Annotated in this window: 55 protein-coding genes and 4 pseudogenes (1 of these 59 running past the window's edge); 38 read left to right on the top strand and 21 right to left on the bottom strand. The window is 72.0% G+C overall.

Annotated elements, in window-relative coordinates:
• The 4 genes from ACFPZ3_RS39360 to ACFPZ3_RS39345 all read right to left on the bottom strand — a co-directional run.
• A protein-coding gene (locus ACFPZ3_RS39360; protein WP_379519447.1) for an inositol-3-phosphate synthase crosses the window boundary here: on the bottom strand, nt 1-484 show its beginning. The gene continues 665 nt to the left of window position 1, outside the view; the window shows 484 of its 1,149 coding nt (coding positions 1-484); it begins with the start codon at nt 482-484; the stop codon falls past the left edge of the window.
• Between the two features lie 184 nt (nt 485-668).
• Nucleotides 669-1,520: a carbohydrate ABC transporter permease gene (locus tag ACFPZ3_RS39355; RefSeq protein ID WP_379519446.1), complete on the bottom strand. Its 852-nt coding sequence runs from the start codon at nt 1,518-1,520 to the stop codon at nt 669-671.
• On the bottom strand, nt 1,517-2,431 hold the full coding sequence (locus tag ACFPZ3_RS39350; protein WP_379519445.1) for a carbohydrate ABC transporter permease: 915 nt from the start codon (nt 2,429-2,431) through the stop codon (nt 1,517-1,519). Before ACFPZ3_RS39350 ends, ACFPZ3_RS39355 begins: the two co-directional genes overlap by 4 nt.
• Nucleotides 2,428-3,738: an ABC transporter substrate-binding protein gene (locus tag ACFPZ3_RS39345; protein WP_379519444.1), complete on the bottom strand. Its 1,311-nt coding sequence runs from the start codon at nt 3,736-3,738 to the stop codon at nt 2,428-2,430. Before ACFPZ3_RS39345 ends, ACFPZ3_RS39350 begins: the two co-directional genes overlap by 4 nt.
• A 205-nt stretch (nt 3,739-3,943) precedes the next feature.
• On the opposite strand from ACFPZ3_RS39345, the gene ACFPZ3_RS39340 reads away from it, so the two are divergent.
• The gene (locus ACFPZ3_RS39340; RefSeq protein WP_379519443.1) at nt 3,944-5,098 is read left to right on the top strand and encodes an ROK family protein; all 1,155 of its coding nucleotides are present in this window, start codon (nt 3,944-3,946) and stop codon (nt 5,096-5,098) included.
• On the opposite strand, the gene ACFPZ3_RS39335 is transcribed toward ACFPZ3_RS39340, so the two are convergent.
• On the bottom strand, nt 5,095-7,089 hold the full coding sequence (locus ACFPZ3_RS39335; RefSeq protein WP_379519442.1) for a SpoIIE family protein phosphatase: 1,995 nt from the start codon (nt 7,087-7,089) through the stop codon (nt 5,095-5,097). The genes ACFPZ3_RS39340 and ACFPZ3_RS39335 overlap by 4 nt on opposite strands.
• A gap of 121 nt (nt 7,090-7,210) precedes the next feature.
• Nucleotides 7,211-9,019, bottom strand: a complete 1,809-nt coding sequence (locus ACFPZ3_RS39330) for a glycoside hydrolase family 15 protein (protein ID WP_379519441.1) — start codon at nt 9,017-9,019, stop codon at nt 7,211-7,213.
• Between the two features lie 88 nt (nt 9,020-9,107).
• Between ACFPZ3_RS39330 and ACFPZ3_RS39325 the strand changes: the two are divergent.
• Both ACFPZ3_RS39325 and ACFPZ3_RS39320 read left to right on the top strand, forming a co-directional pair.
• A pseudogene (locus tag ACFPZ3_RS39325) lies at nt 9,108-9,575 on the top strand (malic enzyme-like NAD(P)-binding protein); the annotation flags it as partial.
• Nucleotides 9,576-9,591: 16 nt separating this feature from the next.
• Nucleotides 9,592-9,816, top strand: a complete 225-nt coding sequence (locus tag ACFPZ3_RS39320) for a malic enzyme-like NAD(P)-binding protein (RefSeq protein WP_379519451.1) — start codon at nt 9,592-9,594, stop codon at nt 9,814-9,816.
• Here ACFPZ3_RS39320 and ACFPZ3_RS39315 read toward each other — a convergent pair.
• Complete coding sequence (locus tag ACFPZ3_RS39315) at nt 9,773-11,005, bottom strand: serine hydrolase domain-containing protein (protein ID WP_379519440.1); 1,233 nt, start codon at nt 11,003-11,005, stop codon at nt 9,773-9,775. The genes ACFPZ3_RS39320 and ACFPZ3_RS39315 overlap by 44 nt on opposite strands.
• 88 nt (nt 11,006-11,093) lie before the next feature.
• Here ACFPZ3_RS39315 and ACFPZ3_RS39310 point away from each other — a divergent pair, with 88 nt between their 5' ends.
• The 5 genes from ACFPZ3_RS39310 (at nt 11,094) to ACFPZ3_RS39290 (ending at nt 16,519) form a co-directional block, all read left to right on the top strand.
• Nucleotides 11,094-11,771, top strand: coding sequence for a class I SAM-dependent methyltransferase (locus tag ACFPZ3_RS39310; protein ID WP_379519439.1), 678 nt, complete (start codon nt 11,094-11,096; stop codon nt 11,769-11,771).
• 93 nt (nt 11,772-11,864) lie between these two features.
• Complete coding sequence (locus ACFPZ3_RS39305; RefSeq protein ID WP_379519438.1) at nt 11,865-12,647, top strand: hypothetical protein; 783 nt, start codon at nt 11,865-11,867, stop codon at nt 12,645-12,647.
• Nucleotides 12,644-13,774: a hypothetical protein gene (locus ACFPZ3_RS39300; RefSeq protein WP_379519437.1), complete on the top strand. Its 1,131-nt coding sequence runs from the start codon at nt 12,644-12,646 to the stop codon at nt 13,772-13,774. Before ACFPZ3_RS39305 ends, ACFPZ3_RS39300 begins: the two co-directional genes overlap by 4 nt.
• A gap of 28 nt (nt 13,775-13,802) precedes the next feature.
• Nucleotides 13,803-15,230: a hypothetical protein gene (locus tag ACFPZ3_RS39295; RefSeq protein WP_379519436.1), complete on the top strand. Its 1,428-nt coding sequence runs from the start codon at nt 13,803-13,805 to the stop codon at nt 15,228-15,230.
• On the top strand, nt 15,227-16,519 hold the full coding sequence (locus ACFPZ3_RS39290) for an AAA family ATPase (protein WP_379519435.1): 1,293 nt from the start codon (nt 15,227-15,229) through the stop codon (nt 16,517-16,519). Before ACFPZ3_RS39295 ends, ACFPZ3_RS39290 begins: the two co-directional genes overlap by 4 nt.
• A gap of 116 nt (nt 16,520-16,635) precedes the next feature.
• Here ACFPZ3_RS39290 and ACFPZ3_RS39285 read toward each other — a convergent pair whose 3' ends face one another.
• Entirely contained in the window at nt 16,636-17,565 is a 930-nt protein-coding gene (locus ACFPZ3_RS39285; protein ID WP_379519434.1) for a GNAT family N-acetyltransferase, read from the bottom strand.
• Between the two features lie 112 nt (nt 17,566-17,677).
• On the opposite strand from ACFPZ3_RS39285, the gene ACFPZ3_RS39280 reads away from it, so the two are divergent.
• Both ACFPZ3_RS39280 and ACFPZ3_RS39275 read left to right on the top strand, forming a co-directional pair.
• Nucleotides 17,678-18,247 carry a TetR/AcrR family transcriptional regulator gene (locus ACFPZ3_RS39280; RefSeq protein ID WP_379519433.1) on the top strand — a complete coding sequence of 190 codons (570 nt, stop codon included), beginning with the start codon at nt 17,678-17,680 and terminating at the stop codon, nt 18,245-18,247.
• 77 nt (nt 18,248-18,324) lie between these two features.
• Nucleotides 18,325-18,744, top strand: coding sequence for an ATP-binding protein (locus ACFPZ3_RS39275; RefSeq protein ID WP_379519432.1), 420 nt, complete (start codon nt 18,325-18,327; stop codon nt 18,742-18,744).
• Nucleotides 18,745-18,754: 10 nt separating this feature from the next.
• Here the strand turns inward: ACFPZ3_RS39275 and ACFPZ3_RS39270 are convergent, their stop codons facing one another.
• Genes ACFPZ3_RS39270 through ACFPZ3_RS39255 form a run of 4 tightly spaced genes read right to left on the bottom strand, consistent with a single transcriptional unit; the run spans nt 18,755 to nt 22,263 of the window.
• Entirely contained in the window at nt 18,755-19,348 is a 594-nt protein-coding gene (locus ACFPZ3_RS39270; RefSeq protein WP_379519431.1) for a response regulator, read from the bottom strand.
• The gene (locus ACFPZ3_RS39265; protein ID WP_379519430.1) at nt 19,345-20,613 is read right to left on the bottom strand and encodes a sensor histidine kinase; all 1,269 of its coding nucleotides are present in this window, start codon (nt 20,611-20,613) and stop codon (nt 19,345-19,347) included. Before ACFPZ3_RS39265 ends, ACFPZ3_RS39270 begins: the two co-directional genes overlap by 4 nt.
• A gap of 11 nt (nt 20,614-20,624) precedes the next feature.
• Entirely contained in the window at nt 20,625-21,338 is a 714-nt protein-coding gene (locus tag ACFPZ3_RS39260; protein WP_379519429.1) for an ABC transporter permease, read from the bottom strand.
• Between the two features lie 37 nt (nt 21,339-21,375).
• Nucleotides 21,376-22,263 carry an ABC transporter ATP-binding protein gene (locus ACFPZ3_RS39255; RefSeq protein ID WP_379519428.1) on the bottom strand — a complete coding sequence of 296 codons (888 nt, stop codon included), beginning with the start codon at nt 22,261-22,263 and terminating at the stop codon, nt 21,376-21,378.
• 145 nt (nt 22,264-22,408) lie between these two features.
• Here ACFPZ3_RS39255 and ACFPZ3_RS39250 point away from each other — a divergent pair, with 145 nt between their 5' ends.
• The 6 genes from ACFPZ3_RS39250 to ACFPZ3_RS39225 all read left to right on the top strand — a co-directional run bounded on the left by ACFPZ3_RS39250 (nt 22,409) and on the right by ACFPZ3_RS39225 (nt 29,068).
• Nucleotides 22,409-23,566: a sensor histidine kinase gene (locus tag ACFPZ3_RS39250; protein WP_379519427.1), complete on the top strand. Its 1,158-nt coding sequence runs from the start codon at nt 22,409-22,411 to the stop codon at nt 23,564-23,566.
• The gene (locus ACFPZ3_RS39245; protein WP_379519426.1) at nt 23,563-24,207 is read left to right on the top strand and encodes a response regulator; all 645 of its coding nucleotides are present in this window, start codon (nt 23,563-23,565) and stop codon (nt 24,205-24,207) included. The genes ACFPZ3_RS39250 and ACFPZ3_RS39245 overlap by 4 nt, the downstream gene beginning before the upstream one ends.
• An 81-nt stretch (nt 24,208-24,288) precedes the next feature.
• A complete protein-coding gene (locus ACFPZ3_RS39240; protein WP_379519425.1) occupies nt 24,289-26,280 on the top strand; it encodes an MMPL family transporter in 1,992 nt (663 codons plus the stop codon).
• A gap of 49 nt (nt 26,281-26,329) precedes the next feature.
• Nucleotides 26,330-27,220 (top strand): hypothetical protein, encoded by an 891-nt coding sequence (locus ACFPZ3_RS39235; protein ID WP_379519424.1) that lies wholly within the window; start codon nt 26,330-26,332, stop codon nt 27,218-27,220.
• 33 nt (nt 27,221-27,253) lie between these two features.
• Entirely contained in the window at nt 27,254-28,162 is a 909-nt protein-coding gene (locus tag ACFPZ3_RS39230; RefSeq protein WP_379519423.1) for a hypothetical protein, read from the top strand.
• A gap of 21 nt (nt 28,163-28,183) precedes the next feature.
• Complete coding sequence (locus ACFPZ3_RS39225) at nt 28,184-29,068, top strand: GumC domain-containing protein (protein WP_379519422.1); 885 nt, start codon at nt 28,184-28,186, stop codon at nt 29,066-29,068.
• On the opposite strand, the gene ACFPZ3_RS39220 is transcribed toward ACFPZ3_RS39225, so the two are convergent.
• Both ACFPZ3_RS39220 and ACFPZ3_RS39215 read right to left on the bottom strand, forming a co-directional pair.
• A complete protein-coding gene (locus ACFPZ3_RS39220; protein ID WP_379519421.1) occupies nt 29,053-30,189 on the bottom strand; it encodes a UDP-N-acetylglucosamine--N-acetylmuramyl-(pentapeptide) pyrophosphoryl-undecaprenol N-acetylglucosamine transferase in 1,137 nt (378 codons plus the stop codon). The genes ACFPZ3_RS39225 and ACFPZ3_RS39220 overlap by 16 nt on opposite strands.
• Nucleotides 30,190-30,193: 4 nt before the next feature.
• Nucleotides 30,194-31,009, bottom strand: coding sequence for a formylglycine-generating enzyme family protein (locus ACFPZ3_RS39215; protein ID WP_379519450.1), 816 nt, complete (start codon nt 31,007-31,009; stop codon nt 30,194-30,196).
• A 201-nt stretch (nt 31,010-31,210) separates the two neighbouring features.
• On the opposite strand from ACFPZ3_RS39215, the gene ACFPZ3_RS39210 reads away from it, so the two are divergent.
• From ACFPZ3_RS39210 to ACFPZ3_RS39200, 3 genes are read left to right on the top strand one after another with little or no spacing between them, the layout of a single operon-like run.
• Complete coding sequence (locus tag ACFPZ3_RS39210; protein WP_379519420.1) at nt 31,211-32,428, top strand: cytochrome P450 family protein; 1,218 nt, start codon at nt 31,211-31,213, stop codon at nt 32,426-32,428.
• Between the two features lie 9 nt (nt 32,429-32,437).
• A complete protein-coding gene (locus ACFPZ3_RS39205; RefSeq protein ID WP_379519419.1) occupies nt 32,438-33,397 on the top strand; it encodes a Ppx/GppA family phosphatase in 960 nt (319 codons plus the stop codon).
• Nucleotides 33,398-33,455: 58 nt separating this feature from the next.
• Nucleotides 33,456-33,797: a hypothetical protein gene (locus ACFPZ3_RS39200; RefSeq protein WP_379519418.1), complete on the top strand. Its 342-nt coding sequence runs from the start codon at nt 33,456-33,458 to the stop codon at nt 33,795-33,797.
• A 6-nt stretch (nt 33,798-33,803) separates the two neighbouring features.
• On the opposite strand, the gene ACFPZ3_RS39195 is transcribed toward ACFPZ3_RS39200, so the two are convergent.
• A complete protein-coding gene (locus ACFPZ3_RS39195; protein ID WP_379519417.1) occupies nt 33,804-36,638 on the bottom strand; it encodes an NACHT domain-containing protein in 2,835 nt (944 codons plus the stop codon).
• Nucleotides 36,639-36,733: 95 nt separating this feature from the next.
• Entirely contained in the window at nt 36,734-38,614 is a 1,881-nt protein-coding gene (locus ACFPZ3_RS39190) for a propionyl-CoA synthetase (RefSeq protein ID WP_379519416.1), read from the bottom strand.
• 46 nt (nt 38,615-38,660) lie between these two features.
• Here ACFPZ3_RS39190 and ACFPZ3_RS39185 point away from each other — a divergent pair, with 46 nt between their 5' ends.
• The gene (locus ACFPZ3_RS39185) at nt 38,661-39,341 is read left to right on the top strand and encodes a nucleotidyltransferase domain-containing protein (protein WP_379519415.1); all 681 of its coding nucleotides are present in this window, start codon (nt 38,661-38,663) and stop codon (nt 39,339-39,341) included.
• A gap of 44 nt (nt 39,342-39,385) precedes the next feature.
• Here ACFPZ3_RS39185 and ACFPZ3_RS39180 read toward each other — a convergent pair.
• Both ACFPZ3_RS39180 and ACFPZ3_RS39175 read right to left on the bottom strand, forming a co-directional pair.
• Nucleotides 39,386-39,601 (bottom strand): annotated as a pseudogene (locus tag ACFPZ3_RS39180) (arylamine N-acetyltransferase); the annotation flags it as partial.
• 36 nt (nt 39,602-39,637) lie between these two features.
• Nucleotides 39,638-40,585, bottom strand: a complete 948-nt coding sequence (locus ACFPZ3_RS39175) for a GNAT family N-acetyltransferase (protein ID WP_379519414.1) — start codon at nt 40,583-40,585, stop codon at nt 39,638-39,640.
• A 130-nt stretch (nt 40,586-40,715) separates the two neighbouring features.
• On the opposite strand from ACFPZ3_RS39175, the gene ACFPZ3_RS39170 reads away from it, so the two are divergent.
• Nucleotides 40,716-41,648 carry a hypothetical protein gene (locus tag ACFPZ3_RS39170; protein WP_379519413.1) on the top strand — a complete coding sequence of 311 codons (933 nt, stop codon included), beginning with the start codon at nt 40,716-40,718 and terminating at the stop codon, nt 41,646-41,648.
• A 19-nt stretch (nt 41,649-41,667) separates the two neighbouring features.
• A complete protein-coding gene (locus tag ACFPZ3_RS39165; RefSeq protein WP_379519412.1) occupies nt 41,668-42,183 on the top strand; it encodes a hypothetical protein in 516 nt (171 codons plus the stop codon).
• A gap of 111 nt (nt 42,184-42,294) precedes the next feature.
• On the opposite strand, the gene ACFPZ3_RS39160 is transcribed toward ACFPZ3_RS39165, so the two are convergent.
• Nucleotides 42,295-43,101 carry a class I SAM-dependent methyltransferase gene (locus tag ACFPZ3_RS39160; protein WP_379519411.1) on the bottom strand — a complete coding sequence of 269 codons (807 nt, stop codon included), beginning with the start codon at nt 43,099-43,101 and terminating at the stop codon, nt 42,295-42,297.
• Between the two features lie 152 nt (nt 43,102-43,253).
• On the opposite strand from ACFPZ3_RS39160, the gene def reads away from it, so the two are divergent.
• The 7 genes and pseudogenes from def (at nt 43,254) to ACFPZ3_RS39125 (ending at nt 47,477) form a co-directional block, all read left to right on the top strand.
• Nucleotides 43,254-43,787: a peptide deformylase gene (gene def, locus ACFPZ3_RS39155; RefSeq protein ID WP_379519410.1), complete on the top strand. Its 534-nt coding sequence runs from the start codon at nt 43,254-43,256 to the stop codon at nt 43,785-43,787.
• Nucleotides 43,788-43,794: 7 nt separating this feature from the next.
• Nucleotides 43,795-44,427: a helix-turn-helix domain-containing protein gene (locus ACFPZ3_RS39150; RefSeq protein ID WP_379519409.1), complete on the top strand. Its 633-nt coding sequence runs from the start codon at nt 43,795-43,797 to the stop codon at nt 44,425-44,427.
• On the top strand, nt 44,420-45,865 hold the full coding sequence (locus ACFPZ3_RS39145; RefSeq protein WP_379519408.1) for a pyridoxal phosphate-dependent decarboxylase family protein: 1,446 nt from the start codon (nt 44,420-44,422) through the stop codon (nt 45,863-45,865). Before ACFPZ3_RS39150 ends, ACFPZ3_RS39145 begins: the two co-directional genes overlap by 8 nt.
• 274 nt (nt 45,866-46,139) lie before the next feature.
• Nucleotides 46,140-46,190 (top strand): annotated as a pseudogene (locus ACFPZ3_RS39140) (hypothetical protein); the annotation flags it as partial.
• Between the two features lie 157 nt (nt 46,191-46,347).
• A pseudogene (locus tag ACFPZ3_RS39135) lies at nt 46,348-46,488 on the top strand (ABC transporter ATP-binding protein); the annotation flags it as partial.
• Nucleotides 46,489-46,687: 199 nt separating this feature from the next.
• Nucleotides 46,688-47,104, top strand: coding sequence for a CBS domain-containing protein (locus ACFPZ3_RS39130; RefSeq protein WP_379519407.1), 417 nt, complete (start codon nt 46,688-46,690; stop codon nt 47,102-47,104).
• A gap of 19 nt (nt 47,105-47,123) precedes the next feature.
• The gene (locus ACFPZ3_RS39125; RefSeq protein ID WP_379519406.1) at nt 47,124-47,477 is read left to right on the top strand and encodes an MmcQ/YjbR family DNA-binding protein; all 354 of its coding nucleotides are present in this window, start codon (nt 47,124-47,126) and stop codon (nt 47,475-47,477) included.
• Here ACFPZ3_RS39125 and ACFPZ3_RS39120 read toward each other — a convergent pair.
• The gene (locus ACFPZ3_RS39120) at nt 47,474-48,358 is read right to left on the bottom strand and encodes a hypothetical protein (protein ID WP_379519405.1); all 885 of its coding nucleotides are present in this window, start codon (nt 48,356-48,358) and stop codon (nt 47,474-47,476) included. The two genes, ACFPZ3_RS39125 and ACFPZ3_RS39120, sit on opposite strands and share 4 nt — an antisense overlap.
• 21 nt (nt 48,359-48,379) lie before the next feature.
• Here ACFPZ3_RS39120 and ACFPZ3_RS39115 point away from each other — a divergent pair, with 21 nt between their 5' ends.
• Nucleotides 48,380-48,985, top strand: coding sequence for a class I SAM-dependent methyltransferase (locus ACFPZ3_RS39115; RefSeq protein WP_379519404.1), 606 nt, complete (start codon nt 48,380-48,382; stop codon nt 48,983-48,985).
• Here ACFPZ3_RS39115 and ACFPZ3_RS39110 read toward each other — a convergent pair.
• The gene (locus ACFPZ3_RS39110; protein ID WP_379519403.1) at nt 48,978-49,844 is read right to left on the bottom strand and encodes a D-alanyl-D-alanine carboxypeptidase family protein; all 867 of its coding nucleotides are present in this window, start codon (nt 49,842-49,844) and stop codon (nt 48,978-48,980) included. The genes ACFPZ3_RS39115 and ACFPZ3_RS39110 overlap by 8 nt on opposite strands.
• Before the next feature lie 108 nt (nt 49,845-49,952).
• On the opposite strand from ACFPZ3_RS39110, the gene ACFPZ3_RS39105 reads away from it, so the two are divergent.
• The 8 genes from ACFPZ3_RS39105 to ACFPZ3_RS39070 form a co-directional block, all read left to right on the top strand.
• Entirely contained in the window at nt 49,953-50,714 is a 762-nt protein-coding gene (locus ACFPZ3_RS39105; RefSeq protein WP_379519402.1) for a DeoR/GlpR family DNA-binding transcription regulator, read from the top strand.
• 37 nt (nt 50,715-50,751) lie between these two features.
• The gene (gene pfkB / locus ACFPZ3_RS39100) at nt 50,752-51,720 is read left to right on the top strand and encodes a 1-phosphofructokinase (protein WP_379519401.1); all 969 of its coding nucleotides are present in this window, start codon (nt 50,752-50,754) and stop codon (nt 51,718-51,720) included.
• Between the two features lie 33 nt (nt 51,721-51,753).
• A complete protein-coding gene (gene mtlA, locus ACFPZ3_RS39095) occupies nt 51,754-52,875 on the top strand; it encodes a mannitol-specific PTS transporter subunit IIC (RefSeq protein ID WP_379519400.1) in 1,122 nt (373 codons plus the stop codon).
• 4 nt (nt 52,876-52,879) lie between these two features.
• Entirely contained in the window at nt 52,880-53,188 is a 309-nt protein-coding gene (locus ACFPZ3_RS39090; RefSeq protein ID WP_379519399.1) for a PTS sugar transporter subunit IIBC family protein, read from the top strand.
• Complete coding sequence (locus tag ACFPZ3_RS39085) at nt 53,181-53,606, top strand: PTS mannitol transporter subunit IIA (RefSeq protein ID WP_379519398.1); 426 nt, start codon at nt 53,181-53,183, stop codon at nt 53,604-53,606. Before ACFPZ3_RS39090 ends, ACFPZ3_RS39085 begins: the two co-directional genes overlap by 8 nt.
• Complete coding sequence (locus ACFPZ3_RS39080; protein ID WP_379519397.1) at nt 53,603-54,607, top strand: zinc-dependent dehydrogenase; 1,005 nt, start codon at nt 53,603-53,605, stop codon at nt 54,605-54,607. Before ACFPZ3_RS39085 ends, ACFPZ3_RS39080 begins: the two co-directional genes overlap by 4 nt.
• A gap of 13 nt (nt 54,608-54,620) precedes the next feature.
• Entirely contained in the window at nt 54,621-54,902 is a 282-nt protein-coding gene (locus ACFPZ3_RS39075) for an HPr family phosphocarrier protein (RefSeq protein WP_379519396.1), read from the top strand.
• A partial coding sequence (locus ACFPZ3_RS39070; RefSeq protein ID WP_379519395.1) for a phosphoenolpyruvate-utilizing N-terminal domain-containing protein occupies nt 54,895-55,306 on the top strand: 412 nt, incomplete at its 3' end. The genes ACFPZ3_RS39075 and ACFPZ3_RS39070, both read left to right, overlap by 8 nt.

The following is a 55,306-nucleotide window of genomic DNA, read 5'->3' as shown; positions in this document are numbered from 1 at the left end:
GGTCGGGGCCCGTGAGCGCGGGCCCCAGCGCGTCGAGATGAGCGTGGGCGGGGTGGGGTGGGGGGAGGGGTTCGGTGGAGGAGACGTTGACCACGACCACGCGGTCGAGGGAGTGGTGGCGGCGGAAGCTGTGAAGGTCGGCGCCGATGGCCTGGGCCGTCTCGGCCTGGGTGGCGGCGGCGGGCAGCGGGCGTACGTGCTGGTCGAGCGCGAGTAACTCCCCCTGTACGGCCCGCGCCAGGGCGGCGGGGACGACCCCGGCCTCGGCGAGCTGGGCGGCCTTCTTGTCCAGGGGGACGGTGGTGATGTCGTGGCCGCCGAAGACGAGGTCGCCGATGCCGGGCCGGATCCGGTCGCGCAGGGCGGGCGTCTCCAGGACGCACCCGGCCGGCCCCGTGAGGCCGGCCCGGATGGCGAGCGCCCCGACCATGCTGGTGACGGCGACCGAGCCCCGTGCCCCGATCAGCCATACTCCCGTTCTCATCTGGTTTCTCCTTTGCGCGCGGGACGGCGGGCCGACCGGTGGGCAGCGCGGCGCCCGCGCCGGGGCCGGCACGCGCCGCACTCGCGAGCCGGGCAGGGCCTTGTCGACGTCGGGATGATCGGACTAGTGACCAGGATCCGCCCGAATCCGCCGCCGTTCAAGGAGGAACCGAACCTCGTTCACGTCAGCCCTTCAAGCCTCCGCTGAGCAGATCCAGCCGCCAGAAGCGCTGCAGGAACAGCAGCAGCGCGACGAGCGGGATCACCGACACTGCCGCGCCGACGATGGCCAGGCTGTACATGGCGGGCTCGGAGGAGCCCTTGAACAGCAGCGTGTACAGGCCCACGGTGATCGGGAACTTGGACTCGTCCGAGAGCATGATGTACGGCAGCAGGAAGTTGTTCCACGTCCCCACGAACTGCAGCATGAAGATCGTCACCATGCCGGGGAGCATCATGGGCAGCCCGATGGCGCCGAAGATGCGATATTCGCTCGCCCCGTCGATCCTGGCCGCCTCCAGGGTGGCGTCGGGCACCGAGGAGAGGGCGTAGACGCGGGCCAGGTAGATGCCGAACGGCGAGATGAGGCCCGGCAGCAGGACCGACCAGTAGCTGCCGACGAGGTTCAGCTCCGACATGATCAGGTACTGCGGGACGGCCAGCGTCATGCCGGGCACGAGCACGCCGGCCAGGATGGCGTAGAACAGCGCGCCGCGCCCGCGGAACTCGTACTTGGCCATGGCGTACCCGGCCAGCGTCGAGATCAGGGTGGAGGCGGCCGAGCCCACGACCGCGTAGAGAGCGCTGTTGGCGGCCCAGCGCACGAACTGGCCGTCGCCGTAGGCGAACAGGTCGCGCAGGTTGTCCAGCAGCCCCGTCCCCGGTGCGAAGGAGAAGGTGGAGAACAGGTCGGCGCTCGACTTGGTGGAGGCCGTGATCACCCAGACCACGGGCACCAGGCAGTAGAGCGCGCCGACGAGCAGGACGAGGGTGGGCAGGATCTTGGCCCGCTGGTGCGGCAGCAGGTGAGGTTTCACTGCATCCCTCCGTACGCCCGCCGCTGCGTGATCTTCAGCAGCACCACGGAGACGACGAGGGTGCCGACGGCCAGGATGACGGAGGAGGCCGAGGCGAGCGACAGGTCGTCGCGGACGAAGGCGTCGCGGTAGATCTGCATCAGCGGCACCCACGACTGGGAGATCTCCGGGGTCATCGGCTTGAGCGTGGTCGGCTCGCCGTACACCTGAAGGGTGCCGATGAGGGCGAACAGCCCGGTGAGCACGAGTGCGGGCGCCACCAGCGGGATCTTGACGTGCCAGGCGATCCGCCATTCCGAGGCGCCGTCGATGCGGGCGGCGTCGGACAACTCGGACGGGATGCCGCGCAGGGACGTGAAGATGATGATCATGTTGAAGCCGACGCCGCCCCACACCGCGACGTTGGCCAGTGACGGGTAGATCGCTCCCCCGTCCAGGAACGGGATGGCGCCGAGCCCCAGTTCGCGGGTGATGTGGCTGAAGGGGCTGGTCGAGGGCAGGTACATGAAGCCCCACAGGAGGGAGGCCGTCACGCCGGGGATGGCGTACGGCAGGAAGATCGCCGTACGCGAGAACCGGCGCCCGCGCGAGCCCGCGAAGTCCAGGAGCAGCGCGAACAGCAGCGCCAGCCCGAGCGTCAGCGGCACGCTGATCAGCCCGTAGAGGGCGAGCCTGCCGAACCCGGCCAGGAACTCGGGGTCGGTCAGCGTCTTGACGTAGTTGTCGAGCCCGACGAAGACCTCCTCGCGCGTGCCGAAGATGCCCTTGCCGCTCAGCCGCAGGCCACGGGCGCTGAGGTAGACGGCGTACCCGATGGGGACGGCCAGGAAGGCCAGGAAGAGCAGCACGGCGGGGGCGACGAACAGGTACGGCGCCCGCGACCCGCGGCGGGCGCCGGTGGCGGCGGTCACGGACCGGCGACCTTGAAGCCCGTGGACTTCATGTCGTCCACCACGACCTGCTGCGTCTTCTTCAGCGCCTCGGCCAGCGGGGTCTTGTCGCGGACGGCGGCGCCCACGACGTCCTCGAAGGCGCTCTGGGCGGTGCTGACGTTCGGGCCCCAGCTCAGGTGCGGGATCGTGCTCTGGGCGGCCTTGGTCGCGACGTCCCAGTAGTCCTTCTGCGTGGACACCAGCTTGGGCGGCTCACTGGCGGCGGCCGCCTGCTGGCCGGCCACCGACGCGGGATACTCGCCGGCGGCGATCTGGATCTCGTAGGCGGTCTTCTCGGTGTTCATCCACTTGGCGAACGTGGCCGCGGCCTGGGCGTGCTTGGAGTTCTTGGTGACGGCGATGGCGCTGCCGCCCTGGAAGGCCACCCGGGCGTCGCCCTTGGTCCACTGCGGCAGCGGCGCGATGGCCCAGTCGCCGGCCTGCTTCTCCGCGATCCCGTACAACACGCCGGGGCCCCACAGGGCGCTCGGCCAGCTCAGGATCTTGCCCTTGTTGAGCCGGCTGTTCCACTCGGGGGTGAGCAGCGGCTCGGCCTTGACCAGGTCCTTGTCGATGAGGCCCTGCCAGAAGCCGGCCACCTGCAGGGAGGGCGCGTCGGCGATGCCCACGCTCCACGTCGTGTCCTGCACCTTCCACCAGGACGCGCCGGCCTGCTGCGCCAGCCCGGCGAAGTTGCCGAACTCGGCGGGGGCGAACGTGGCCAGGTAGGCCTCGGGGTCCTTCTTGCGCACGTCGGCGGCGGTCGTGGCGAAGTCCTCCCACGTGGCGGGGACCTCGATCTTCAGCTCTTCGAAACGTTTCCTGTTGTAGACGAAGACCATCGGCCCGACGTCCTGCGGCACGCCGTACACGGCGCCGTCGAAGCTGGTCAGCGACCACACCTCGGGGCTGAAGGCGTCCTTGATGTCGGCGGTCTGCGCGGAGATGTCGCCCAGCGCGCCGGCCACGATCATGGCGGGGAGCGTCTGGTACTCCAGGCACGCGGCGTCGGGGGCGTTGCCCGCCCGGCTGGCCGTGACCAGCTTGGTCGCGGTGTCCGTGCCGCCGCCGGCGTCGGTGTGGTGCACCTGGATGTCCGGGTGGGTCTTGTTGAAGGCCGCGACCTTGTCCTTCTGACCCGCGCCCCAGCACCAGAACTGCAGCGTGACCGGCCCGGTTTCGGCCGCCGGGGCGCTGGCCGTGCCACTCGTGCCCGATGAGCAGGCGGCCAGGAGCCCGGCCAGGCCCAGCGCCGCGATCGAGCCGGAGACCCCTCTGATACGCATCCGCGTCTCCTTCCACGCAAAGCGGGGAGTTGGCTTTGCAGGAAAGCCAACTTAAGGAACAAGTGAGGTTCATGTCACTACTTGTGCAGAGATTTCACAGCTGTTATGTGCGAGAGGCGTAACGCGAGCGACATGTTAGCTTTGCCGCGAAGCCAAGAAAGGGAGGCTGGCGTAGATGGCCGTTGGGCCCCGAAGATGGGGCGGCATGTGGGACGCCTTGCCCGACGCCGCGCGCTCCATCGTCAAGGAGCTGATCATCCACGGCCCGCAGTCCAGGACCGCGCTGGCCAAGACCTTGCACCTGTCGACCGGCAGCCTGACCCGGCTGACCAAGCCGATGGTGGACGCCGGGCTGCTGGTCGAGGGCGAGGTGGTGCACGACCCCGTCAACGGCCGTCCCACCCGCCCCCTCGACGTGGCCGCCGGCGAGCACCGCTTCCTCGGGCTCAAGCTGACCGCCGGCCGGGTGCACGCCGTCGTCACCGACCTGCGCGCCGAGATCATCGCGGCCCGCGACGAGCCCATCGCCGACCACAGCCCCGACGCCGTCTGCCGCCAGGCCAAACGGCTGCTCGACGAGCTGTCCGGCGGCCCGTCGGGTGGCGCCGGCGTGACTGTCGCGGCCGGCGTCACGGTCGGCGGCAACGCCCGCGCCTCCGCGCAGGTCGGCGGCGAGCCGCTGGTGGACGCGCCGTACCTGGGCTGGTGGCAGGTGGAGCTCAAGCCGCTGATGGAGCGGGAGCTCGGGGTGCCGTGCGTGGTCAAGAACGATGTGGCGGCGCTGGCCCACCAGCACCACTGGTTCGGGCCGGGTCGCGGGCTGCGCGACTTCGCGCTCGTCACGATCGGCGCGGGCATCGGGTACGCGCTCATCATGCACGATCATCTGGTGGCCGCCACGGAGGCCGATCTGGGGATGTTCGCCCACTTGATCCTGAGCCCCGGCGGCCCCATGTGCCCAGAGGGCCACCGGGGGTGCGCCGCCGCGTACCTGTCGATCTGGTCCATCGAGGCGGGCGCCGGGCAGGGGCTGCGCAGGACGGTCACCTACGAGGAGGTCATCCGGCTGGCCGCGAACGGCGACCGGGTGTGCCTCGGCGTGGTCCGCGAGGCCGCGGCCGCCCTCGGCCGGCTCATCGCGCACGTCGCGACCGTCTCCATGGTCAAGACGGTGGTGCTGGCGGGCGAGGGGGTGGAGCTGGCCCGCATCGGCAAGGAGGAGCTCGGCCTGTCCCTCACCGCGAACCGGCGCGACGTGCCCGGCTCGGTCGAGGTGCTGATCGAGGCGGACGACTTCCGCCAGTGGGCCCGGGGGGGCGCGGTCGTCGCCATCCAGAGCTTCGTGACCGGGAGCGACTAGGCGAGCACGCGGGCCAGCAGGAGGGCGACGTCGTCCTCGGGCGTGTCGCCCACCATGGCGCGGACCACCGAGGCGCACAGGTTGTCCAGCGCAGGCGCGGCCCGTGACAGCGCGGCCCCGAGCCGGTCCATGCCCGCCCCGAGGTCGGCCTGGCGGGTCTCGATCAGGCCGTCGGTGTAGAGGGCGATCACGGTGCCGGCCGCGAGTTCGACGTCGAGGGCCTGGAAGGAGCCCAGGCCGAGGCCGATCGGGGTGCCGCTGGGCAGAAGGGGGAAGGTGACCGCGCCCGACGGGTCCACGAGCGCGGGCGGCGGGTGCCCGGCCCCGGCCATCGCGCAGTGCCGGGTGGCCGGGTCGTAGACGGCGTACAGGCAGGTGGCGCCCGCGGCGTCGAAGGGCTGGCCGCAGTGGTCGTCCTCCTCCGCCAGCCGTACGACGAGATCGTCGAGCTGGGCGAGCAGCTCGTCGGGCGGCAGGCCCACGTACGCCAGTGTGCGCACGGCGGTGCGCAGGCGGCCCATCGTCGCGGCGGCGTTGATGCCGTGCCCGGTCACGTCGCCGACCACCAGGGCGACCCGGGAGTCGCGCAGCCTGATCACGTCGAACCAGTCGCCGCCGACGCCCTCGTGGCGGTCGGAGGGCAGGTAGCGCGAGGCCACGTCGAGGGCGGCGCCGCCGGACAGGTTGCGCGGCAGCAGGTCGCGCTGCAGGGCGAGCGCGGCGGTGCGCTCGCGGGTGTACCGGCGGGCGTTGTCCAGGCTCAGCGCGGCGCGGGCGACCAGCTCTTCGGCGAGCAGCAGGTCGTCGTGGGTGAACGGCACCGGATTCTCGTTGCGCACGAACACGGTGACGCCCAGCATCTCGCCGCGGGCCAGCAGCGGGACGATGATCAGTGTGTGCATCCCGGTGCCGTGGATGATCCGCGCCCGGTCCGGGTCCTTGTCGAGCCAGGTGCCTGGCGAGGTGTCCAGCACGGGCTCGAAATGGGATCGCCTGGTGGACAGCACCTTGGTGAACGGCGATGACGGCGGCACGAACACCGGCTGCCCGCGGGGCCAGAGCGACTCGGGGGTCCCGTCATGGATCGAGGCCATGCCCGCCCGGCGGAACACGGGGATGCTCACGTCCGTGGCGGCCAGCCGTTGCAGGGGCTCCTCCTCGGGCAGGACCGACTCGGCGAGGTCGACGGTGACGAAGTCGGCGAGCGCAGGCACGGCCAGGTCGGCCACCTCCTGCGCGGTCTGCCTGACGTCGAGGGTGCTGCCGATCCGGATGCTGGCCTCGCGCAGCAGGGCCAGGCGGGCCCGGCTGTCGCTGATGTCCAGGGCCAGCGAGCACACGCCCAGCGGGCGGCCGTCCACGCCTTCCAGGCGGAACAGGGAGGTGGACAGGGTACGTGCCTCGCTGTGGTCGGCGGCGCTCCAGCGGGCCTCGCGGTCGATCATGGGTTCGCCGTCGGAGATCACCCGCCGCATCGCCTCCTGGGCGGCCCGGGTGTCGATGTCCGCAATGGGCTCCGACAGGGACAGGCCGATGCGGTAGTGGGGGAAGACGCCGTTCAGGCGTTCCGCCTCGGTGTTCAGCCAGACGCAGCGCAGGTCGCGGTCCCAGATGGCCATTGCGACGGGGAAACGGCTGATGAGCGACTCCAGCACCGAGCCCGTACCCCCGGCCAGGTCCGCCGCCGCCGGCGTGATCGCCAGGAGCCAGGCGTCGCCGGCCTCCGCGGTGCCCAGCCTGGAGCCTTCGACGCGTACGAGGAGGCGCTCGCCGCCGCGGTGCCGCAGCTCGGCCAGGCCCGACCAGCGCTCCTGGTCCGCCAGGTGGCCGGTCCAGAGCTTGTTGTCGCCGGGCAGCTGGAGGATCGTGCCCGAACGGCCGAGGATGTCGGCGGCCCGGTATCCGGACAGCTCCTCCGCGGCCCGCGTCCAGCCGATCACGATGCCTTCGACGTCGATCACGGCGACCGCGATGTTGTCAGGAGCGGCCATGTCCTTCTTCCACCTGTGGTGCGAATGGCCCCATCTCGTCAGAATAGCCAGGCTGACCTGCGATTATCCAAATCCGTACCGCACTTCGGCAAAGGTCTCTTGCAGGGAGCCGGATACGGGATCAGCCGAGGGCGTGGTCGAGGTTGAAGGCGGCGCTGATGAGGGCGAGGTGGGTGATGGCCTGGGGGAAGTTGCCGAGTTGTTCCCCCGTGTGGCCGATCTCCTCGGCGTACAGGCCCAGGTGGTTGGCGTAGGTGAGCATCTTCTCGAAGGCCAGGCGGGCCTCGTCGACGCGCCCGGCACGGGCGAGGGCCTCGACGTACCAGAACGAGCAGATCGAGAACGTGCCCTCGGGCCCCTCCAGGCCGTCAGGGCTGACCTCGGGGTCGTAGCGGTACACCAGCGAGTCGGACACCAGCCCGCTCCCCAGCGCGTCCAGTGTGGACAGCCACTTGGGGTCGGTCGGCGAGACGAACTTGGCCAGCGGCATCATCAGGATCGAGGCGTCCAGCACGTCCTCCCCGTAGTGCTGGATGAACGCCCCCAGCCGCTCCGACCAGCCGTTCCGCATGACGTCGCGGTAGATCGTGTCGCGGGCCGCCCGCCAGCGCGGGATATCGGCGGGCAGGCCGCGCTGGTTGGCCATGCGCATGGCGCGTTCGATGGCCACCCAGCACATCAGCCGCGAGTAGACGAAGTTCTTGCGCCCGCCGCGGGTCTCCCAGATGCCCTCGTCCGGTTGGTCCCAGTTGTCGCAGACCCAGTTCACCAGCGTGGAGACCTCGTCCCAGCGGTCGCTGGAGATGGGATCGCCCCATTTGTTGTAGAGGTAGACGGAGTCGATGAGCGCTCCGTAGATGTCGAGCTGGAGCTGTCCCGCGGCGGCGTTGCCCACGCGTACCGGGGCGGACCCGCGGTGGCCCTCCAGGTGGAGCAGCTCGGACTCCGGCAGGTCGGCGCGGCCGTCGATGCCGTACATGATCTGCAAGGGCCCGTTGAGGCCGTCGCCGCCGAGCGGGACGTGATCGGACAGGAAGCCCATGAACGCCTCGGCCTCCTCCGTGAAACCGAGCCTGAGCAGGGCGTAGACGCAGAACGCGGCGTCGCGTACCCAGACGTAGCGGTAGTCCCAGTTGCGGCCGCCGCCGAGCCGCTCGGGCAGGCTGGTCGTGGGGGCGGCGACGATTCCGCCGGTGGGGGCGTACGTGAGCAGCTTCAGCGTCAGCGCGGAGCGGTGCACGACCTCCCGCCAGCGGCCCCGGTAGCGGGAGGCGGACAACCATTTGCGCCAGAACCGCACGGTGTCGGCGAACTGCTCCTCCGCCTCCTCGATCGCGCAGCCGCGCGGCGTGATCCCGGCGCCGATCCGGTCGAGGGCGAACACCACGTGCTCCCCCTCGCGCAGCTCGAACGAGCTCCACGCGTCGCGCCCGTCGGTCTCCACGGGCACGCTGGCCGACAGGGCCAGTGACAGCTCGCGCGACTCGAAGGTGGTGCGCGATCCTTCCTGGCTGACGGTGTGCTCCTGCCTGGCGTAGTCGAAGCGGGGCGCCACGCGGGCGCGGAACGGGAGCGTGCCGCGTACGCAGGTGACCCGGCGGATCAGCCGGTGCCGGTCGGCCTCGCGGGGGTCGTGCGAGATCGGCATGAAGTCCTGGATCTCCCCCACCCCGTCCACCGCGAAGAAGCGGGTGATGAGCACGTTGGTGTCGGGGAAGTAGAACTGCTTGGTCGTCGCCGGGGTGTCGGCGCGCAGCTCGAACGAGCCGCCCCGGTCGGCGTCCAGGATCGAGGCGAAGACGCTGGGCGAGTCGAAGCGCGGGCAGCAGTACCAGTCGATCGTGCCGTTGGTGCCGACGAGCGCGACCGTCCTCAGGTCACCGATCAGCCCGTGCTCCCCGATCGGCAGGTATCGGGTCTCTGCCTGCATGTCTCCAACGTAAGCCGGGTTCCTCCCGGCGCCGCCCCCGGCGCGCCGGAGAGGTTTTCCATGCTCAGGGCCGGGAAGCCAGGACCGCATGAGGCACCACACACCGGCCGCGCTGGAAGACCCGCTGCTGAACAAGGACACCGCGTTCAGCAAGGAGGAGCGGGCCGGCCTGGGCCTGGACGGGCTGATCCAGGTGATCAAGACCTACAGCCGCGACTTCGGCCCGTCGAACGCCCGGCGCATCCTGCTGAAGTACACCGGCCACCTCCCCACCTTCAACGACGACATGCAGGGCACCGGCGCGATCGTGCTGGCGGCCATGCTCGGCGCCGTCCGCGTCTCCGGCACACCCCTGCGCGAGCAGCGCGTCGTGATCTTCGGCGCGGGCACGGCCGGGATCGGCATCGCCGACCAGCTGCGGGACGCGATGGTCCGCGACGGCCTGGACCGGGAGGAGGCCACGCGCCGGATCTGGGCGGTGGACAAGCCGGGCCTGCTGACCGACGACCTGCACGAGCTGCGCGACTTCCAGCAGCCCTACGCCCGCCCGGCCGGAGAGGTCGGCGACCGGGGTGCCGTTCGACCCGATCCCGCACGACGGCGTGGACCACGCGATCGCCCAGGCCAACAACGCCCTGCTGTACCCAGGCGTGGGGCTGGGCACGGTCGTGTCGCGGCGGCCAAGGAGGACCTGGCACGGGTGGAGCTGGACAATCCGGTCCAGCAGGTGCAGGACGCGATGTGGCAGCCGCGCTACCAGCCCGCGACGACTCCCGGCTGACGCGGTCTCATCATGATCCCGTCCAGCGTGGACGTCCGCGCGGTACCCGGCCCGCACAGCGCCACCAGGAGGTGCTGGAGCACCGCCGCGTCGATCGGGCTCGGCACGGGGACGCCGTTCTCGTCCAGCCGCTGGTAGCCCGTGAGGTTGTAACCGAAGGAGAGCTGACGGCCGCCGTCAGGGCTGGAGAATGAGAACGTGGCCATGCCGAAGACGCCTCCGTTGTGCCCCCAGAACCGGCCGCACGGCAGATCGACGGGGAAGATCCCCAGGCCGTACGCGGCGCCGTCCACGCTCGCGGTCTTCCGCATCTCGGCGAGCAGGCCGGCGCCGAGCAGTTCGCCGCGCAGCAGCGCCCGGTAGAACCGGTTGAGGTCCTCCATCGTCGAGACGATGGAGCCCGCCATCCCCATCACGGAGGGGTTGTAGACGCTGAAGTCCTTGGGCGGGTCGATGAGCCCGAACAACGACTCGTAGGCCTTGGAGTGCGGGCCGGGAATGAACGGTGTCCGCGGGAACGAGGTGTGCCGCAGCCCTGCCCTGCGGATCACGTTGTCGGTGATGTACCGCTCGGGGCTCACGCCCGTCACCCGCTTCAGCAGCAGGCCCAGGAGGATGTAGTTCGTGTTGGAGTACGTGCCCGCCGTCCCAGGCTCACCCGTCGCAGGGGCCGCGAGCGCCAGGTTCACCAGTTCCTCCGGGGCGAACGTGCGGAAGCGGTAGGCCTCCAGCGTCTCGGCCGAGGTGAAGACCAGGGTGTCGTAGTCGGCGATGTGACTGGTGTGGTTGAGGAGCATGCGCACGGTGATCCGCTGCCCGCGCTCGCCCGGCACCAGGCCGGGCAGGTAGCGGCCGATGGGGGCGTCGAGTTCGATCGTGCCGCGGCCGGCCTGCTGCAGGACGGCCACCGAGGTGAAGGTCTTGGTGATGCTGCCGGCCCGGTGCACCATGTCGGCGCGCATCGGGCGGCTGGTCTCGACGTCGGCGACGCCGGAGGCGCCCTTCCAGCTCTGCCGGCCGTCCACGACGTTGGAGTAGATGCCGTACATGCCCGCGTCGCGCACGGCGTCGAGGCTCTGGCGCAGCGCCTGCCGGTCGAGCCCGCCGTCCTGGGCGGCGGCCGGGCTCGCCAGGGCCCCTGCCGTGGACAGCGCGAGGATCACGGCTCCCAGCCGCCGGGCGAGCGTCCTTAATCGAAGAGTCATGCCGCCAGCATGGGCCTCCCGCGTCGCGGTGGGCAGTCTCCTCCGTCACTCGCGCCCGCATTGGTGATCAAGGAGTTAGCGTCAGAACATGAAAAATACCGGCACAGGCCCCGGCGCCATCACCCCTGACGGATCCCCTGTCGACTTCTACACCCACCTCAAGCCCAACGGCGAGCCTGAGATCGTCGCCGAGGTGACCCCGCCCGGTGGCTCCGTCCTTGAGCTGGGCGCGGGCGTCGGCCGGGTGACGCATCCGCTGCTCGATCTCGGCTTCGAGGTGGTGGCCGTGGACGAGTCCCCCGAGATGCTCGCCGAGGTGCGCGGCGCCCGCACGGTGCTGGCCCAGGTCCAGGACTTGCGGCTCGGCGAGCGCTTCGACACGGTCACGCTGGCCTCCCAGCTTGTCAACACCGTGCACGACCCGTCCCGCCGCGAACTGCTGGCAGCCTGCGCCCGGCACGTCAAGCCGGCGGGCTCGGTGCTGATCCAGTGGATGCCCCCCGAGGCGCACGACCAGTGGCGCGCGGGCACGGGGCGCGAGGACGACGGCATCTCGATCACGATGGTGGCGGTCGACGAGGTGACGCCGGGGGTCTTCGAGGCGACCATGCGCTACACGTACGGGCAGGACAAGGTGTGGACGCAGTCGTTCTCCTCCAAGCGGCTCACCGACGCCGACCTCGCCGCCGACCTGGCGGCGGAGGGGCTGAGGCTGGAGCGCTTCCTCACCGAGAACCGCATGTGGGTGCTCGCCGTCCCGGACTGACCCGAGCCCGCCCCTTTACGCTGTAGATCACATAATCGCCACGATGTCGGCAAATTTACTGGAAAATGCTGGGACTGTTGGTACGCTCGCGCCATGAGTGACCAGCTGGACGATCTCGAACGGCGGATCGACGAGCTGCGGGCCGGGGTGCGCAAGGCGATGCGGGTCAGGGACGGCGGCGCCGCCCGGATCCTGCGGGCCGAGTTGCGCAGCGCCGAGCGCGCCTGGGACGCCCTCGTGAGCGGCCGGCAGCCGAAGGCCGCCCAGGAGCCGCCGCGCATGGTCACCGTGCGCGAGCAGGTGCACCAGGGGCTGCGGCTTCTCGGCGCCGCCGCCCAGCCGAGGCTGATCGTGGCCGTCAGCGACGCGTTCTTCGGCGGCACGATCCGCAGCAGCCAGCTCACCAGCCTGCGCAGGGACGAGGAGCGCTCGTTCAGGTCCTCGCCGTTCGGGCGGCCGTACTATCTGTGCGCCGCGCTCACCGACCGCCTCTCCCCCGCCCGCGGCCTGCTCACGCTCAGCACCTGGCCGCCCGAGCGGCGCGTGGTCGGCCCGCTCAGCCCCCGCGTCGACTTCCTGGCCTGCGCCATCGCGATCGCCGAGAACGAGACGGGCGACGAGACGGGCGATGAGCGGGCCTCCCGGTTACTCCTCAGGATGGCCAGGAACATCCCGGGCGCGAGCGACGGCACGCTGGGCCCGCCCGATCCCGCGCGGGTGGCCGAGGCGGCCCGCGCGGAGCTGCGCGTACACGAAGATCGCGACACGCGGGATCGCGCCGAGCTGGCAGAACGCGCCGCCGCGCAGCTCGGTGACGCCGCGCGCCTGTTCGGCGCCGCTACGCTGAGCACGATCAAGAAGGAGACGACCAAGTGAGCGGCTTGAAGCGCGAAGGCGACCACGTGCACCGGCTGGAGGCCCTGCGCGGCACCACGCCGCAGCAGCCGCACGACGCCCGCGCCATCGCGGCCCTGGCCGCGAACCCTGGGTGCACACGGCGGGCCCTCATGGACGGCGCCGGCATCGACAAGGACAGCGCCGCCCGGCACCTGGGGTTCCCCGCGCCGTTCGGGCAGTCGCCGTTCGCGATCACGCGCGGCAACATGTTCGAGGCGCTGGTCAAGGCCGACGGCTGCGCGGAGCTGCTGCGCATGTTGCGCGAGCTGCTCGGCCTGCCGATCGCCGAGGCGTCCTACCACGACGTGGAGAACGTCGGCGCCCACCTGCGCCACGCCCACACCAGGGCGCTGATCGACCGGGCGGCGGCCGAGGGCCACGACGCGGGCACTCTCTACGACCATCCGCTGCTCAGCCTGGAGATCGCCGGTCACACCGCCTACCTGGAGCCGGACGTGGTGGCCTTCCAGCTCGGCGGGCGCTTCCACATCGTGGAGATCAAGTCTTTCGCGGTGATCGACGGGCAGGCCGAGCCGTCGGCGGTGGCGGCCGCGGCCCGGCAGGCGGCCGTCTACGTGCTGGCGCTGCGCACGCTGCTGGAGGAGCTGGGCCACGACCCCGCGAAGGTCTCCCACGACGTGGTGCTGGTCTGCCCGGAGAACTTCGCCAACCACCCGGTCGCGACCCTGGTCGACGTACGCAAGCAGCTCGCCGTCCTGCGCCGCCAGCTCACCCGCATGACCACGCTCGACCGGCTGCTCGAAGGGCTGCCCGAAGACCTCACCTTCGACCTGCGGCCCGACGAGGACGGCCGGGCCACCAGGCCGGTCGCCGAGCTGGCCGACGCGCTGCGCAGGACGACTGCCCGCTACGCGCCCGACTGCCTGTCCACGTGCGACATGTGCTTCTTCTGCCGCGACGAGGCCCGCCAGGAGGGCGCCTCCGACCAGCTCGGCCGGCAGGTGCGCGACGAGCTGGGCGGGGTCGCCTCGGTGGCGGAGGCGCTGGGCCTGGCCGACGCCGCCCGCGACCCCGCCGAGGGGCAGGAGGAGATCGCGCGGCTGCTCCGCAACGCCGAACGCCTGCGCAGGGAGTGCCTGACGTGAGCCTGCCGACACCGCGGAGAAGCCCGACATGAGCCTGCTGACCTCGCTCGCCCGGCTGCGGGCCCTGGACGAGGGCATCGCGCAGCCCGTCGCGACCGTCAGGCACTGCCATCTGTCGGACCGGCCGATGGTGTTCATCCCGCTCAAGCTGTCGGGTGAGGCCGCCGCGCCGCTGGCCGCGCTGCTCGGCACCGACCGCGACCGGCCGCGCCTGCTGGTGGTGACCCAGCCGCGCAACCGCGACCTGCGTTTCGCGTGGGCCGCCGAGCTGGCCGGGGTGCTGCTCCCGTACGTCGAGAGCTTCCTGAACGACACCGAGACCGTCGAGCGCAAGAACGCCGACCCCTACGAGCGGGCGCTCGACGCGCCGCAGATCGTCGTCCCGAACCTGCCTGGTGTGTCCTTCACCCGGCTGCTCGGCCGTTCGACCCGCTTCCGCCGCGCCGACGGGCCCTATCCGGTGCCGGAGGCGGTGCCGCTGCTCGGGCGGTGGCTGACGTATTTCGCGGAGCGGGCGGCCTACCCGGGTTCGTCGCTGACGCTGGCCGCGACCGAGGAGCTGGGCCGGCACTGGGCCAGCGGTCAGAGCTCGCTGGAGGACGCGAACCTGGCCGCGCTGCTCGGCTGGATCACCGCGGGGCCGAGCGACGAGGCCGAGGACCCGCTGATCTGGCCGCCCGCCGGGCCCGCGACCGATCCCGGCTTCGACTCCGAGGTGCTCGCCCCGGCGATCGAGAGCGGGTCGGCGGAGCGCATCACCGAGGCGCTGCGCACCCAGGTCGAGCCCACCTGGCGGCTCATGTGGCAGGCGATCGACCTGCTCGCCGCCCTGCCTGCGGGCCCGAGCGTGACGCAGCGGTGGGAGCAGGACCGCGGCTCCTTCAGCGGCATGGCGGTGCACATCGCGGAGGGCGCGCCGCCGCAGGCCCGGCGCGACGGCGCGATCGCCGCCGCGGCCAAGCTGGCCCGCATGGAGCGCGCCCAGGCCGCGTACGACGTGCAGCGCGCCTACGACGACCCCCTGGTCATGGCCGAGTTCCGGCTGACCGGCGAGGCGTTCGCGGGCGAGGTGGTCGAGACGGTCCCCGACAACACCGAGGGCGAGGGCCGCTCACGCAAGCTCCGCCCGCTGGTGGTGATCAAGACCGACGACCCGGTACGCCTGCCGCCCCGCGCCTCACTCGGCACCCCGCAGCGCCGCGGCCAGGGCGCCGAACTGGTGGAGGCGGGCCAGGGACTCGTCACCCTCAAGATCACCAAAGGCATGGGCAGGGGAAAGACGCCCGCCCCCGGCGCGGTCCCCGAGGTCGGCGAGCGGGTCTGCTACACCTCGCTGACCGACGACTTCCAGGGCTCGCCCGTGCTGCCCGACGCCGAGGCCACACCGTGGACGCACGGAGGGCCGCCGCAGGAGTACGTGCCCGACGATGAGGACGCACAGGAGGAGTGGTCGTGACCGGCACCCCCGAGCAGGTCATCAGAGCCGTGCTCGCCGACCTGCCCCGCCACCGAGGCGTGGTGGTCGACTCCCCGCCGGGGGCGGGCAAGTCCACCCTCGTGGTGCGCGCCGCGGCCCACATCGCCGCCACCGGCGAGCCGCTGATGATCGTGGCCCAGACGAACGAGCAGGTCGACGACCTGGTGGCCAGGATCTGCGACAAGCATCCGCACCTGACCGTCGGCCGCCTGTCGGCCGGCGGGTACGTGCCGCCGCTGCGCATGCTGGAGTTGCCCGGTGTCCGGGTCGGCACCCGGATCCAGGACCTGGGCGACCCCGACATCGTCATCGCCACGGCCGACAAATGGGCGTGGATCGCCGGCCGGGTGTGGCCGTGGGCGATCGTGGACGAGGCATACCAGATGCGCTCGGACAAGTTGCTGCGGATCGCGGGGCTGTTCGAGCGGGCGTTGTTCGTCGGGGATCCCGGGCAGCTCGACCCGTTCTCGATCGTCGACGGCGACCGCTGGTCGGGGCTGTCGTGGGACCCGCTGCAGAGCGCCGTGTCGGTGTTGCTGCGGCACAACCCGGACCTGCCCGTGCACCGGCTGCCGGTGTCGTGGCGGCTGCCCGCGTCGGCGGCGCCGGTGGTGTCGCGGGCGTTCTACCCGTTCACCGGGTTCCGGTCCGGCACCGATCACGGGGACCGGTGGCTGGAGCTGGCGACCGGCGGCATGGGCACGGTGCACGACCGGGCGCTGGAGGAGGCGGCCAGGTCGGGGTGGGCGCTGCTGGAGCTGCCGAACCGGCACACGGTCCGCACCGACGGGGAGGCCGTCCGCGCGGTGGCGCTGCTGGCCGAGCGGCTGCTGCAGCGCGGCGCGGTGGCGGGCTCGGAGCAGGGCGAGCGGCCGGTGACGGCGGACCGGATCGCGGTCGGGGCGGCGCACCGGGACCAGGTTGCCGCCATCAGGGCCGCGGGCCTGCCGCCGGAGATCACCGTGGACACCGCCAACCGGCTGCAGGGCCGCGAGTACGACGTGACGATCGTGCTGCATCCGCTGTCGGGCCGCAGGGACGCCACGGCCTTCCACCTGGAGTCGGGGCGGCTGTGCGTGCTGGCGTCGCGGCACCGGCACGCGTGCGTGGTGGTGGCCAGGGCGGGCATCGCCGAACTGCTGGACGCCCACCCGTCAGCGGAGCCGGTGCAGCTCGGGGTGCCGGTGAAGTTCCCGGACGGCTGGGAGGCCAACCAGTCGGTGCTGGAGCACCTGTCCCGGCACCGCGTCCGAACTGACCTCGTCTGAACTGACCGCGTCTGAACTGACCGCGTCTGAACTGACCGCGTCTGAACTGACCGCGTCTGAACTGAAGGAAGGCCGGCGGCGGCCCAGAGACGACACAGCGGCGGCTCAGAGGCGGCTCAGCGGCGGCGCTGCCAGACGTCGATGGCCATGACCTGGCGCATCCCGGCCGACTCGTACAGCCCGAGTGCCGGGGTGGTGTTGTTGGAGTCGACGTGCAGGATCGTGCCCTTGCGCCCGCGGGCGGCGTCGGCGGCGAACGCGTGCCGCAGCAGGAACCGCCCGAGCCCCCTCCCCCGGAACTCGGGCAGCACGGCCAGCGTGGCGACGTACCCGCAGCCCTCGTCGCTCAGGAACTGGTCGCTGCCGATCGCCAGCGCGGCCGGCCGCCCGTCGAGCCGGGCCAGCGCGAGCTGGCCCCAGTCGGTCACGCTCATCGCCTGGCGGCGCTCGTACCAGTGCTCGTAGCCGACCTTGACGAAGCCGAAGTGCTCGGCGAACCCCTCCTGGTGCACGCGGTGCGCCTCGCGCCGGACCTCCTCGCTCTCCCCCGTGCGCAGCATGAGTCCCGGCGGCGCGGCGGGCGGCTCGATCGGGCCGTCGTGGTCGATGCGCATGCGGTGGAAGCTGGTTCCCGGCTCGAAGCCCAGCTCCTTCACCTTGGCCTGCTTGGCGTGGTCGCCGCGGTAGACGCCGGCGTGCAGGGTGACCGCGTCGTGGCCGCGCTCGGCGCCCAGCTCGGCCGCGCGGGCGAACACGGCCGGCCACAGCTCCTCCGCCAGGCCGCTCACGCCGGGGCGGACGATCACCTCCACGTCCACCAGGTCGCTGTCACCGTTGCGGAACGCCCAGGCCCACCCGTTCAGCCGGCCGTCGGCGTCATGTGCCAGCCAGCCGTCCCTGCCGGGGTCGAAGCCGGGCTCGGCGAGCTCGTCGGCGATGTCGCCGAGCGTCGCGTCCGGTGTCCCGATGGCGGCGACGTTGCACGCCGAGACGAGCTCGTGGATGGCCACGGCGTCGTCCGCGTTCGGCCGGCTGATGGAGTGCATGAGGAGGATTGTCCACAAACCTCCGGCCGGCCGCCTCTCATTTTCCCTCGTGCGCGAACCGTAGAATGCAGGAGATACTCACTTACCGGCCGTCAAGTCGAAAAGGTGTGAAGTGCGGGAAGACACGCGAACCCGGATCCAGGAGATCGCGCTGAGGCTCTTCACCGAGCAAGGATACGAGGCGACCTCGCTGCGCGAGATCGCCGAGGAGCTCGGGGTGACGAAGGCGGCCCTCTACTACCATTTCAAGAACAAGGATGACATCGTGGCGAGCCTGGTCGAGATGCGCCTGGACGACCTGGAGAAGCTGCTCGAATGGGTCAGGAGCCGGCCGAAGACCCCGCAGATGCGCCGCGAGCTCGTCGAGCGGTACGCCGAGAGCGTCCGCGCCACCCGCAATCTCGGGATCGCCAGGTTCCTGGAGCGCAACCAGACCGCGCTGCGCGACCACCCCACGCTGATCAAGATCCGCGAGCGGATGATGGAGCTCACCACGGAGATCAGCGAGCCGGGCGCCACCCCCGCCGACCGCGTCAGCCAGGCGCTGGCGCTGTTCGCCCTGCACGCGGGAAAGTGGCTGATGAAGGAGGGTGAGCTCTCCGACGAGGAGATCCACAAGGCGTGCCTGGAAGTGGCCTACCGGCTGCTCGAACCATCCGGGTTTCGGGCCTCCGAGCTTTAAAGGGACGATTGCCGGACGCCATTGTGGGCAGGAGCTTCGCACGCATCCAACGGGAGGGAGGCGCAGTGGAGGCGACGATGGCGCTCCGACTGCCCAGGGATGCGGCGAGCGTCCCGCTGATCAGGCAGATGCTGGACGGCACGCTGCGGTCGCTCGGCGTCGAACCACAGATCCGCGACGACATCGAGCTGATGCTCACCGAGGCGTGCTCGAACGTGATCAAGCACGCCGCGCCCAGCGACGACTACACGGTGAGCGCGGCGGTCCACGATCACCTGTGCGTCATCAAGGTGGTCGACACCGGCAACGGTTTCGACCCGAACAAGGTGCTCGACCCCGAGCCGGGCGCCGAGTACGGACGAGGGCTGCAGATCATGCGGGCGCTCGCCGACGACATCCGTTTCACCAACAGGCGCGAGCACGGGGCCATGGTCTGCCTGGAGAAGCGCCTCCGGTACGCCCCGGGGGCCGCGGGCCCGCACCTCATGGCCCACTGACCCCCGGCGGCTAGAGCCAGCCGCGCGATTCCGCCACCCGTACGGCCTCCGCCCGGTTGCGGGCGCCCGTCTTGCCGATGGCCGAGGACAGGTAGTTGCGCACGGTGCCCTCGGTCAGGTAGAGGCGCCGGGCGATGGCGGCCACCGTGGGCTCGCCCGCGGCGACGCGCAGGACCTCGGCCTCCCGCTGGGTGAGAGGGCTTGGGCCGGTGGTCAGCGCCGTCACGGCCAGCTTGGGGTCGATGACGCGCTCCCCCGCCATCACCCTGCGCACGGCCTCGGCCAGTTCGGCGGCCGGGGCGTCCTTCACCACGTACCCGGCCACGCCCGCCTCCAGGGCCCTGTTGAGGTAGCCGGGCCTGCCGAACGTGGTCACGATGATCACCCGCTGGTCGCGCAGCCGCTCGGCCACCTCCAGTCCGGACATGCCGGGCATCTCGATGTCGAGCAGGATCACATCGGGGCCGTGCTGGAGCGTCGCCGCCGCCACCTCGTCACCCCGGCCCACCTCGGCCACGACCTCGATGTCGTCCTCCAGGCCGAGCAGCGCGGCCAGACCGCCCCTGACGAGATCCTGGTCGTCGGCGATCAGCACCCGGATCACGGCGCCTCCAGGGGCACCTGCGCGTGCAGCCGGTAGCCGCCGCCGGGCAGCGTGCCGACCTCCAGCCGCCCACCGGCGTCGCCGAGCCGCTCGGCGAGCCCGGCCAGCCCGTTACCGGTCCCGTTGCCGGTCCCGTTGCCGGTCCCGTTGCCGGTCCCATTGCCGGTCCCATTGCCGGTCCCATTGCCGACCCCGTTACCGGTCCCGTCGTCGGCGGGGGGTGTGGGGCGGCCGTCGTCGCGGACCTCCAGGGCAGCCGACGTGGCGTTCACCAGGAGGTCGATCCAGCAGTGACGGGCGCGGCTGTGGCGCAGGACGTTCGTGGCGGCCTCCCGTACGGACCAGGCCAGGAGAGTCTCGGCGGCGGCGGGGATGGGGCCGTCGGCGGGAGAGACCGTCAGCTCGATCCCGGCCACCCCCAGGATCCGCGACGCCGTCTCCAGCTCCTCCGACAACGACGGCGCCCGAAATCCCGCGATCGCGTGCCGCACCTCGTCCAGCGCCCGCCGCGAGGCCACCTCCACCTCCGTCATCTCCTCGGCGGCCCGGCCGGGGTCGGCGGCGGCGAGGCGGGCGGCGAGCTGGCTCCTGATGGTGATCGAGGTCAGCGTGTGCCCGAGGGTGTCGTGCAGGTCTCTGGCGAAGCGCAGCCGTTCGTTCTCCACGGCCAGCCTGGCCACCTCGGCGCGGGCGGCGTTCAGGCGGGCGAGCAGCAGGCCCATGCTCTTCATCGCGTACACCGCCCCGGTCTGGGCCGCGACGACGAGCGGCACCCACCAGACCTGGCTGAGTGGCACGTCGCCGGCCAGCAGGACCAGCACCTCCAGGGCCGCGGTCGCGGCCGCCGCCGCGACGAAGGCCGGGGTGGGCAGGGACGCGGCGAACGCGCTGATCGCGAACACGAACGACGTGTACGCCCACGGCACCCCGAACAGGGGCAGCAGCGCCAGCCCCGCCACCACCAGCCCCGCCAGCGCCCACGGCCGGGGCGCGAGGGCCCGGCCGCTCAGCATCCGCCACATGATCAGCAACCAGCAGGTCGCGAACACCGCCACCGCGCCCAGCGTCACCGCCACGAGCAGGGGCGCGGGGCCGGAGCCGAGGAACGACCACAGCGGCCAGCAGATCAGCAGCAGCCAGGCGCAGGACCCGGCGCGGGCCACCGTCCTGCTCCTGCCCACGCCGAGCTCGCGCACCCAACCCGCACCCGCGTCGGGATCGCGCACCAAGCCTCCGCCCGCGTCGAGGTCGCGCACCGGCCTCATTCCAGCAACCGTCACACTGCCCGACGGTAACGCCACGCGGCCAATGCGCAGAAGAGCAGCGTCCACGCGGCCAGCACGGCCAGCGAGGTCCCCGTCGGCGCCAGCCCGTCCAGCGCCCGCCACCCCAGCGAACCCGCCTGGTAGGCCGGGCTGTACTCGGCCAGCGTCCGCATCACCTCCGGCATCGACTCCACCGGCAGCCACAGCCCGCCCAGGATCGACAGGCAGAAGTAGACGATCATCATGGCCAGGGTCGCGGTCGGCCCCTTCATGCTGTAGCCGAAGGCGACGCCCAGCGCCGCGAACGGCAGCACGCCCAGCCAGATCAGCACCACCAGGGCCGGCCAGGTGGCGAGCGGCAGGCGTACGCCGGACAACACCGCCCCGCCGGCGAGGACCACGACGATGCTGGGCAGAACCGTCGCCGCGCCGCTCAGCAGCTTGGCCACCACGTAGCCGTGCGCGGGCAACGGCGTCACCGCGAGCTGGTCGAGCCAGCCCTTGCCGCGCTCCAGCGCGATGGCGCCCCCGATGAACAGCGCGCCGCCCATCGCGCCGTACGTGGCCATCGACACCATCGAGTACGCGGCGAAGCCGTCCCCCTGCCCCGGCGGCAGCACCTTCGTCCACACCAGGTAGAGCCCCAGCGGGAACACGGTCAGCATCACCAGACCCACCGGGTTGCGGAAGCCGCGCATCAGCTCCAGCCTCAGGTACGACCCCATCAGTACCGTCCTCCCGTCAGCCTCAGGTACAACCCCATCAGCCCCGTCCTCCCGTCAGGCTCACGAATGCGCTCTCCAGATCCGTGCTCTCGACGCGCACGTCGCTGACGTCGTCGTACCTCGCGAACAGGGCCCGCAGCGTCGCGTCGGAGTCGTTCGTGCGCAGCGACACCGCCCGGCCCTCGACGCTCACCTGCCGCACCCCGGGCAGGATCTCCAGCTCGGCCGGGTCCGCCGCGCCGAGCACGCAGCGCACCTCGCTGCCGCCGACCAGCGACTTGACGGTGGCCACGGAGCCGTCCGCGACGACCTCGCCCCCGGCCAGCAGGACGACCCGGTCGGCGTAGTCGTCGGCCTCGGTGAGGTAGTGGGTGGCGAAGACGGCGGTACGGCCGCGCGCGGTCCTGGCGCGTACCTCGTGCCACAGGGCGCGGCGGCCCTCCACGTCCAGGCCGACGGTCGGCTCGTCCAGCACCAGCAGGTCGGGGTCGCCGACCACGCACAGCGCGAACCTGACCCGCTGCCGTTGCCCGCCGGACAGTTGCCCGACGCGCCGCGCGGCGATCGGCTCGATGCCCGCGGCCCGCATCGCCAGCTCCGGTGTCAACGGGTCCGGGTACATCCCGGCGACCGCCGCCACCAGCTCCCCCACCCGCACGTCGTCCAGCAGGCCGGACTCCTGCGGCAGCACCCCGACCCGGCCCGCGCGCAACGCCTCCAGCGGCGCGCGGCCCAGCACCCTGGCCGTGCCCGAGGCGGGGGCGCGCAGGCCGAGCGCGATGGACAGCAGTGTGCTCTTGCCCGCCCCGTTCGGGCCGAGCACCGCCACCGTCTCGCCCTCGCCGACGACCAGATCGACGCCGCCGAGCGCCTTGACCGGGCCGTACGTCTTGGTGACGGCCCTGAGTTCCAGTGCGTTTCCCATACCGCCAGCCTGCTCGGGCGGGCAGGGGCGGGTGTAGTGCCGTACGTCAGCCAGGGCCGTATGACGTACGTCATGCGCATGCCGTACTCCGGGTACTGCGACGGCGGTATCGCGCGGGGCCCGGACGGCGCACTACCGTGCCGGTATGCGGACGATCGCCGTGGTGTGCGGCATGGGGTTGACCGTCTTCGCCTCCACCGTCATGGCGTACGGCAACCAGCCCGGCGCCCGGCCCCTCGACCTCCTCGGGTACGCGTTGCTGGCGGCCACGTCGCTCGGGCTGGCCTGGTGGCAGCGGCGGCCTGAGGTGGCGCTGGCCGTCTGCGCGGGGACGGCGGCGGTCGTCTTCGCCCTTGGCTACGCGCTCTCCTTGTGGGCGGCGCCCGCCCTGGTCGCCCTGTTCGCCGCCATCGCCGCCGGGCGCAGGAGGGCCGGGTGGGCGGGGGCGGCGTTCCTGGTGGGGGTGGCAGGGGTGGCGGGGGTGGTGCGCGCGGAGGCGGACGTCTGGGTGGCCGTGCTGGTGTGGGCCCTGGTCGTGCTGGCGGTGGCGCAGCCGGCGGAGGTGTCACGGGCCAGGCGCGCGTACACGGCCGAGGTGGAGCGGCGGGCCGCCGACGCCGAGCGTACCCGGGAGGAGGAGGCGCTGCGGCGGGCCCAGGAGGAGCGGCTGCGGGTGGCCAGGGAACTGCACGACGTCACCTCGCACACGGTGTCGGTGATCGCCCTGCACGCCGCCGTCGCCGCCGAGGCCGTCGAACGCGCCGGCGGACCGCCCGAGGCCGCCGCCGCCCTGAAGGTGATCCGCGGATCCAGCCGGCAGGCCCTCGCGGAGATGAAGGCCGTGCTCGGCGTCCTGCGCTCAGGGGCCGCCGGACGGGAGACCGCGCCTCAGCCCGGGTCGGCGCAGCTTCCCCTCTTGCTGAAGGCCCGGGAGACCGCGCCTCAGCCCGGGTCGGCGCAGCTTCCCCTCTTGCTGGAGACGGCGGGGTTGCCGGTGACTCTCGACGTCGAGGGCGAGCGCCGTCCGCTCGCGCCCGCCGCCGAGCTGACCGTCTACCGTGTCGTTCAGGAGGCGCTGACCAACACCATGCGGCACGCCGGCGCCACCGCGGCGGCCGTGACGCTGACGTACGAGACGGGGGCGGTGACCGTGCGGGTGGACGACGACGGCGACGGTAGCAGGGCGCCGCGCGGGCACGGCCTGACCGGCATGGCCGAGCGCGTCGCCGCCGTGGGCGGCCTGCTGACCACCGCGAACGTCCCCGGCGGCGGCTTCCGCGTCACGGCGCGGCTGCCGGCGTGATCACGATCCTGCTCGCCGACGACCAGCCCCTCGTCAGGGCGGGGCTGAGGGCGCTGCTGGACACCGAGGACGACCTGAGCGTGGTCGGCGAGGCCGCCGACGGGGCCGAGGCGGTGCGCCTGACACGGCGGCTGCAGCCCGACGTCGTGCTGATGGACATCCGCATGCCGGAGCTCGACGGTTTGGCCGCCACCCGCGCCCTGACCGCCATCGGCGTGCGCGTCGTCGTGGTCACCACCTTCGACCTGGACGAGTACGTGTACGAGGCGCTCCGCTCCGGCGCCAGCGGCTTCCTCGTCAAGGACGCGGAACCGGCTGAGATCCGCCACGCCGTCCGCGTGGCCGCCCGGGGTGACGCGCTCCTGTCACCCGGCGTCACGAGACGCCTCATCGAGGAGTTCACCGCCCGGCCCGTCAGCCTTGACGCCGGCCGGCTGGCCCCGCTGACGGGGCGCGAGCGCGAGGTCCTGGCCCGGGTCGCCCGTGGCCTGACCAACGCGCGGATCGCCGAGGAGCTCTTCATGAGCCCGCTCACCGTCAAGACGCACGTCAACCGCATGATGACCAAGCTGTCGGTCCACGACAGGGCCCAGCTCGTCGTCATCGCCTACGAATCCGGCCTGGTCCGCGCCGGCGGCTGAGGGAGGGTACCGCGATCGGAGCAGCGGGTCGCCCGCGTACGGACGACGACCGGGAGCGGCCGCGCTTCCTAACGTCGCCGCATGATCCGTTTCTGCTTCCGTCACAGACGGCTCGTCGCCGTGCTCTGGCCGGTGCTGGCGGCCGCGCTCATCGCGGCCGCCGCCACCTGGCCGGGCCCCTCTGACGACGACTTCTCGCTGCCGGACTCCGAGAGCGCCCAGGCCGCCGGCCTCCTGGGCGAGAGCGACGCGCAGGCGCCGGGCGCGCTGGTCGTCTCCGGAGCCGGCCGGGCGGGCGACTCCATCACGGCGCTCGTCACCGTGCTCGTCACCCGCATGAACGCCGTCCCTGGCGTCCACGTGTCCACCGCCGCCCAGCGCGTCTCCCAGGACGGCACGATCGCCTCCATCCCGATCGACTACCCGGATCCGGCCGCCGCGCGGAAGCTCAGGGAACTCCGCGACGCCTTCCGGCCGCCCGGACAGGTGAGCGTCGAGCTGTCCGGGGACGATTTCGCGGACTTCACCCCGGGAGGCCTCACCGAGGCGGCCGGGCTGCTCGCCGCCGCCGTGGTGCTGCTGGTCGCCTTCCGGTCCCTGATCGCCGCCGCGGTTCCGTTGATCATCGGCGTGACCGGGATGGCCTGTGGCGTCGCGCTGCTCACCCTGTTGTCCAACGTCGTCAGCACGCCCGGTTTCGCCGTCTACCTCACGATCATGCTCAGCCTCGGGGTCGGCATCGACTACGCCCTGCTGATCGTCACCCGCTTCCGCACCGCCCTGGAGGGCGCGACGCCAGTGGAGGAGGCTGTGGGGCAGGCCGTGGAGCAGGCCATGCGGACCGCGGGCAGGTCCGTGCTGTTCGCCGGGCTCATCGTGATCGCCACCGGCTCCGGCATGCTCTTCCTCGGCCCGTCCCTGGGCGGTGGCGTGGCGCTGGCCGCCGGGTGCGGGGTGCTCATGGTGATGCTCGCCGCCCTCACCCTGCTGCCAGCCCTGCTGGGCATGATCGGCACGAGGATCGACAGGTTCGCGCTGCCGCGTCGTACGCAGGGCGTCCCGTTGTCGTACCGGTGGAGCCTGGTCGTCCAGCGCAGGCCATGGACGGCGGGGGTGGCGGCGCTGGTGGCGCTCGTCGCGCTGGCCCTGCCCGCCACCCAGTTGCGCGCCGGCTGGTCCGACGCGAGCGACCGGCCGGTCACCGACACCACCCGCCGCGCCCACGACCTGCTCGCCCAGGGCTTCGGCCCCGGCATGGCGGGGCCCCTGATCCTGGCCTCCCGTGACGGGGATCTCACCCGGGCGGTCCAGCAGGCCGCCGAGACTCCGGGCGTCGCGCGGGCCTTCCCCGCCGGGGAGCGTTCGGCGATCGTGATCCCCGCTACCGGCCCCCAGGACGAACGCACGGAGGACCTCATCCACCGGCTGCGCGCCGGCCTGCCCGAGCCGGTGCTGGTCACCGGCTCGACCGCCGCCGCACTCGACTACGCCCGCCACTCCGCCGGCCGCCTGCCCTGGGTGGTGGGCGCGGTGCTGCTGGCGGCGTTCGCGCTGCTGATACCCGTGTTCAGGAGCCTGGTCCTGCCGTTGAAGGCGATCGCGGTGAACTTGCTGTCCATCGGCGCCGCCTACGGCGTGATCGTGGCCGTCTTCCAGCTCGACGTGCTCGGCCTGGGCACGGCCGGGCCGATCGACGCGTGGGTGCCGATGATGTTGTTCACGATCATGTTCGGCCTGTCCATGGACTACGAGGTGTTCCTGCTGTCGCGCATCAGGGAGGAGTACATGAAGGACCGCGACAACGGCCGCGCGGTCGCCGATGGGCTCGCCAAGACCGCCAGGGTCATTACCGCCGCGGCTACGATCATGTTCTTTGTGTTCGCCGCGTTCGGCGCTTTCGACGACCGCGCGTTGCGGATCATGGGGGTGGGATTGGCCGTCGCGGTGCTGGTAGACGCCACTGTGGTCCGGCTGGTTCTGGTGCCTGCCGTCATGGAAGTGCTCGGTGAGCGTAACTGGTGGATACCCTCACTGACCTTTCGGAGGCTGCCAATACGGCGGGATGTTACGTAATATTCCGAACATCACGAGCGTTGGGGGCGCCAGGGTGCCAGGACATAACGTGGGTGTGGTCGTCGATCCGGCGGTGCCGCCGGAGGTTGCCGGATTATTGCGTGCCAACGCCCCGTTGTTGTCCAGGGTCAGAGCCGGATGGGTGCCCCCCGCGGCTCCCGCTCCCCCGGCGCGCCGCCACAGCCCCTCCAGCGCGCTGCTGCTGGCCGCCACCCCGGTCGTGATCGCGCTCATGGCCGTCCTGCTGGCCTCGCAGGTCGCGTGGGCCGGGTTCGTGCTGCTGGGCACGTACGTGTTCATCGTCCTGGTCAAGATCGCTTCGATGAGCGAGGTGCCCGAGGACGACCGGCCGCACGAGCGCGGCGTGTACGAGCAGGCCCGCTGGTACGACGGCCGCTACCTGATGGCCGAGGACTTCGACCACGAGGCCGGGATCGTCCTGACCAGGGCGCAGCGCGCGATCGGTTCCGTGCTGCGCTCCCATGTCAACGCCGAGGGCCTGCTCGACGACGCCCGCAACGCGATCATGCTGCCCGCCCAGGAGTGGGAGATCGCCCGCCTGCTGGCCAAGCTGTCGGCGCTGCGCCAGGAGCACCGGGAGCTGCTGGCCAGGGGCATCGCCCCCGAGGTGGCCTCGGTGATCGAGCCGCTCGAACGGGCCCTGGTCAACAGCGAGGCCGCGGTGGTCGCCCGGGTCGAGGCACTGGAACGGTACGCCGGGCACGTCGCCGAGGCCGAGCGCGCCTACCACGCCCGCGGCCAGATCGAGGAGCTGCGCGCCAGGCTGCCCCGCTACGAGGAACTGCTCGCCGAGTCGGGCGCCGACTCCTTCGCCGTGCCGGAGATCGAGCGGCTGGCCGAGGACGCCGACGTCCTGGAGCGCACCTTGCGGCGCAGCGTCGAGTCGGCCCACGAGGCGTTCCGGTACCTGGAGAGCTGACACTCGGACAGATGGGCACATAGGATCAATAATGTGCCCGGACGTCATGCGAAGGTGATAGTCGATCCGGCGGTGCCCGACGATGTCGCGGCCTTACTCCGTGACAACCGCAAACTCCTCCTGCGGATCCAGGCCGGCTGGGAGCCCGCGCACAAACGCCACTTACCCGTGGCGGGTGTCGTGGCCCGGCTGGCGGCCACCATGACGGCGCTGGCGGCGGCGGTGTACGGACTGGCGCTCTTCGTCGCAGGACGCTACACGCCCTTCGTGGTGATCATGACAGGAGCGGCGCTGCTGATCGTCAGCGTCCTGCTCAGGCCCAGGCCCGACGCCGAGGTGGGCAAGCGGCACGCCCTGGAGCGCGAGGTGTTCGAGGCCGCCCGCCGCCACGAGGGCCACTACGTCGTACGCGAACGGCTCGACGACTCCGCCAGGACCCTGATGTCGCGCGCCCAGTCCGCCATCGACCAGGTCATGGACTCCAGCGTGCACGCCGAAGGACTGCTCGACGACATACGCAACGGCGTGATGCTGCCCGCGCAGGAATGGGAGATCGCCCGCCTGCTGGCCAAGCTGTCGGAGTTGCGCGCCGAGCACCAGGAGGTCGTCTCCGAAGGCGTCACCCCCGAGGTGGCCGCGGTCGCCGAGCCTCTCGCCCACGCCCTCGACAGCAGCCAGCGAGCGGTGCTGGCCCGCGTCGAGGCGCTGGAACGCTATGCCGGCCACGTGGCCGACGCCGAGCGCGCCTACCGCGCCAGGCACCAGATCGAGCGCCTGAGCGCCAAGCTGCCCCGCTACGAGGAACTGCTCGCCGAGTCCGGCGCGGACGGGTCCACGGTGCCGGAGCTGAGCCGATTGTCCGATGACGCCGACCGCCTTGAGCAGGCGCTGCGTGACAGCGTCAGCTCAGCACACGAGGCGTTTCGCCACCTAAGTGGCTGACTTCCCATAGGATCCGAATTCGTGGCGGATGTGGTGGTAGACCCCGGGGTGCCGCCGGAGGACGCCCAGTTACTCAGGGAAAGCCGGCGCGTACTGATCAAGATGCGCCTGGGCTGGGTCCCCGAGCCGCGGCGGAGCGTCTCCAGCGCGCACTACCGCATGATCGCGGCGTTCGGGAGCGCGGCCTTCTTCGGCCTCATGCTGGGCGCGGGCGTCTTGGGCCTCGGCTTCGGCCTGCTCCTGTTCGTGGTGCTCGGCATCCCCCTGCTGATCGTGCTGTTCGTCCGCAACGACATGCCCGAGGACGAAGAGGACGGGTACGAGCGCGAGGTCTACGAGCAACTGTGCTGGTACGAGGGCCGCTACGTGCTCACCGAGGACCTCGACGAGTCCGCGGCCCGCCTCCTGGCCAGGGCCCAGCGCGCGATCGCCACCGTGACCGGCTCCCGAGTCAACGCCGAGGGCCTGCTCGACGACGTGCGTAACACGGTGATGCTGCCCGCGCAGGAGTGGGAGATCGCCCGCCTGCTGGCCAAGCTGTCGGCCCTGCGCACCAAGCACAGGGAGACCGTCTCGCAGGGGCTCACGCCCGAGGTGGCGGCCGTGGCCGAGCCCCTGGCGCGGGCGCTCGACAGCAGCGAGGAGGCGGTGCTGGCCCGGGTCGAGGCGCTGGAGCGGTACGCGGCCAACGTCATCGACGCCGAGCGCGCCTACGTGGCCCACCACCAGATCGAGGAGTTGCGTGGGCGGGTGCACCAGTATGAGGAGCTGGTGGCCGAGACGGGCGCGGACGGGTTCGCCGTACCGGAGCTGGAGCGCCTGGCCCAGGACGCGGACCTGCTGGAGCAGGCGCTCAGGCGGAGCGTGAGCTCCGCCCAGGAGGCCTTCCGCTACCTCGATCCGTGATTCGCGACCTCCAGCAGCACGTCGCACACGGCGTCGGCCGCGTCCACGCGCCCCAGGCCGCCCGCCGCCTGCCCCATCGCGTGCCGCAGCCCGGGATCGGCCAGCAGCGGCATCAGCTCGGCCAGCAACATGTCACCTGTCGGGCGCGGCTCCAGCAGAGCCCGCGCCGCGCCCGCGTCGGCCAGGTAGGCGGCGTTCTTGCGCTGCTCGTCACCGCCGGTCGGGATGAGCGGGATCAGCACCGAGGGCTTGCCGATGGCCGTCAGCTCCGACACCGTCCCCGCCCCGCTGCGTGAGATCACCACGTCGGCCGCGGCGAACAGGTCGGCCAGCTCCGCGCCCACGTAGGGCACCGGGTGGTAGCGGTCGTCCAGCCCCGGCGGCAGCGCCACGGCGCGCATCTGGTCGATCCAGGCGGGCCCGCACTGGTGCACGATCTGCGCGTGCGGCAGCAGTCGCGGCAGGATCTCCGCGATCAGCGTGTTGATCTGCTTGCTGCCCTGCGCGCCGCCGGTCACGTAGATCAGCGGCACCTCGAACGTCAGCCCGAACAGGTCGTAGGCCGCCGCCCTGTTGCCCTGTAGCAGCTCCGGCCTGATCGGGTTGCCCGTCACCACGGCCTTCGCCCTGGCGGAGGCGGGCAGGTGCGCCAGCGACGACTCGTGGGACAGCGCGATCCTGGTCGCCAGCCTGGCCAGGATGCGGTTGGCCAGCCCGACCACGGTCGTCTGCTCGTGCATCACCAGCGGACGGCGGATCAGCTTGGCCGCCACCCCGATGGGCACCGCCACGTAGCCCCCGGTCGAGAGCACCACGTCGGGCAGGTAGCGGGCGGCGTGCCCGACCGCCTGGAACACGCCGATCGGGATGCGGAACACGTCGGCGATGTTGGTGCCCAGCTCTTTGAGGTTCGGGCGACGGCGCAGCTTTCCCGTCGTGATCGCCTTGAACGGGATGCCGTGCTCGGCCGTGATCCGCGCCTCAAGGCCGTTGGCCGTGCCCACCCAGAGCACGTCGTGCGGCACCTGACGTCGCTGCACGGCCGACAGGGTCGTCAGGGCCGGATAGGTGTGACCACCGGTGCCGCCGCCAGTGATCAACAGTCGCAGGGTTCGTGACATGCGATCAGAGTATGGCCGCACAGCGGAAGCCGGTGTGGCCGGTTGAGGAGTCGGGCGTGTTCGAGGTGCGCGCGGCCACCCGGTAGCGGTTGCAGTAGGAGTCGTGGCACATGTACGAGCCGCCCCTGATCACCTTCGCCGTGCCCTCCGTGGGGCCCGTGGGGTTGTCGGCGTGCGGCTCCCAGTCGGTGCCCCACCAGTCGGCCGTCCACTCCCACACGTTGCCGGAGACGTTGTAGAGCCCGTAGCCGTTCGGCTGGAACGACTTGACCGGCATCGTCCCCTTGCTCGGCGCGGTCGGGAAGCGGCCCTGCCAGATGTTGCACCGCTGCCGCCCCTTCGGCGCCAGCTCGTCGCCCCACGGGTATCGCATGCGCTCCAGCCCGCCTCTGGCCGCCATCTCCCACTCGGCCTCGGTGGGCAGCCGCTTGCCCGCCCAGGTGGCGTAGGCGGTGGCGTCGTTCCAGGACACGTGCACGACGGGATGGTTCTGCCGGTCGCCGATCGAGGAGCCGGGCCCCTCGGGCGAGCGCCAGACGGCGCCTTCGACGCCGGCCCACCAGGGCGCGTCCGGCACGCCGGCCTCCATCACGCCGCCGGTGGCGAACCGGTGGAACACGAACGACCAGCCGATCCGCTCGGCCTCGGTGACGTAGCCGGTGTCCTTGACGAACGTGGCGAACTGCGCGTTCGTCACGCACGCCGGATCGATCATGAACGGCTCGACGCTCACCTCCCGCACCGGCCCCTCACCGTCCTCTGGCCGCCCGTCCGGATCGTCCCCGCCCATGGTGAACGTCCCTCCCGGCACCTTCACCATCCCGCGCGGCACCTTCACCATCCCGCGCGGCACTTTTACCATCCCGCGCGGCACCGCCCGCGCGCTGGTCGGCGCTGCGATCTCCACGGCTTCCTGGTACGGCCCCGCGGCAGCATCCCTGCCGGGGCCACAACAAGCGCTCAAAGATCCCCCAAACGTGTCATGACACCAAGGAAGGGTAGTCCCTGAAGCATGCCCACGATGACACGGCCGCCCCGGGTCACCCCCGCTCAGGCGCTGGCCGTGGCCGCCGTCCTGGCGCTGCCGGCTCTGGCGCAGGGCGTCGTGGTGCGGCGGCCTGCCATGGTGCGCCTGGCGGCGCTGGCCGGCGCCGAGGCCCGTGCGATCGCGCTCCTGCGCCGGTTGCGCGCCGAGCACGGCGACGGCCCGCTGCTGGTCCGGGTGCCCGGCCGGGGCTGGGCGATGGTGCCGCTGGCCTCCCATGACGTGCGCGAGGTGCTGGAGGATCGGGCGCTCACCCCGGCGAGCAGGGAGAAGCGCGGCGCGCTGGCGCATTTCCAGCCCGACGGCGTGCTGATCACCCCCGAATCCGACCTGCGCGATCGGCGGCGCGCCCTGAACGAGCACGTGCTGTGCTCCAGCGCCGACTCCGGCCGGTTCGCCGGGGTTGTGGAGGAGGAGGTGGCCACGCTGCCCCGCGACGGGGTGCTGACCTGGCCGCGCTTCCACGATGCGCACTGGCGGATCGTCCGCCGCGTCGTGCTCGGCGACGGTGCCCGCGACGACGTGATCCTCACCAGGCAGCTCGACCTGCTGCGCCGCGACGCCAACTGGTCGTGGCTGCGCGGGCGGCGCACCGACGTGCGCAACGCCTTCCGGCGCCGTCTGGCCAGGCATCTGGCGCGGGCCGAGCCCGGCAGCCTGGCCGCCGTGCTCGCCGGCGCGCACGCGGCGGCCGACGTGCACGCCGAAGGGCAGGTCCCGCACTGGTTGTTCGCCTTCGACGCCGGCGCCATGGCCTCCTACCGGGCCCTGGCCCTGCTGGCCGCCCATCCCGGCCCTCTCGGCCACGATCGTCTGCGCGCGGCCGTGCTGGAGTCCGTACGGCTCTGGCCGACCACGCTCGCCATCCTGCGCGACGTCACCGGCCCGACGCGATGGGACGTCCCGACGGGCACGATGACGGTGATCTACAGCCCGTACGTGAACAGAGCCGAGCCCGGCGACTCCTACCGCCCGGGGTTGTGGCTCGGCAGCGAAGAGTGGACAGGGGTGCCCTTCAGCGCCGGGTTCGCCCGCTGCCCCGGGGAGGATCTGGTGCTGTCCACCTCGGCCGCGCTGCTCGGCGCCTTCCTGCGTGAGCGCTCAGTCACACCGTCTGTCACGTTGGAGGACCCGGTGCCCGCAACCCTTGACCACTTCAGACTCCGTTTCGCCGTAAAAGCCGCAGACCGGTAGCGTTTTCCCATGCGACTCGGCGTGCTGGACATCGGCTCGAACACCGTTCATTTACTGGTCGTCGACGCCCATCGCGGCGCGCGGCCCATGCCCGCCTACTCCCACAAGGTCGATCTCCGTCTCACCGAGCACCTCGACAAGGACAACAAGCTGGGCAAACAGGGCATCGAGCGGCTCGGCAACTTCGTCGAGGAGGCCGTACACCTGGCCGAGGACAAGGGGGTGGAGGACCTGCTGGCCTTCGCCACCTCCGCCGTGCGCGAGGCCGCCAACGGCGAGCAGGTGCTCGCCGAGATCGACAAGCGCTGCGGCGTGCACATCGCGGTCCTGTCCGGGCGCGACGAGGCCAGGCTGACGTTCCTGGCCGTGCGTCGGTGGTTCGGCTGGTCGTCCGGGCGGCTGCTGGCCTTCGACATCGGGGGCGGTTCGCTGGAGATCGCCGCCGGGGTGGACGAGGAGCCCGACGCGGCCGTGTCGCTGCCGCTGGGCGCCGGGCGGCTGACGCGCGACTGGTTCACCGCCGACCCGCCGTCGCCGGACGAGGTACGCAAGCTGCGCAAGCACGTACGCGCCGAGATCGCCCGCAGGGTCGGCGACGTCATCAGGTACGGCGTGCCCAACCGCGCGGTCGCCACCTCCAAGACCTTCAAACAGCTGGCCAGGATCGCCGGCGCGGCGCCCTCCAGCGACGGCCCGTACGTCTCGCGCTCGTTGTCCCGGCAGGACATGGCCGACTGGGCCGTCAAGCTCACCACCATGGAATCGGCCGAGCGGGCCGAGCTCTCCGGCGTGTCCGAGGGGCGGGCGGCGCAGCTCGCGGCGGGGGCGGTGGTCGCGGACGCGGCGATGGACCTGTTCGAGGTGGACCGGCTGGAAGTGTGCCCGTGGGCGTTGCGCGAGGGAGTGATACTGCGCCGGCTCGACCTGCTGCCAGGGCGGCTCGACCAGCTCAACGGCGGGTCAGAGTAAGGTCGTTATATCCCCATTTTCTTGCATAAAGTGCTGGTGAACGGGCATTGCTGGCCGAATGATGACAGTGCTCGGCACGATCGGGTCCCTGGTGGTCGTCCTCCTGCTCCTCGTCGCGGCGGTGCTGCTCATCTCCGTCGTGGCGATGGTCACGCTGGTCGCCATCGCCGCCTCGATGACCGATTGGAAACGGTGGTGGAGACAGCGGGCCAGGCGCGCGCCGGCGCTGGAGCTGAAGCTCAGCGGGGAGGCGGTGCCCGCGCGGCTGCGGGCGGAGCTGAGCGGCCGCGTGTCCCGGGTGCGCCGCCGCTTCGCGCTCGGCGGCGCCCATCCCGGGGGTCGCGGGCCCCATCGGCCCCGGCTCCACAGGCGGCCGGTGGAGCGCCGGACCAGGACCTGAGCGCGGTCAGCCCATTCCCTGGATCACGGCGTTCTGGTGGATCTCCCACAGGGCCGACTCGGGGATGCCCGCCTTGACGAGCTGCTCCCACGTCACCACCCGCTCGGCCGGGTCGGCGAGCAGGGCGTGCAGGAGCGGCCGCAGCGCGGCCCGGTCGGCGCCCTCCTCGCACCACATGGCCCCCAGCGCGCGATGCATGGCCGGCGACCTCACGGCCACCGTGCGCAGCAGCTCCTCCAGGATGGCCACCCGATCCCGGTACGGTAGCGCGCGCCCCTCACCCAGCGCCCGCAGCAGCAGGTCGAGCAGCCTGCGATGGCGGGGCGCGTGCCCGGTGGCGACCGCGACCACGACGTCCCCCATGCCGGTGGGCTCGGTGCCGCCCCCGAGCACGACATCCTCCCCACCTCCTTCCATCACCCGATGCGCCGACAAGGCGGTGACCAGCCCGGTCCAGCCCTCAGGGCCGAGCTGGCCCTTCCACAGGTGGGTGAGGGAGAACCAGCGCTCCAGGTGGTCGGGCCCCGGCAGGAGCTGGGAGACCCGGACGGGCTCCTCGGAGGCGGTGACGATGAGGAGCGTGAGGTTCGCCGAGTACGCGGCCAGGCGGCGGGTCAAGGTGTGCCGCAGCGGGCGGAAACCGGTGAAGTGGCGGCGAGGCCGCTCGTGGAGGGAGCGGCGCAGCAATCCGGCCAGCAGGTCCACGCAGCGGGCCCGTACCGCCGGGGGCACCTCCTCCAGCAGCTCCAGGATGAACCCGACGGTCGCGCCCCGCTCGGCCAGGCAGGAGTGGGAGGTGACGGCGTACAGCAGGTCGTCGTCCACGGCCTGGACCACGGCCAGCGGCTCATCCCCGGCCAGGCGGCGGCGCCGGTCGAGGTCGCGCAGCGCGTACATGGTCAGCCAGGCCACCAGGAACTCGCCGAACGTGGAGTGCAGGAACGCGTGACCCTTCCTGCGGACGAAGAAGAAGCGCTCGGTGGCCTTGCGCGCCCAGTCGACGCGCTCCTCCTCGTCGGAGGGGTCGTCCTCGCCGCCGTGGCACAGTGCGGGCAGGTCCCGGTTGAGCGCCTCGTCGGTGATGACCTGGCTGCCCCGGGCCAGCATGGACAGCGCCACCGCGCCGAGCAGCACCAGCTCCTGGTCGATCGCCACCCGGCGGGCGCCGCCGGTCTCGCGTTCGGTGTAGTCGCGCAGCAGCACCTCATACAGGCGGGCCCGGCCGAGGGGGCCGTGGTCGCGTTGCAGCGCGTTGCCGCCGGCGTCGTAGAGGGCGAGCAGCAGCAGGAGCAGCGGGTGCCTGGCCATCTCGCCGTGGACGAGCGCGGCGTCGGCGGGCAGGGGTTTCAGGTCGCGCCTGGCCAGCAGGGCGCGGTTGGCCTGGTCCCAGATGTCGAGCCACTGGCGTACCTGGTCGTCGTCGAACGGCTGGAGCTGCAGCGCCAGCAGCCCCTCGGGGAAGCGCACGCGGTCGGCCACGACCGTGCGGCTGGTCACGATCACCGCTACGGGCCGCCCGAGCCCGGCCTCCCGGTCCTGGAACTCGCGGACGCGTTCGAGGTAGTCGTAGCGGTCGAGCCCGCCCTGGACCAGCTCGTCGAACCCGTCCAGCAGGATCACCGGCATCGCGCCGTCCCCGGCCGCCACCAGGTCGGCGTAGGCCACCTCCTCACCCAGCACCTCGGCCACCGCCTGCTCGATCTGCTCGGTGACATCCGCCCGCGCCCGCACGCCGCGCAGCTCCACCCTGATCGGCAGGAACTCCGACCTGGCCAGCCGCGCGCCCAGCACCTCGGTCAGCTTGGTCTTGCCCGAGCCAGGCTCGCCGAGCACGAGCAGCGGCGCCCGCGTGGCGCGCAGCGAGGTGAGGTGCCCGGCGAGGAACGCCTCGGCGTCGGGCAGCAACCGCTGCCGCTCCCACCAGTCACGCAGCGAGGGCGAGGACTCGAGGCTCAGCTCGGCCACCCGGCAGCGCGGGCTGAGGTAGCCCTCGCCGAGCAGCGGCAGCGAGACGTCCTCCGGCAGCTTGCCGGCCAGCAGCAGCGGCCGGTCGAGCGCGTTGGCGGCCATCCTGACCTGGTGGATCATGGGGCGGTCGCCGACCCGGGGCGGGGCCAGCTCGGCCAGCAGCCACGCCACCCGCGACAGCGCCGTGGCCGGCTGCGGCCGCTCGGTGACCAGGCTGCGCACGCCGAACTCGTGGCTGTCCAGGGCCAGCGACCGGTAGTCCTCGTCGTAGATGCGCAGCGCGTGCGCGGGCGGCCCCTCGGCCAGCACGCGGGGTAACAGGAGCTGGTCGTCGACCGGCAGCCCGTCCCAGACGGCCAGGCCGCCCACGTAGGCGGCCATGGCCTCGGACATGCGCACGTAGGCACGTTCCACGGCGGCGCGGGTCTCGGAGTGGGGCACGTGCGGCTCCGGCGTGGGCAGCCGCTCCAGCAGCAGGCTCGCGATCAGCCGGGCGAAGCGCTCCTGCGTCGGCACGCCGTGCGAGATCGTGTCGCCGTGGTCGAGCTGGTCCAGCGTGAACGGCAGCTTCGCCTCGCCGAGCGCCTCGAAGTAGGCGGCCACGACCACCGCGGCGTGCGCCGCCGCCAGCCGCTGCGTGCGGGTGATCCGGTCCACGCCGCTCTTCAGCTCCGGCACCCGGCGTACGACGTCCTCGCCGTAGGCGACGATGCCGTCGCGCATGTCGCGCAGGTTCGTCGTGAGCCGGGTGCCGCCGGCCAGCGCCCAGCCGGTGCGTTCGGCGGCCGAGGCCAGCCCGATCACCTTGACGAGCCTGCCGTCCTTGCACCCGAGAATCCTCAGGGCGTCGGCGTAGCTCGGGGTATCGATCATGGCCTTCTCCCGAGGACTGGGATGTCCCATCATGCGCTGTACGCCCCGATCGCCGCAGGCTCCTTCGTCAACGTTACCCGCCCGTCATGTTCCCTTCATGGCCTGTGCTCATGACCCGTGCTCATGGCCTGCGCGATCTCCGGCAGTGCCGCCGGGTCCTCGATGGTGGACGGTGTCGTGTACGGGTTGCCGTCGGCGATGTCCCGCATCGTGGCGCGCAGGATCTTGCCCGAGCGGGTCTTCGGCAGCCGGGTCACCACGACGGCGCGGCGGAAGGCGGCGACGGGGCCGATGCGCTCGCGTACGAGGGCGGTCAGCTCCCGCTCCATCTCCTCCGGGTCGCGTTCCGCGCACGCCTTCAGGACCACGAATCCCATCGGGAGCTGGCCCTTCAGCTCGTCGGCCACGCCGATCACGGCGCATTCGGCGACGTCGGGGTGCGCGGCGATGACCTCCTCCATCGAGCCGGTCGAGAGCCGGTGGCCGGCCACGTTGATCACGTCGTCGATGCGGCCCATGACGTAGAGGTAGCCGTCGTCGTCCAGGTGGCCGCCGTCGCCCGTCAGGTAGTGGCCGGGGTAGCGCTCGAAGTAGGAGCGGGTGAAGCGGGCCTCGTCCCGGTAGAGGGTGGGCAGGGCGCCGGGCGGGAGCGGGAGCTTGACGGTGACCGCGCCCTCCGTGCCCGGCGGGCAGTCCTTGCCGTCGGTGTCGAGGATGTGCACGTCCCAGCCGGGGACGGCCTTGGTCGGGGAGCCGGGCTTGAGGGGCAGGGGGTCGATGCCGACGCAGTTGGCGGCGATGGGCCAGCCGGTCTCGGTCTGCCACCAGTGGTCGATGACGGGGATGCCGAGCAGGTCGGAGGCCCAGTGGTAGGTGTCGGGGTCGAGCCGCTCACCGGCCAGGAACAGGTACCGCAACCCAGACAGGTCCCACTTTTTCGCGAAATTTCCGGAAGGATCCTCTTTTTTGATGGCGCGGATCGCGGTCGGGGCGGTGAACAGCGTGCGCACTCCGTGCGTGGCCACCACCCGCCAGAACGCGCCGGGGTCGGGGGTGCCGACGGGCTTGCCCTCGTACAGGATGGTCGTGCAGCCCGCCAGCAGCGGCGCGTAGACGATGTAGGAGTGGCCGACCACCCAGCCCACGTCGGAGGCGGCCCAGTAGACCTCGCCGGGGGCGGCGCCGTACACGTTGGACATGCTCCAGTTCAGCGCGACCGCGTGCCCGCCGTTGTCACGCACCACGCCCTTGGGCGAGCCGGTGGTGCCGGAGGTGTAGAGGATGTAGAGCGGGTCGGTCGCGGCCACGCTCACGCACGCGGCCGGCTCCGCGTCCCTCACCGCCGCCGCCCAGTCCAGGTCCCGCCCGTCCGTCAGCTCCGCCACGGACTCGGGCCGCTGCAGGATCACGCACCGGTCGGGGCGGTGCCCGGCCTGCTCCAGCGCGGCGTCCAGCAGCGGCTTGTACGCCACCACCCGGCTCGGCTCGATCCCGCAGGACGCCGACAGCAGCACCTTGGGCCTGGCATGGTCGATCCGCAGCGCCAGCTCCCTGGCCGCGAACCCGCCGAACACCACCGAGTGCACCGCCCCGAGCCGCGCGCACGCCAGCATCGCGACGACGGCCTCGGGCACCATGGGCATGTAGATCACCACGGTGTCCCCCGCCGTCACGCCGAGCCCGCGCAACATGCCCGCCGTCCTGGCCACCTCATCCAGCAGCGCGGCGTAGGTGTAGGTGCGGGTGGTGCCGGTGACCGGGCTGTCGTAGATCAGCGCCGCCTGCTCGCCACGGCCGGCCGCGACGTGCCGGTCCACGGCGTTGTGGCAGGTGTTGAGCCGCCCGTCGGGATACCACCGGCCCCCGTCGTACACGGTGGCGGGCGCCACGTCCCACTGGATCCCGAGCGCCGCCTCACCCCAGAACTCCTCGGGCCGCTCGACGCTCCGCCGGTATGCCTCGTCATAAGCGCTCACTTGTCGATCAGAACAGCCGGTGGCCCCATGGCGCAAGATATGGCGGGTGAGCGATGATCTGATCCTTTCCGTGGTGGTGGGCTCCCGGGCTTACGGGCTGGAGACCTCCTCCTCCGACACCGACCGGCGCGGCGTGTTCGTGGCGCCGACCGCGGCGTTCTGGCGGCTGGACAAACCGCCCACGCACCGGGACGGGCCGCTGCCCGAGCAGTTCTCGTGGGAGGTGGAGCGCTTCTGCGCCCTGGCCCTGGACGCCAACCCCACCGTCCTGGAGTGCCTGTGGTCGCCCATCGTGGAGGTGATCACGCCCGCGGGGCGGCGGCTGCGGGACCTGCGGGAGGCGTTCCTGTCGCAGCGGGCGCACCAGTCGTTCACCGGGTACGCCGAGGCCCAGTTCCGCCGCCTCGATCCGGACCGGCCACGGTGGAAGCAGGCCATGCACATGATCCGGCTCCAGCTCAGCGGACTGCATCTGGCGCGTCATGGGGAGCCGCTGGTGGAAGTGGGGGCCTACCGGGAGCGGCTGCTGGCGATCCGGCGCGGGGAGGTGCCGTGGGCCGAGGTGGACGCCTGGCGGGCCGCCCTGTCGGCGGAACTGTCGGCGGAACTGTCGGCGGAGCTGGCCGGGGAACCGGCCGGTGCTGGGAGCGTGCTGCCGGAGCGGCCGGATCGGGAGCGGGTGGAGGAGTTCCTGATCGGGGTGCGGAAGGAGAACCTGTCCGCCTGACTCCTGGCGGGCGGGCAGAACCACACCCCCGGCTCCAGCGCGGCCCCGCCGCGTTCGCCCGACACCAGTTTGTCCTGGATGCTCCCCAGGTCGAGGAGGATCTCCCGCCCGAGGAGCGCGTCCAGGTTCTCGAAGGGGATGAAGCGCACGTGCGCGAGGTGGACGGCGCGCAGTGTCTCCGCGGTCGGGGTACGCGGCCCGTCATATGCGATTCGCGCCAGATAGGCGTTGAGGTCGAGCTTCTCGATGTCCCACGTCATGGGTTCAACGATGGCGCGTGCGTACCCCGCCCCACATCACGCGTTCACGTGATTCTCCGGCTTCTCCGACAAGACCAGCCTTATGGCGAAATTTCGGTACCCGGCCCGCTCGAACGCCCTGGCCATCGGCACGTTGCCCGAGTCCGTGTCCGCCACGATCCGCCGTACCCCGCGCAGCGCGTGGAAGCGGGTGATCTCGGCGAGCAGGTCGTCGACGTACCTGTGGCCGCGCCACTCCGGCACCACCCCGAGATAGCCCACCACGGGCCCGCCGTCGTTGGCGGAGGGCAGGGCGACCCCGACGAGGTCCCCGCCCTTGTCGTAGGCCAGCCGCCACCACGCCCGCTCGCCCCGCATCGACGCGTTGTCGCGCACGTCCTCACGAGCCTGCTCCTCCGGGTCCATGGTGGCCAGCGCCTGCCGGGTGTGGAAGTCGAGCGTCCCGGCCGCCACCCGCATGAACGCCGCCACGAACGCCTCGTCGTCGGCCTCCCCCCTGAAGACCAGCCGTTCGGAGGCCTCGGGTACGGGCGCGTCCGTCCACTCGTAGCGCAGCCGTTCCAGCTCCTCGGTCAGCCCGGCGCGCCCCGCGGCCTCCCAGCGCCAGGCCACGGCCGCGCTCGCCTTGCGATCCTCGCGCCAGCCGTTGGAGACGAAGACGTGGTACGCGGGCGCCTGACCGTACCCGAGGTGCGCCCTGCGCAGCAGTTCGGCGGCCAGGCCGACACGGTCGGGAACGGAGGGATGAACGTACAGGCAGTCGAGCGCGAGCGGCGTGGCGCCGTCGGGGAAGCTCCACCACACGGCGCGGGCCAGCAGTTCGCCGCTCTGCTCATCCTCGGCGAGCCAGATACGGTCGAAGCGGTAGTTGCCGCTCTCCAGGTACGAGAGCAGCCGTTCGGGATGGGACCAGCTGACGGACTCGTCGACGACGCAGCCGAGCAGGCGGTCTAGATCGTCCTCGACGGCAAGGCGGAAACGCATGTTTTCTCCGAGAAGTAGAAGCGGGCGCGATGAGCGCCCGGGCAAATGCGGAACATCTCAGCGCCTCCTTTCTTCTGACTTTTCGGTCTCAGCGAGCACTCTAGCGGAGATATCGCGACAGGATGGGCGAGTGAGCTCCTACGACGACGACACGCTGCCCCTGCAGCCCCCGATCCGGCTGCCCGGCGAGGCCACGCTCGCGGCCGCCGTACGCGCTGCTCCCCTGGCCGGGGAGCTGAAGAACCCGGAAGGCGACGACGCGGAGGTGCTGGCCGCCTGGGCGGAGCTGTGCCGCGCGCGGCTGGCCGAGGACGAGGGGCTGCTGCTGGAGTTGATCAGGATGTTCCTGTCCAGGGAGCCGCTCACGGGCGAGTCCCCCGAGACGCTGACGGGCCTCGGCCTGGTACGGCAGGCGGAGCCGTACACGCTGAGCTGGCTCGGCCTGTGGGCGGCGCGGCAGATCATCGCCGAGACCACCGGGCAGGACATCCCCGTCATGGGCTCGCTCGCGGACGCCGACGCGGCGGCCCTGCTGCACGGGCTGCGGGCCTACCCGGAGACCGAGCGCGGCGAGGAGCTGGCGGGGTGGCTGAAGGACAGGGACGGCTCCGGCGCGGTGGCCGACCTGGCCTCCGTGCTGGGCGCGGTGAGCCCGCTGGGCCGGGCGGTCGGCGTGGAGCTGCTGTCCACGAGCTTCGGCGACGAGGGACGGCTGGCGCTGACCAGGCTGCTGGAGGAGCCGAAGCTGGGGGCGGTGATCGCGGCCAGGACCGGGCGGGACGAGCGGCAACCGGCGCCGGAGGAGATCGCCTGGGTGCTGGTGGACATGGCGGCGGCGCTGCTGGAGTTCGGGGGCGAGACCGGTGAGGTGATCGAGTCGATCGCCATGGGGATGGACGCCGAGGAGCAGGCCGGCACGATCGCGATCCTGGCGTTCGGGGATCACCCGTGGACCGGGCAGGTGCTGCGGGTGTTCATCGAGCACCATCCGGACGAGCGGGTGGCGGCCGCGGCCCGCAAGGCGTTGCGCCGGTTGCGCGGGCTGGCGGACGTACGAGGGTGATCCCGATAGGGTCGGTTTGGTGACCAAGCATGTGATCACCCCTCAGAACGGAATCCTGGGCGAGGCCTTCGCCTGTGACTGCGGCGTCATCCTGGGCGGCCGGATGGCGGCCGAGCTGCACGCCGCCGAGAGCGGGCTGTGCTCGTCCTGCCTCGGCGCGGCCGAGGAGGAGGCGGCGCCCGGCCTGGAGCGCGGCTGCACCTCCTGCGCCGGCACCGGGCGGCGCAGGGAGCAGGTCACCTGGCAACTCGCGCACGCCGAGGCCGAGCATCTGATCACGATCACCGTCGTACGCGGGATCGTGGCGGGGTTCGACGGCCCGTTCCACCTGTCGGAGATCGCCGACACGGTCAGGAACGGGCTGGGGCTGCCCGCGGGGCGGCTGCCGGTCGGGCCCCGGGTGCGCGACCTGCTGCTGCAGTTGCAGGCCGCGGGTGAGATCGCCATGTTGTCGGCGCCGGACGAGATGGTCGGCACGGACATGGTCCTCTACCGCGACCCGCAGTGGCAGCGCGCCCGCACCCTCGGCATCTGAACGCGCCCACGGATCCGGCGCGCGTTCGGGGACCCGGTTCCATGCGCGTTCCCGGACCCCGGCTCTACACACGTTCGGGAACCCGGTTCCACGCGCGTTCAGGGACCGCTTCTACGCGCGTTCGGGGACCCGGCAGATGATCTCGCCGTGCAGGAGCGACAGCCAGCCGTCCTCGGCCGCCGCCCACTTCAGCCACCCCTCTGAGATGCGCCGCAGGTCCGGCTCCGTGGCGGCGCCGGTGGCCAGCGCCTGCTCGGCCATGGCCGAGCGCAGGACGCGCTCCGCCCACATCCCGCCCCACCACGCCCGGTCTTCAGGCGTGGCGAAACACCAGGTGGAGGAGGTGGCGGTCACGTCCTCGAAGCCCGCCGCGCGGGCCCACGACAACATCCGCCGCCCGGCGTCCGGCTCGCCCCCGTTGTCCCGGGCGACCTTCTGGTAGAGCTCCATCCACTCCTCCAGCTCCGGCAGCAGCGGATACCAGGTGAAGGCGTGGTAGTCGCTGTCGCGCGCCGCGACGAACCCGCGCGGCTTGGTCACCCGGCCCATCTCCCGCAGCGCGCGCACGGGGTCGCCCACGTGCTGGAGCACCTGGTGCGCGTGCACCACGCAGAACGTGTCGTCGGGGAAGTCCAGCGCGTGCACGTCGGCCACCGCGAAGTCCACGTTGTCCACGCCTCTGGCGGCCACCTCGGCCCTGGCCAGGTCAAGGGCCTGCTCGCTCACCTCGGACGCCGTCATGTGCCCGACCAGCCCCGCCAGGTCGGCGGTGATCGTGCCGGGGCCGCTGCCCACGTCCAGCACCTTCATGTGCGGCTTGAGGTGGGGCAGCAGGTACGCGGCCGAGTTCGCGGCGGTGCGCCAGCGGTGCGAGCGCAGCACGGACTCGTGGTGGCCATGCGTGTATACGGCGTCCATCGGCAAACTCCTTCGTTTCGACGATGGCGGCCACCTTAGCGCGGTCTCACCATTCAAGAGAGAGCGTCTCGAATTGTGAGACACGGGCGAGTCATCCCCGCCCGCTCGTACACTTGACGCAAACCATTCGCAATCCTGGAAAGGCATTGGTCGTGGGAGAGGTCCGGCCGATCGTGCACGTGGGGGACCCCGTGCTGCACCACCCGTGCGAGCCGGTGACCCGGTTCGACGGCGACCTGGCGGCGCTGGTGGAGGACATGTTCGCGAGCATGTACGCGGCGGAGGGCGTGGGCCTGGCCGCCAACCAGATCGGCGTGGCGCTGCGCGTCTTCGTCTACGACTGCTCCGACGCGGACGGACAGCAGCACAAGGGCGTGCTGGTCAACCCCGAGCTGGAGCTGCCCGGGATCGGCGAGCGGCAGCTCGACGCCGACGAGGAGGGCTGCCTGTCGGTGCCCGGCCAGTTCGCGCCGCTCCCCCGCCCCGACCGCGCCACCGTGCACGGTTTCGACGCCGCCGGCGAGCCCGTCACGGTCGAGGGCACCGGGCTGCTGGCCCGCTGCCTGCAGCACGAGACCGACCACCTCGACGGCTATCTGTACATCGACCGTCTTCCCGCCAAGCGGCGCAAGCAGGTGCTGGCGGCGTACGAGGAATCCACTAAAGCGGACAAAGCGCCGCTATAGTGGAGGAATGGAAGGCGATGGGGTCCTGTCCAGCGGGTTGTCCATGGCCGAGCTGGGCCTGCGGATCCGGGGCGAGCGGCGGGCGCGCGGGCTGTCCCTGGCGCGGCTGGCCGAGCTGAGCGGCATCAGCGGGAGCATGATCTCCGAGGTCGAGCGGGGCGCCAAGACCCCGACCGTGCTCGTGCTCGACCGGCTGGCCACCGCGCTGGCCACGTCGATCTCCCGGCTGCTCGACGAGCCCGCGCACGGGGCGATGCGGGTGCTGCGCCACGCCGAGCAGCGGGTGCTGCGCGACCCGTCCGGCTGGGAACGGCGGGTGCTCTCGCCGGTGCTGGGCGAGGTGGAGTTCGAGTTCATGCGCACCACGATCGGGCCGGGCGTGGACGCGGGCGAGTTCGTGCCGCACGCGCCTGGCTCGCGGGAGTACCTCGCGGTCGAGCGCGGCGGCCTGCGTCTGACGATCAACGGCAGGCCGTACGAGCTGGCGGCCGGCGACTCGGCCTACTACCCGGGCGACTGTCACCACGCCTTCGCCAACGACGGCACCACCGACTGCGTCTACTACCTGGCCATGGAGCTGGGCCAGAAGACAGGGACAGTCGGGCACCACGAAACACGGAGGGAAACGCCCGATGGATGAGCCGCGCCTGGCCGCAGCGAAGGCGGCCGACCACCCCGACGAGCTGCGGCCGGCCGGGGTGAAGGCGGCCGCGATCATGGCCGACCACCTTGCGGGCGTCGGCGACCGGCCCGTGTGGCGGCCGGTGCCGGACGGCGAGCTGGCCTGGCTGACCGGACAAGAGCTGCCCGAGACCGGGCGTCCGCTCGACGAGCTGCTGGAGGACACGCGGGAGCACGTGCTGGCGTACCCGATGGGCAACGGGCACCCGCGCTTCTTCGGCTGGGTGAACTCGCCGCCCAACCCGGCGGGCGTCCTCGTCGAGCCGCTGGCCGCCGCGCTGAACCCGAGCTGCGCGGGCGGCGACCACGCGGGGCCGCACCTGGAGCGTACGGTGGTGCGCTGGCTGGCCGGGCTCGTCGGCTTCCCGCACCCGCCGGGCGGCGGGCTGCTGACCAGCGGCGCGTCCATGGCCACCGTGATCTGCCTGGCCACCGCCCGCCAGCGGGCGGCGCTGGCAGACGGCTGGGACGCCCGCGAGGAGGGGCTGTCGGGGCGGCCTCCCCTGGTCATGTACGTGACCGAGGAGGGGCACTCCTGCCTGCACAAGGCCGCCCAGTTGCTCGGCCTGGGGGCGCGGAACGTGCGTACGGTGCCGGTGGACGAGGCGTACCGGATGGATGTGCGCGCGCTGCGTGCCATGATCGCCGAGGATCTGGACGCGGGGCTGCGGCCGTTCTGCGTGGCGGGCAGCGCGGGCACCGTCAACTCCGGCGCGGTGGACCCGCTGGACGAGATCGCCGACGTCGCCGCCTCCTACGGGCTCTGGTTCCACGTGGACGGCGCGTACGGCGCGCTCGGCATCCTGGCCGACGGGGCCGCCCGGCACTACGCCGGGCTGGAGCGGGCCGACTCGCTGGCCCTGGACCCGCACAAGTGGCTCGGCGTGCCGGTGGGCTGCGGCTGCGCGCTGCTGCGCGACGCGGCCGCCGCGCGGGCCGCGTTCAGCCTCGTGCCGTCCTACCTGGTCGACGACAACGCGGGCGATCTGGGGTGGTTCGCCGAGTATGGGCCCGAGCAGACCCGCCCGTTCCGCGCCCTGAAGACCTGGGCGACGCTGTCGCACCTGGGCCGGGCGGGCGTCAAGCGCCTGGTGGACCACACGACCGGGCTGGCCCGCACGCTGGCCGCCATGGTCGAGGAGGCGCCCGACTTCGAGCTGCTCTCGCCGGTCACCACCTCGATCACGGCCTTCCGCCACACCCCGCCGGCCGACGATCTGGACGCGCTCAACCGGGCCGTGCCGGGCGCGGTCCAGGCCCGCGGCAACGCCTTCCTCACCGGCACCCGGCTGGGCGGGCGCGACGCGCTGCGGGCCTGCTTCCTGCATCCGGACACGACCGAGCACGATCTCGTCGTGCTCCTCGACGAGATCCGCCTGGCGGCCAAGGCGCTCTGACCTCAGGTGCCGGTGAGCTCGTTCGGGGCCTGCGGGAGGGGCTGACCGGTGGTGACCTCGCCCGAGGCGAAGTCCACCGCGTGCGGACGCCTGCCCGCAGGTCGCTCACGTAGATCACCTGGTCACGGACGAAGATGTTGGGACGGGGCCGCTGCCACTCCAGCGGCTCCTTCCATGCGTCGAGCACCTCGTTTCATGGGCGAGGTCGTCATCAGCGGGATCACGGCGGGCTACGGTCCTGCACGGGCTCTCGGCCCGGCTGCCCGGCGCCGGCGTGACCGCCGTGGTCGGCCCGAACGGCTCAGGCAAGTCCACGCTGCTGGGCGTGCCGGCCGGGACCGTACGCCCGTCGCGCGGGACGCGGGACCGTACGCCCGTCGCGCGGGACGATCGAGCGGGCCGGCACCGGCCGTCCCGGGCTCGTGGTACGGCGCGACGCCGTCTCCGACGCGCTGCCGATCACCGTCCGGGAGACGGTGGCGATGGGCCGCTGGGCGCTGCGCGGTCCCTGGCGGCGGCTGACGGCCCAGGATTGGGAGATCGTGGACGCCTGCATGGCCAGTCTCGGCCTGACCGGCCTGACCGGCCTGACCGCCCGGCGGCTGGGCGCGTTGTCGGGCGGCCAGCGGCAGCGTGCCCTCGTCGCGCAGGGTCTGGCGCAGGAGCCCCGCCTGCTCCTGCTGATCGAGGCGGGCCGGATCGTCGAGGAGGGCCCGCCGCGCGAGGTCCTGACACCGGGGGGGCACGGACCGGGCCGGACGGGCGTGAATCGCTCAGCGGCTCGGGTAGGGGGTCGGCTGGACCGACCTACAGGAGGATCCCATGGCCAAGACCGTGGCAGATGTGATGACGTCCCACCCGGCGACGGTCGAGGCCGACCAGCCGGTCTCCGTCGCGGCCACGCTCATGCGCGACAACGACACGGGCGCGATCATCGTCAACGACCACGGCCGCCTGCAGGGCATCGTCACCGACCGTGACATCACCGTGCGCGTGGTCGCCGCCGAGCTGGGCCCGGACACCCCGGTACGCGAGGCATGCAGTCCGTCCGTCGAGGCCGTGTGCCCCGACACCAGCATCGACCAGGCCGTCCGGCTCATGCGGACGCACGCCGTACGACGGCTGCCGGTGGTCGAGGACGGCCGCGCGGTCGGCGTGGTGAGCCTGGGCGACCTGGCCGTCGAGCGCGACCCGAACTCCGCCCTCGCCGACATCTCGGCCGCCGAAGGCAACCGGTAACCGGTAGTACGGTGGCCTGGTGGTCACAGTCGAGGACGTACGGCAGTTCGCGCGCACGCTCCCGCGCTCGTCGGAGCACCTCATCAGGGACCGGGTGAAGTTCCGGGTGGGCAGCATCGTCTACGTGGCCTTCTCGCGTGACGAGACGCTGATGGGGTTCGGCTTCCCCAAGGAGGAACGCGAGGCCCTGGTGGCGGCCGAGCCGGCCAAGTTCCTCCTGCCGAGGGAGTCGGACCTGCGCTTCCACTGGGTGGAGGCCCGCACGGCCGCCCTCGACGTGGCGGAGACGCGGGAGCTGGTGCTGGAGGCGTGGCGGATGTGCGTGCCGAAGAAGGTGCGCCTGGAGCAGGAGCTCGCTTCCAGGACCCGCTAGCCCGAGGCCAGACGGTCGACGCCGAGAGCGCTGATGAGCAGGCGTTCCTTGCGGTTGCCGAGCAGGCGGGCCGTCCAGTCCACGAAGCCGCCGTCGCCTGCCTCCAGGCCCTTGCCGTAGACCTTGAAGCACAGGCCGGTGTAGTAGCCGCGCCCGCCCTCCCTGCCGGGGTCGGGGGTGGCGTCCAGCTCGGCCGCCACCCGCTCGAACCGCTCGTCCAGGACCGTGACCCGCGACTCGGCCTCGGGCGCGCCGCAGGCGCGGACGGCGGCGGTCAGGATGGCCAGGTGCTCGGCCGCGTGCTGCCGCTCGAACGCCAGGTTGCCGGTGTCGCGGCCGGCGGTCACCAGGGCGAACAGGGTGAAGTGGGCGTAGCTGACGGCGCCTTCGAAGCGCTGGGCGCGTACGACGCGCTGCAGGGCGGCCAGCCGGACCGGCCGCCCGGGGTCGTCCGCGGACTGAGCGCGGCGGCGCAGGGCCGCCTCCAGGGCGAGGGCGTTGGTGGGGTCGGCGGCGACCTCACTGTTCCTGATCGTGGAGACCACCTTGTTCTGGTCGACGGGGCCGAGCGCCGAGTGGGTGCCGAGCGGGACGACGGGGGCCAGCACGACCGGCTCGAACTCCTCCGGCAGCGCCGACAACGCCGCGTCCTCGGCCCGCCGCAGCCGGCCGAACGGGATCGGGGCGGGGGCCACGAAACGGTCGTGGCCGTAGCGCCGCAGCACGTCGGCCGGGGAGAGCGCGCCCGAGCGGCGGCGCATGGTCTCCAGCAGCAGCGTGGTCAGGTCGGCGCCGGGCAGCCGCTCGGCCAGGACGTCGAGGATCTCGGGGCCGCCTGCCTGCTTGAGCACCCGTTCCAAAGCACTTGCTCTCTCCGCCATCCCCTACAACTATCAATGATCATGACGGAACGCGATTGGGTTAAGTGGCACGATCACCACGATGAGCCGGGTTCGTCCCTGGAGCGGCGGCTGCGCACGGTGCGCGGATGGGTCGCGACGGCGCTCGACGAGGGCGCCTCGCGGGTGGTGAGCCTGTGCGCAGGGCAGGGGCGCGACCTGCTGCCCGTGCTGGCCGCGCACCCCCGCCGCGGCGAGGTCCGGGCGCTGCTGGTGGAGCTCGACGAGCACAACGCCGCCCACGCCAGGAGCATCGCTCCGGAGGGGGCCGAGGTGGTGTGCGGGGACGCGGCGGTGACCCAGGCGTACGCGGGCGCGGTTCCCGCCGACCTCGTGATGGTCTGCGGGGTGTTCGGGAACATCACCGACGACGACATCAGGCGTACGGTCGCCACGCTGCCCCAGCTCTGCGCGCCCGGCGCCATGGTGATCTGGACCAGGGCCCGGCACGAGCCCGACCTGGTGCCGGCGATCTGCTCGTGGTTCGAGGACGGCGGCTTCGAGCGGGTGGCCGTCGAGGGCACCTCGTACGGCGTCGGCGTGCACCGCTACACCGGCCCGGCCGTGCCCCTGGAGCGGGACGGGCGGATGTTCACCTTCGTCAGCTAGCCACGCTGCGGTAGAGGTCCCTGGCCAGGGTGGTGACGCGCTTGACCGAGGCGTTCCAGGCGCCGCCGGCGGGGTGGGCGGTGAGCAGCGCCATGACGTAGCGGTCGCCCTGCCCCGCCAGCCCGGTCGTGTGCAGCACCGGGCGGCCGTAGTCGGGCACGCCCGAGCCGGTGGCCCGCCGCGCGATCCACGAGATCGGCGCCGCCGCGGCCCTGGCGTCGCCGCCGCACTTGCTCGGCGGCGTCGTGCCGAAGCCCGACCAGCCCTGCTTGACCGCCCACGGCCTGGGCACGCCGTCTGGGATGCCGAAGGTCTGGTCGAAGCCGTCGGTCCCGCAGGGGGTGGACTGCCGCAGGTGGCCCAGGATGGTGTCCCTGGTCTTCGCGTCGGCCCGGTCGAGCAGGTAGCGGTAGGTGCGCACGATGTCGTACGCGCTCAGCGAGGTGTAGCCCCAGAACCCGGGCTTGGAGACGGGCGGCGGCGTGGTGTCGGACAGGCCCAGTTTGCGGGCCTGTCTGACGATGATCTGCCCCTTGCCCAGGCGCTCCCAGAAGGTGGAGGCCGCGTGGTCGTCGCTGGAGCGCAGCATGACCTTCAGCAGCTTGGCGTCGGCCGCGGGCACGCTCTTGCGCCGCTCCAGGTAGTCGATCGCGATGAGGATCTTCACGACAGAGGCCGAGCGGTATTTCCTGTGCGCGTTCTTCGTGGCGACGATCTTGCCCGCCTGCCGGTCGAACACCACCCATGAGGCCGTCGTCCCCGCGGGGACGACGGGCGGCTTCGCCTGAGAGATGTCGGAGGCGTGGGCGGGCGCCGCGAGCGCGACGACGAGGGGCACGGCTGCGGCGAGGGGCTTCATGAGCATCCGCCTATAACTACCAGATTCCCGCCGCACACTCTTGACCAGGCAACGAAAACGGGTATAAACACAGGAGAAACCAACTCGAAACGGCGGTGAATCAACATCATGTACGCCGAGGAACGGCAGCAGGAGATCCTGCGGAGAGCGCGGACAGCGGGCCGCGTCGACGTGGTGACGCTGTCCGCCGAGCTCGACGTGACCACCGAGACCATCCGCCGCGACCTGACCGCGCTGGAGCGGGCGGGTGTGCTGCGCCGCGTGCACGGGGGCGCGATCCCCGTGGAGCGGCTGGGGTTCGAGCCCGCGCTGGCCACCCGCGACGAGGTCATGACGGCCGAGAAGGAACGCATCGCCAAGGCCGCGCTCGCCGAGCTGCCCGAGGACGGGTCCGTGATCATCGACGCGGGCACCACCACGGGCCGCCTGGTGCAGGTGCTGCCCGCCGACCAGGAGCTGACCGTGGTCGTCAACTCCCCGCCGCTGGCCACCGCCCTGGCCGCGCGCGCCAACCTGCACGTGATCATGCTTGGGGGCCGGGTGCGCGGCAAGACGCTGGCCACGGTGGACGACTGGGCGCTGCGCCCGCTGGCCTACCTCAACGTGGACGTGGCCTTCATGGCGACCAACGGCTGCTCACTGGCCGGGGGCCTGACCACGCCCGACCCGGCCGAGGCGGCGATCAAGCGGGCCATGGTCAAGGCCGCGCAGCGCAGCGTGCTGCTGGCCGACCACACGAAGTTCGGCAACACCTACCTGTCCACGTTCGCCGAGCTGAGCGAGATCGACGTGGTGATCACCGACACCGGGCTGGACACGACGCTCGCCGCCGACGTTGCGGCCGCGGGCCCGGAGGTGATCAGGGCATGATCCTCACCCTGACCGCGGGCCGGGAGGCGATCGCGACGTGATCCTCACCCTGACCCTCAACCCCAGCCTCGACCGCACGATCGAGATCGCCTCACTCGACCGGGGCGCGGTCATCCGCGCCGCCGCCGCCCACCTCGACCCCGGCGGCAAGGGAGTCAACGTCTCGCGCGCCCTGCTGGCCAACGACGTGGCGAGCCGGGCCGTGGTGCCCTACGGCGGGGACGAGGGCAGGCAGCTCGTCCGCCTGCTGGCCGCCGAGGGGCTCGACATGGTCACCGTCCCCGTGGCGGGCCCGACCCGGTCGAACGTCACGCTCGCCGAGCCCGACGGCACCATCACCAAGATCAACGAGCCCGGCACCGCGCTGTCGCCGGAGGAGCTCGACACGATCGCCGACACCGTGCTGGCCGCCGCGCACGAGGCCGACTGGGTGGTGGCGTCGGGCAGCCTGCCTCCCCAGGTGCCGGCCGACGTCTACGCCCGGTTGTGCCGCAGGTTCGCCGGGGCGGGCATCCACGTCGCCGTGGACACCAGCGGCCCCGCGCTCGCCTGCGCCCTCGGGGCCGCGCCCGCCCTGGTCAAACCCAACCTGGAGGAGCTGTCCGCGGCCACCGGCGTGCCCATCCGGCGGCTGGGCGACGTGGCCGAGGCGGCGGGCAAGCTGCGGGCCGCCGGCGCGCGTTCCGTGCTGGCCAGCCTGGGCGCCGACGGCGCCGTGCTCGTCGAGGAGGGCGGCATCTGGTACGGCGAGGCGCCCGTGACCGGGCCGCGCAGCTCGGTCGGCGCCGGCGACGCCATGCTGGCGGGCTTCCTCGCCGCCGGCGGCCACGGGCCCCACGCCCTGGCCCTGGCTCTGGCCTGGGGCGCCGCGGCCGTACGCCTGCCCGGCAGCCGCATGCCGGGCCCCGCCGACATCGACGTCGGCGCGGTCACCGTCCACCCGCCCGACCCCGAGCGCCCGCTCACCTCACCCCTCCCGCCCACCCCTTCCCTTAACCCCGGCTGATCAACTGCTCATCCCCCAGAAGGAGCACGTCCCATGGCCGACACGTATACCCCCCCGGTCAGCGGAACCGGGGTCAAGGCCACTATCCAGCGCATCGGCGGCCATCTGGCCGGCATGATCATGCCGAACATCGGCGCGTTCATCGCCTGGGGCCTGATCACCGCGCTGTTCATCCCGACCGGCTGGCTGCCCAACGAGACGCTCGCGAAGATGGTCGACCCGATCATCAAGATGCTGCTGCCGATCCTCATCGCCTATACCGGCGGCCGGATGGTGCACGGGCAGCGCGGCGCGGTCGTCGGCGCGGTGGCGGTGATGGGCGTCGTGGTGGGCACGGACTCCCCCATGTTCCTCGGCGCCATGATCATCGGCCCGCTCGCCGCCCTGATCCTGAAATATGTGGACAAGTTCACGGAGGAGCGGACCAAGGCCGGGTTCGAGATGCTGGTGGACAACTTCACCGCCGGCATCGTGGGCGGCGCGATGGCCGTGGTCGGCATGTTCGGCATCGGCCCCGTCGTGCAGACGGTCACCACGGCCGCCGGGCAGGCGGTGGAGTGGCTGATCGTCAACAACCTGCTGCCGATCGCCTCCGTACTGATCGAGCCGGCCAAGGTGTTGTTCCTGAACAACGCCATCAACCACGGCGTGCTGAGCCCGCTGGGCGTGGCCGAGGCCGCCGAGACCGGCAAGTCGATCCTGTTCATGCTGGAGTCGAACCCGGGGCCCGGGCTGGGCCTGCTGCTGGCCTACCTGCTGTTCGGACCGCGCGCGCTGCGGCCGAGCACACCCGCCGCGATGATCATCCACTTCTTCGGCGGCATCCACGAGATCTACTTCCCGTACGTGCTCATGAAGCCCCGCCTCATCCTGGCCGTCATCGCGGGCGGCGCGGCCGGAGTGTTCACGTTCATGATCACGGGGGCCGGCCTGGTCGCCACCCCGTCACCCGGCAGCATCTTCGCCTACCTCGCCGTCACCCCGAGGGGCGGCTGGCTCAGCTCCAGCCTGGGCATCCTCGTGGCGACCGGCGTCTCGTTCGCCGTCGCCGCCATCCTGCTCGGCTTCGGCAGAGGCGAGAAGGCGGAGCCCGCCGAGCCCGCCGGGCCCGCCGAATCCGCCGAGTCCGTAGAACCCGTCACCAAGGAGGCATAGCGTCATGGCCGGTATCGACAGCAAGGACATTCACAAGATAATCGTGGCCTGCGACGCGGGCATGGGCAGCAGCGTGATGCTCGCCTCCCAGCTCAAGAAGCAGCTCAAGGGGACCGGCGTGACCGTGGAGCACACCCCGGTCAACTCCATCCCCGACGACGCCGACGTGGTGCTGTGCCACACCGGCCTGGCCGCCCGGGCCAAGGCCTCGGCTCCCGGGAAGGTGCTGGTGTCGTTCCAGATCTTCCTCGGCGACCCGGCGGTCACCCGGCTGGTCAACACGATCAAGAACGGCGGCACGGTCGATGCGTGACGACCTGCTCGACCCACGGGCCGTGCTGCTGCACGAGAGCGCCCCCGACCGCGACGCCGCCATCCGGCGGTGCGGGCGGGCGCTGGTCGAGGTGGGGGCGGTCGCGGAGCCGTACGTCGAGGCCATGCTGGAGCGGGAGCGGTCGATCTCCACCTACGTCGGCGAGGGCGTGGCCATCCCGCACGGGACGAACGCCTCCAAGGGAGACGTCCTGCGCGACGCGATCTGCGTGGTGCGCTTCCCCGGCGGCGTGGACTGGGACGGCGAGCCCGTCACGCTCTGCGTCGGCATCGCCGCCAAGGACGACGGGCACGTGCCGTTGCTGGCGGCGCTGGCAGAGATCCTGCTCGACCCCGACAGGGCGCGAGCGCTGCGCGAGGCCACCGAGGTCTCCCAGGTGATGAAGGAGCTGACATGAAGGTCGCGCGCTTCCACGCGCCCGGCGACATCAGGATCGAGGACGCGCCCGAGCCCGTCGCCGGGCCGGGCGAGCTGAAGATCCGCGTACGCAACTGCTCGACCTGCGGCACCGACGCCAAGATCTTCAAGTTCGGTCACCACCACATCGTGCCGCCGCGCGTGATGGGCCACGAGATCGCCGGCGAGGTCGTGGACACGGGCGCGCGCGTGCAGGTGATCGCCGCGATCCCGTGCGGCACGTGCGGTGAGTGCCGGCGCGGCCGCCAGACCGTGTGCCCGAACCAGGAGTCGATGGGCTACCACTACGACGGCGGCTTCGCCGAGTACATGATCATCCCGGCCAAGGTGCTCGCCGTGAACGGCGTCAACGCCATCCCCGACGGCGTCGGCTACGCGGAGGCGTCGGTGGCCGAGCCGCTCGCCTGCGTGCTGAACGGCCAGACGCTCGCCCGCGTCGGGCCAGGGGACGACGTGGTGGTGATGGGCGCCGGCCCCATCGGCTGCCTGCACGTCCGCCTGGCGCGGGCGCGCGGGGCGGCCCGCGTCTTCCTGGTGGACGTCAACGCGCAGCGCCTGGCGATGGCCGCCGAACTGGTACACCCCGACGCGGCCATCGACGACGACCCCGTGGCGCAGGTCATGAAGCTGACCGGCGGCCGGGGCGCGGACGTGGTCATCACGGCGGCGGCGGCCGGCGCGGCGCAGGAGCAGGCGGTGCGGATGACGGCCAGGCAGGGGCGGATCAGCTTCTTCGGCGGGCTGCCCAAGGACGACCCGTACATCGCGCTGGACTCGAACCTGGTGCACTACCGGGAGCTGACCATCGTCGGCGCGAACGGCTCCAGCCCGGCCCACAACGCGCAGGCGCTGCGGCTGGTGGCGGAGGGCTCCGTGCCGGTGTCCGACCTCATCACCCACCGGCTGCCGCTTCCTCGTGTGCTGGACGGGATCGACCTCGTCAGCCGGGGTACGGCCATCAAGGTCACGATCGAACCCTGAGGAGTTGTTGGTGATGGCACAGCGAACGGTAATCGTGGCCTCGGCCAGCGGCCTGCACGCCCGTCCCGCCAAGCTGTTCGTGCAGGCGGCGATCAAGGCCGGCGTGCCGGTGACGATCCGGGCCGGGGAGAAGTCGGTGCCGGCCAAGAGCATGCTGGGCGTGCTGTCGCTGGGCGTCGTGCACGGCACGGAGGTCACGCTGGAGGCGGACGGGCCGGGGGCGGACAAAGCCCTGGACACGCTGGCGGCGCTCCTGTCCCGCGATCTGGACGCGGAAGAAGCCCTCGATGCCTGACCTCTGGGCCGGAGGCGGGGGGCGGCTCACCGGGCTGGGAGTCAGTCAGGGACGGGCCGTCGGGCCCGTGCTGCGGATGGCCGGTCCCCCGGCGCTGCCCGCGCCGCGTACGGTCATCGATCCCGGTGGCGAGGCCGCCGCCGTCGTCAAGGCGCTGGAGGCGGTGGCCGCCGACCTCAACCGGCGGGCCGCCGCCACGGACGGGCCGGCGGCGGAGATCCTGGAAGCCCTGGCCATGATCGCCGAGGATCCCATGCTCCTGGAGGAGGCCGAACGGCTGGCCAGGGACGGCGCGGACGCCCCGCACGCCCTGGACGCGGCCTTCACCAGGCACCGCGAGGCCCTGGCCGCGCTGGGCGGGTACCTGGCCGAGCGGGCCGCCGACCTGGACGACCTCAAACACC

The organism is Nonomuraea insulae, assembly GCF_042656245.1.
This window is presented reverse-complemented; position numbering and strand designations above follow the sequence as displayed.

Coding starts and splice junctions, on each gene's coding strand:
- ACFPZ3_RS39220 (WP_379519421.1), bottom strand. CDS start 30,189: ATGTCACGAACCCTGCGACTGTTGATCACTGGCGGCGGCACCGGTGGT.
- ACFPZ3_RS39255 (WP_379519428.1), bottom strand. CDS start 22,263: ATGGGAAACGCACTGGAACTCAGGGCCGTCACCAAGACGTACGGCCCG.
- ACFPZ3_RS39115 (WP_379519404.1), top strand. CDS start 48,380: ATGACGGAACGCGATTGGGTTAAGTGGCACGATCACCACGATGAGCCG.
- ACFPZ3_RS39130 (WP_379519407.1), top strand. CDS start 46,688: ATGGCCAAGACCGTGGCAGATGTGATGACGTCCCACCCGGCGACGGTC.
- ACFPZ3_RS39345 (WP_379519444.1), bottom strand. CDS start 3,738: ATGCGTATCAGAGGGGTCTCCGGCTCGATCGCGGCGCTGGGCCTGGCC.
- ACFPZ3_RS39340 (WP_379519443.1), top strand. CDS start 3,944: ATGTGGGACGCCTTGCCCGACGCCGCGCGCTCCATCGTCAAGGAGCTG.
- ACFPZ3_RS39335 (WP_379519442.1), bottom strand. CDS start 7,089: ATGGCCGCTCCTGACAACATCGCGGTCGCCGTGATCGACGTCGAAGGC.
- ACFPZ3_RS39305 (WP_379519438.1), top strand. CDS start 11,865: ATGAGTGACCAGCTGGACGATCTCGAACGGCGGATCGACGAGCTGCGG.
- ACFPZ3_RS39075 (WP_379519396.1), top strand. CDS start 54,621: ATGGCACAGCGAACGGTAATCGTGGCCTCGGCCAGCGGCCTGCACGCC.
- ACFPZ3_RS39200 (WP_379519418.1), top strand. CDS start 33,456: ATGATGACAGTGCTCGGCACGATCGGGTCCCTGGTGGTCGTCCTCCTG.
- ACFPZ3_RS39195 (WP_379519417.1), bottom strand. CDS start 36,638: ATGATCGATACCCCGAGCTACGCCGACGCCCTGAGGATTCTCGGGTGC.
- ACFPZ3_RS39240 (WP_379519425.1), top strand. CDS start 24,289: ATGATCCGTTTCTGCTTCCGTCACAGACGGCTCGTCGCCGTGCTCTGG.
- ACFPZ3_RS39145 (WP_379519408.1), top strand. CDS start 44,420: ATGGATGAGCCGCGCCTGGCCGCAGCGAAGGCGGCCGACCACCCCGAC.
- ACFPZ3_RS39080 (WP_379519397.1), top strand. CDS start 53,603: ATGAAGGTCGCGCGCTTCCACGCGCCCGGCGACATCAGGATCGAGGAC.
- ACFPZ3_RS39285 (WP_379519434.1), bottom strand. CDS start 17,565: ATGCACTCCATCAGCCGGCCGAACGCGGACGACGCCGTGGCCATCCAC.
- ACFPZ3_RS39250 (WP_379519427.1), top strand. CDS start 22,409: ATGCGGACGATCGCCGTGGTGTGCGGCATGGGGTTGACCGTCTTCGCC.
- ACFPZ3_RS39260 (WP_379519429.1), bottom strand. CDS start 21,338: ATGGGGTCGTACCTGAGGCTGGAGCTGATGCGCGGCTTCCGCAACCCG.
- ACFPZ3_RS39085 (WP_379519398.1), top strand. CDS start 53,181: ATGCGTGACGACCTGCTCGACCCACGGGCCGTGCTGCTGCACGAGAGC.
- ACFPZ3_RS39330 (WP_379519441.1), bottom strand. CDS start 9,019: ATGCAGGCAGAGACCCGATACCTGCCGATCGGGGAGCACGGGCTGATC.
- ACFPZ3_RS39275 (WP_379519432.1), top strand. CDS start 18,325: ATGGCGCTCCGACTGCCCAGGGATGCGGCGAGCGTCCCGCTGATCAGG.
- ACFPZ3_RS39315 (WP_379519440.1), bottom strand. CDS start 11,005: ATGACTCTTCGATTAAGGACGCTCGCCCGGCGGCTGGGAGCCGTGATC.
- ACFPZ3_RS39110 (WP_379519403.1), bottom strand. CDS start 49,844: ATGAAGCCCCTCGCCGCAGCCGTGCCCCTCGTCGTCGCGCTCGCGGCG.
- ACFPZ3_RS39205 (WP_379519419.1), top strand. CDS start 32,438: ATGCGACTCGGCGTGCTGGACATCGGCTCGAACACCGTTCATTTACTG.
- ACFPZ3_RS39150 (WP_379519409.1), top strand. CDS start 43,795: ATGGAAGGCGATGGGGTCCTGTCCAGCGGGTTGTCCATGGCCGAGCTG.
- ACFPZ3_RS39175 (WP_379519414.1), bottom strand. CDS start 40,585: ATGCGTTTCCGCCTTGCCGTCGAGGACGATCTAGACCGCCTGCTCGGC.
- ACFPZ3_RS39210 (WP_379519420.1), top strand. CDS start 31,211: ATGACACGGCCGCCCCGGGTCACCCCCGCTCAGGCGCTGGCCGTGGCC.
- ACFPZ3_RS39295 (WP_379519436.1), top strand. CDS start 13,803: ATGAGCCTGCTGACCTCGCTCGCCCGGCTGCGGGCCCTGGACGAGGGC.
- ACFPZ3_RS39160 (WP_379519411.1), bottom strand. CDS start 43,101: ATGGACGCCGTATACACGCATGGCCACCACGAGTCCGTGCTGCGCTCG.
- mtlA (WP_379519400.1), top strand. CDS start 51,754: ATGGCCGACACGTATACCCCCCCGGTCAGCGGAACCGGGGTCAAGGCC.
- ACFPZ3_RS39105 (WP_379519402.1), top strand. CDS start 49,953: ATGTACGCCGAGGAACGGCAGCAGGAGATCCTGCGGAGAGCGCGGACA.
- ACFPZ3_RS39120 (WP_379519405.1), bottom strand. CDS start 48,358: ATGGCGGAGAGAGCAAGTGCTTTGGAACGGGTGCTCAAGCAGGCAGGC.
- ACFPZ3_RS39090 (WP_379519399.1), top strand. CDS start 52,880: ATGGCCGGTATCGACAGCAAGGACATTCACAAGATAATCGTGGCCTGC.
- ACFPZ3_RS39265 (WP_379519430.1), bottom strand. CDS start 20,613: ATGAGGCCGGTGCGCGACCTCGACGCGGGCGGAGGCTTGGTGCGCGAT.
- ACFPZ3_RS39215 (WP_379519450.1), bottom strand. CDS start 31,009: ATGGTGAAGGTGCCGGGAGGGACGTTCACCATGGGCGGGGACGATCCG.
- ACFPZ3_RS39310 (WP_379519439.1), top strand. CDS start 11,094: ATGAAAAATACCGGCACAGGCCCCGGCGCCATCACCCCTGACGGATCC.